At 40.0% G+C, this 53,627-nt stretch carries 59 protein-coding genes, 1 tRNA gene, 1 other RNA gene and 4 pseudogenes (1 of these 65 only partly in view); 46 read left to right on the top strand and 19 right to left on the bottom strand.

Features of this window, described 5'->3' with window-relative positions:
- The coding region (locus tag ACFIJW_RS03985) for a YopJ/AvrA family T3SS effector serine/threonine acetyltransferase (RefSeq protein ID WP_375633373.1) at window positions 1–846 on the bottom strand (846 nt) is incomplete at its 3' end.
- A gap of 399 nt (window positions 847–1,245) precedes the next feature.
- Between ACFIJW_RS03985 and ACFIJW_RS03980 the strand changes: the two genes are divergently transcribed.
- A complete protein-coding gene (locus ACFIJW_RS03980; protein WP_375633372.1) occupies window positions 1,246–1,470 on the top strand; it encodes a hypothetical protein in 225 nt (74 codons plus the stop codon).
- A 318-nt stretch (window positions 1,471–1,788) separates the two neighbouring features.
- The gene (locus ACFIJW_RS03975) at window positions 1,789–1,929 is read left to right on the top strand and encodes a hypothetical protein (protein ID WP_375633371.1); all 141 of its coding nucleotides are present in this window, start codon (window positions 1,789–1,791) and stop codon (window positions 1,927–1,929) included.
- 650 nt (window positions 1,930–2,579) lie between these two features.
- Here ACFIJW_RS03975 and ACFIJW_RS03970 read toward each other — a convergent pair.
- On the bottom strand, window positions 2,580–3,146 hold the full coding sequence (locus ACFIJW_RS03970; RefSeq protein ID WP_375633370.1) for a hypothetical protein: 567 nt from the start codon (window positions 3,144–3,146) through the stop codon (window positions 2,580–2,582).
- Window positions 3,147–5,036: 1,890 nt separating this feature from the next.
- Here ACFIJW_RS03970 and ACFIJW_RS03965 point away from each other — a divergent pair.
- From ACFIJW_RS03965 to ACFIJW_RS03895, 15 genes are all read left to right on the top strand, one after another.
- The gene (locus ACFIJW_RS03965; RefSeq protein WP_375633369.1) at window positions 5,037–5,543 is read left to right on the top strand and encodes a hypothetical protein; all 507 of its coding nucleotides are present in this window, start codon (window positions 5,037–5,039) and stop codon (window positions 5,541–5,543) included.
- An 8-nt stretch (window positions 5,544–5,551) separates the two neighbouring features.
- On the top strand, window positions 5,552–6,103 hold the full coding sequence (locus ACFIJW_RS03960; protein WP_375633368.1) for a hypothetical protein: 552 nt from the start codon (window positions 5,552–5,554) through the stop codon (window positions 6,101–6,103).
- Between the two features lie 57 nt (window positions 6,104–6,160).
- Complete coding sequence (locus ACFIJW_RS03955; protein WP_375633367.1) at window positions 6,161–6,718, top strand: hypothetical protein; 558 nt, start codon at window positions 6,161–6,163, stop codon at window positions 6,716–6,718.
- Window positions 6,719–6,915: 197 nt separating this feature from the next.
- Complete coding sequence (locus tag ACFIJW_RS03950) at window positions 6,916–7,233, top strand: hypothetical protein (protein WP_375633366.1); 318 nt, start codon at window positions 6,916–6,918, stop codon at window positions 7,231–7,233.
- Window positions 7,234–8,184: 951 nt separating this feature from the next.
- Window positions 8,185–8,490 (top strand): hypothetical protein, encoded by a 306-nt coding sequence (locus ACFIJW_RS03945; protein ID WP_375633365.1) that lies wholly within the window; start codon window positions 8,185–8,187, stop codon window positions 8,488–8,490.
- Window positions 8,491–8,753: 263 nt separating this feature from the next.
- Window positions 8,754–9,116 carry a hypothetical protein gene (locus tag ACFIJW_RS03940; protein WP_375633364.1) on the top strand — a complete coding sequence of 121 codons (363 nt, stop codon included), beginning with the start codon at window positions 8,754–8,756 and terminating at the stop codon, window positions 9,114–9,116.
- A 14-nt stretch (window positions 9,117–9,130) separates the two neighbouring features.
- Window positions 9,131–9,286 carry a hypothetical protein gene (locus ACFIJW_RS03935; RefSeq protein WP_375633363.1) on the top strand — a complete coding sequence of 52 codons (156 nt, stop codon included), beginning with the start codon at window positions 9,131–9,133 and terminating at the stop codon, window positions 9,284–9,286.
- A 59-nt stretch (window positions 9,287–9,345) separates the two neighbouring features.
- Window positions 9,346–9,702, top strand: coding sequence for a hypothetical protein (locus ACFIJW_RS03930; RefSeq protein ID WP_375633362.1), 357 nt, complete (start codon window positions 9,346–9,348; stop codon window positions 9,700–9,702).
- Between the two features lie 228 nt (window positions 9,703–9,930).
- On the top strand, window positions 9,931–10,296 hold the full coding sequence (locus ACFIJW_RS03925) for a hypothetical protein (protein ID WP_375633361.1): 366 nt from the start codon (window positions 9,931–9,933) through the stop codon (window positions 10,294–10,296).
- Between the two features lie 28 nt (window positions 10,297–10,324).
- Window positions 10,325–11,461: a DUF6990 domain-containing protein gene (locus ACFIJW_RS03920; RefSeq protein WP_375633380.1), complete on the top strand. Its 1,137-nt coding sequence runs from the start codon at window positions 10,325–10,327 to the stop codon at window positions 11,459–11,461.
- Window positions 11,462–11,549: 88 nt separating this feature from the next.
- A complete protein-coding gene (locus ACFIJW_RS03915; protein ID WP_375627743.1) occupies window positions 11,550–11,924 on the top strand; it encodes a hypothetical protein in 375 nt (124 codons plus the stop codon).
- A gap of 10 nt (window positions 11,925–11,934) precedes the next feature.
- The gene (locus ACFIJW_RS03910; protein ID WP_375633360.1) at window positions 11,935–12,507 is read left to right on the top strand and encodes a hypothetical protein; all 573 of its coding nucleotides are present in this window, start codon (window positions 11,935–11,937) and stop codon (window positions 12,505–12,507) included.
- 27 nt (window positions 12,508–12,534) lie between these two features.
- Complete coding sequence (locus tag ACFIJW_RS03905; protein WP_375633359.1) at window positions 12,535–12,699, top strand: hypothetical protein; 165 nt, start codon at window positions 12,535–12,537, stop codon at window positions 12,697–12,699.
- 1,018 nt (window positions 12,700–13,717) lie between these two features.
- On the top strand, window positions 13,718–13,870 hold the full coding sequence (locus ACFIJW_RS03900) for a hypothetical protein (RefSeq protein ID WP_375633358.1): 153 nt from the start codon (window positions 13,718–13,720) through the stop codon (window positions 13,868–13,870).
- 113 nt (window positions 13,871–13,983) lie between these two features.
- Window positions 13,984–14,130, top strand: coding sequence for a hypothetical protein (locus ACFIJW_RS03895; RefSeq protein ID WP_375633357.1), 147 nt, complete (start codon window positions 13,984–13,986; stop codon window positions 14,128–14,130).
- A gap of 329 nt (window positions 14,131–14,459) precedes the next feature.
- Here ACFIJW_RS03895 and ACFIJW_RS03890 read toward each other — a convergent pair whose 3' ends face one another.
- Together ACFIJW_RS03890 and ACFIJW_RS03885 are read right to left on the bottom strand one after the other, a co-directional pair.
- Window positions 14,460–14,975, bottom strand: a complete 516-nt coding sequence (locus ACFIJW_RS03890; protein ID WP_375633356.1) for a short-chain dehydrogenase — start codon at window positions 14,973–14,975, stop codon at window positions 14,460–14,462.
- Window positions 14,976–14,993: 18 nt separating this feature from the next.
- Window positions 14,994–15,557 carry an NADPH-dependent FMN reductase gene (locus tag ACFIJW_RS03885; protein ID WP_375633355.1) on the bottom strand — a complete coding sequence of 188 codons (564 nt, stop codon included), beginning with the start codon at window positions 15,555–15,557 and terminating at the stop codon, window positions 14,994–14,996.
- 587 nt (window positions 15,558–16,144) lie between these two features.
- On the opposite strand from ACFIJW_RS03885, the gene ACFIJW_RS03880 reads away from it, so the two are divergent.
- The 6 genes from ACFIJW_RS03880 (at window position 16,145) to ACFIJW_RS03855 (ending at window position 20,210) form a co-directional block, all read left to right on the top strand.
- Window positions 16,145–16,423 (top strand): hypothetical protein, encoded by a 279-nt coding sequence (locus tag ACFIJW_RS03880; protein ID WP_375633354.1) that lies wholly within the window; start codon window positions 16,145–16,147, stop codon window positions 16,421–16,423.
- A gap of 122 nt (window positions 16,424–16,545) precedes the next feature.
- On the top strand, window positions 16,546–17,079 hold the full coding sequence (locus ACFIJW_RS03875; RefSeq protein WP_375633353.1) for a hypothetical protein: 534 nt from the start codon (window positions 16,546–16,548) through the stop codon (window positions 17,077–17,079).
- A gap of 299 nt (window positions 17,080–17,378) precedes the next feature.
- On the top strand, window positions 17,379–17,957 hold the full coding sequence (locus tag ACFIJW_RS03870; RefSeq protein WP_375633352.1) for a hypothetical protein: 579 nt from the start codon (window positions 17,379–17,381) through the stop codon (window positions 17,955–17,957).
- Between the two features lie 24 nt (window positions 17,958–17,981).
- Complete coding sequence (locus ACFIJW_RS03865; protein WP_375633351.1) at window positions 17,982–18,299, top strand: hypothetical protein; 318 nt, start codon at window positions 17,982–17,984, stop codon at window positions 18,297–18,299.
- 353 nt (window positions 18,300–18,652) lie between these two features.
- Window positions 18,653–19,030: a hypothetical protein gene (locus tag ACFIJW_RS03860; protein WP_375633350.1), complete on the top strand. Its 378-nt coding sequence runs from the start codon at window positions 18,653–18,655 to the stop codon at window positions 19,028–19,030.
- 10 nt (window positions 19,031–19,040) lie between these two features.
- Window positions 19,041–20,210, top strand: coding sequence for a DUF6990 domain-containing protein (locus ACFIJW_RS03855; RefSeq protein ID WP_375633349.1), 1,170 nt, complete (start codon window positions 19,041–19,043; stop codon window positions 20,208–20,210).
- Window positions 20,211–21,074: 864 nt separating this feature from the next.
- On the opposite strand, the gene ACFIJW_RS03850 is transcribed toward ACFIJW_RS03855, so the two are convergent.
- Complete coding sequence (locus tag ACFIJW_RS03850) at window positions 21,075–21,398, bottom strand: hypothetical protein (RefSeq protein WP_375630071.1); 324 nt, start codon at window positions 21,396–21,398, stop codon at window positions 21,075–21,077.
- A 2,745-nt stretch (window positions 21,399–24,143) separates the two neighbouring features.
- On the opposite strand from ACFIJW_RS03850, the gene ACFIJW_RS03845 reads away from it, so the two are divergent.
- Window positions 24,144–24,278, top strand: coding sequence for a hypothetical protein (locus ACFIJW_RS03845; RefSeq protein ID WP_375633348.1), 135 nt, complete (start codon window positions 24,144–24,146; stop codon window positions 24,276–24,278).
- Between the two features lie 16 nt (window positions 24,279–24,294).
- Here ACFIJW_RS03845 and ACFIJW_RS03840 read toward each other — a convergent pair whose 3' ends face one another.
- Window positions 24,295–24,864: a hypothetical protein gene (locus tag ACFIJW_RS03840; protein WP_375633347.1), complete on the bottom strand. Its 570-nt coding sequence runs from the start codon at window positions 24,862–24,864 to the stop codon at window positions 24,295–24,297.
- Window positions 24,865–24,969: 105 nt separating this feature from the next.
- On the opposite strand from ACFIJW_RS03840, the gene ACFIJW_RS03835 reads away from it, so the two are divergent.
- The 5 genes from ACFIJW_RS03835 (at window position 24,970) to ACFIJW_RS03815 (ending at window position 27,529) form a co-directional block, all read left to right on the top strand.
- Window positions 24,970–25,146 (top strand): hypothetical protein, encoded by a 177-nt coding sequence (locus tag ACFIJW_RS03835; protein ID WP_375633346.1) that lies wholly within the window; start codon window positions 24,970–24,972, stop codon window positions 25,144–25,146.
- Window positions 25,147–25,153: 7 nt separating this feature from the next.
- Complete coding sequence (locus ACFIJW_RS03830; protein ID WP_375633345.1) at window positions 25,154–25,522, top strand: hypothetical protein; 369 nt, start codon at window positions 25,154–25,156, stop codon at window positions 25,520–25,522.
- Window positions 25,523–25,537: 15 nt separating this feature from the next.
- Window positions 25,538–26,134: a hypothetical protein gene (locus ACFIJW_RS03825; protein ID WP_375633344.1), complete on the top strand. Its 597-nt coding sequence runs from the start codon at window positions 25,538–25,540 to the stop codon at window positions 26,132–26,134.
- A gap of 218 nt (window positions 26,135–26,352) precedes the next feature.
- Window positions 26,353–26,910 carry a hypothetical protein gene (locus tag ACFIJW_RS03820; RefSeq protein ID WP_375633343.1) on the top strand — a complete coding sequence of 186 codons (558 nt, stop codon included), beginning with the start codon at window positions 26,353–26,355 and terminating at the stop codon, window positions 26,908–26,910.
- A gap of 91 nt (window positions 26,911–27,001) precedes the next feature.
- Complete coding sequence (locus ACFIJW_RS03815) at window positions 27,002–27,529, top strand: hypothetical protein (protein WP_375633342.1); 528 nt, start codon at window positions 27,002–27,004, stop codon at window positions 27,527–27,529.
- Here the strand turns inward: ACFIJW_RS03815 and ACFIJW_RS03810 are convergent.
- From ACFIJW_RS03810 to ACFIJW_RS03800, 3 genes and pseudogenes are all read right to left on the bottom strand, one after another.
- A pseudogene (locus ACFIJW_RS03810) lies at window positions 27,523–29,688 on the bottom strand (toprim domain-containing protein); the annotation flags it as partial. The gene ACFIJW_RS03815 and the pseudogene ACFIJW_RS03810 sit on opposite strands and share 7 nt — an antisense overlap.
- Before the next feature lie 199 nt (window positions 29,689–29,887).
- Complete coding sequence (locus ACFIJW_RS03805) at window positions 29,888–30,283, bottom strand: hypothetical protein (protein WP_375633381.1); 396 nt, start codon at window positions 30,281–30,283, stop codon at window positions 29,888–29,890.
- A complete protein-coding gene (locus tag ACFIJW_RS03800; RefSeq protein ID WP_375633341.1) occupies window positions 30,280–31,350 on the bottom strand; it encodes a YdaU family protein in 1,071 nt (356 codons plus the stop codon). Before ACFIJW_RS03800 ends, ACFIJW_RS03805 begins: the two co-directional genes overlap by 4 nt.
- A gap of 415 nt (window positions 31,351–31,765) precedes the next feature.
- Here ACFIJW_RS03800 and ACFIJW_RS03795 point away from each other — a divergent pair, with 415 nt between their 5' ends.
- The 7 genes from ACFIJW_RS03795 (at window position 31,766) to ACFIJW_RS03765 (ending at window position 35,329) form a co-directional block, all read left to right on the top strand.
- On the top strand, window positions 31,766–32,083 hold the full coding sequence (locus ACFIJW_RS03795; protein ID WP_273790852.1) for an XRE family transcriptional regulator: 318 nt from the start codon (window positions 31,766–31,768) through the stop codon (window positions 32,081–32,083).
- Window positions 32,084–32,395: 312 nt separating this feature from the next.
- Complete coding sequence (locus ACFIJW_RS03790) at window positions 32,396–32,785, top strand: hypothetical protein (RefSeq protein ID WP_375633340.1); 390 nt, start codon at window positions 32,396–32,398, stop codon at window positions 32,783–32,785.
- Between the two features lie 2 nt (window positions 32,786–32,787).
- Entirely contained in the window at window positions 32,788–32,976 is a 189-nt protein-coding gene (locus ACFIJW_RS03785) for a hypothetical protein (protein WP_375633339.1), read from the top strand.
- Between the two features lie 538 nt (window positions 32,977–33,514).
- Window positions 33,515–34,279 carry a lambda exonuclease family protein gene (locus tag ACFIJW_RS03780; protein ID WP_375633338.1) on the top strand — a complete coding sequence of 255 codons (765 nt, stop codon included), beginning with the start codon at window positions 33,515–33,517 and terminating at the stop codon, window positions 34,277–34,279.
- Between the two features lie 106 nt (window positions 34,280–34,385).
- Window positions 34,386–34,739 carry a hypothetical protein gene (locus ACFIJW_RS03775; RefSeq protein ID WP_375633337.1) on the top strand — a complete coding sequence of 118 codons (354 nt, stop codon included), beginning with the start codon at window positions 34,386–34,388 and terminating at the stop codon, window positions 34,737–34,739.
- Window positions 34,740–34,845: 106 nt separating this feature from the next.
- Complete coding sequence (locus ACFIJW_RS03770; RefSeq protein ID WP_375633336.1) at window positions 34,846–35,007, top strand: hypothetical protein; 162 nt, start codon at window positions 34,846–34,848, stop codon at window positions 35,005–35,007.
- Between the two features lie 184 nt (window positions 35,008–35,191).
- Complete coding sequence (locus tag ACFIJW_RS03765) at window positions 35,192–35,329, top strand: hypothetical protein (RefSeq protein WP_375633335.1); 138 nt, start codon at window positions 35,192–35,194, stop codon at window positions 35,327–35,329.
- Window positions 35,330–35,836: 507 nt separating this feature from the next.
- Here the strand turns inward: ACFIJW_RS03765 and ACFIJW_RS03760 are convergent.
- A pseudogene (locus ACFIJW_RS03760) lies at window positions 35,837–36,070 on the bottom strand (DnaJ domain-containing protein); the annotation flags it as partial.
- A 229-nt stretch (window positions 36,071–36,299) separates the two neighbouring features.
- The gene (locus ACFIJW_RS03755) at window positions 36,300–36,476 is read right to left on the bottom strand and encodes a hypothetical protein (protein ID WP_375633334.1); all 177 of its coding nucleotides are present in this window, start codon (window positions 36,474–36,476) and stop codon (window positions 36,300–36,302) included.
- A 1,255-nt stretch (window positions 36,477–37,731) separates the two neighbouring features.
- Between ACFIJW_RS03755 and ACFIJW_RS03750 the strand changes: the two genes are divergently transcribed.
- Window positions 37,732–37,905, top strand: a complete 174-nt coding sequence (locus ACFIJW_RS03750) for a hypothetical protein (RefSeq protein WP_375633333.1) — start codon at window positions 37,732–37,734, stop codon at window positions 37,903–37,905.
- Between the two features lie 325 nt (window positions 37,906–38,230).
- The gene (locus ACFIJW_RS03745) at window positions 38,231–38,398 is read left to right on the top strand and encodes a hypothetical protein (RefSeq protein ID WP_375633332.1); all 168 of its coding nucleotides are present in this window, start codon (window positions 38,231–38,233) and stop codon (window positions 38,396–38,398) included.
- A 184-nt stretch (window positions 38,399–38,582) separates the two neighbouring features.
- On the opposite strand, the gene ACFIJW_RS03740 is transcribed toward ACFIJW_RS03745, so the two are convergent.
- Window positions 38,583–38,657 (bottom strand) — tRNA-Thr (locus tag ACFIJW_RS03740).
- A 176-nt stretch (window positions 38,658–38,833) separates the two neighbouring features.
- On the opposite strand from ACFIJW_RS03740, the gene ACFIJW_RS03735 reads away from it, so the two are divergent.
- The 7 genes and pseudogenes from ACFIJW_RS03735 (at window position 38,834) to ACFIJW_RS03705 (ending at window position 46,271) form a co-directional block, all read left to right on the top strand.
- Window positions 38,834–38,986, top strand: a complete 153-nt coding sequence (locus tag ACFIJW_RS03735) for a hypothetical protein (protein ID WP_375607050.1) — start codon at window positions 38,834–38,836, stop codon at window positions 38,984–38,986.
- Window positions 38,987–39,162: 176 nt separating this feature from the next.
- On the top strand, window positions 39,163–40,458 hold the full coding sequence (gene murA, locus ACFIJW_RS03730) for a UDP-N-acetylglucosamine 1-carboxyvinyltransferase (RefSeq protein WP_375611654.1): 1,296 nt from the start codon (window positions 39,163–39,165) through the stop codon (window positions 40,456–40,458).
- Window positions 40,459–40,785: 327 nt separating this feature from the next.
- Window positions 40,786–41,137, top strand: a pseudogene (locus ACFIJW_RS03725) (UDP-N-acetylglucosamine 1-carboxyvinyltransferase); the annotation flags it as partial.
- A 235-nt stretch (window positions 41,138–41,372) separates the two neighbouring features.
- Window positions 41,373–41,957 (top strand): helix-turn-helix domain-containing protein, encoded by a 585-nt coding sequence (locus tag ACFIJW_RS03720; protein WP_375633331.1) that lies wholly within the window; start codon window positions 41,373–41,375, stop codon window positions 41,955–41,957.
- 184 nt (window positions 41,958–42,141) lie between these two features.
- The gene (locus ACFIJW_RS03715) at window positions 42,142–42,606 is read left to right on the top strand and encodes a helix-turn-helix domain-containing protein (protein WP_375633379.1); all 465 of its coding nucleotides are present in this window, start codon (window positions 42,142–42,144) and stop codon (window positions 42,604–42,606) included.
- 526 nt (window positions 42,607–43,132) lie between these two features.
- Window positions 43,133–45,040: a Ti-type conjugative transfer system protein TraG gene (gene traG, locus ACFIJW_RS03710; RefSeq protein ID WP_375613600.1), complete on the top strand. Its 1,908-nt coding sequence runs from the start codon at window positions 43,133–43,135 to the stop codon at window positions 45,038–45,040.
- An 875-nt stretch (window positions 45,041–45,915) separates the two neighbouring features.
- Window positions 45,916–46,271: pseudogene (locus ACFIJW_RS03705) on the top strand (helix-turn-helix domain-containing protein).
- 343 nt (window positions 46,272–46,614) lie between these two features.
- On the opposite strand, the gene ACFIJW_RS03700 reads toward ACFIJW_RS03705, so the two are convergent.
- From ACFIJW_RS03700 to ACFIJW_RS03675, 6 genes are all read right to left on the bottom strand, one after another.
- A complete protein-coding gene (locus ACFIJW_RS03700) occupies window positions 46,615–47,436 on the bottom strand; it encodes a TIGR00282 family metallophosphoesterase (protein ID WP_375613599.1) in 822 nt (273 codons plus the stop codon).
- An 18-nt stretch (window positions 47,437–47,454) separates the two neighbouring features.
- Window positions 47,455–48,060, bottom strand: a complete 606-nt coding sequence (locus ACFIJW_RS03695) for a 5-formyltetrahydrofolate cyclo-ligase (protein WP_375633378.1) — start codon at window positions 48,058–48,060, stop codon at window positions 47,455–47,457.
- 326 nt (window positions 48,061–48,386) lie between these two features.
- Window positions 48,387–48,547, bottom strand: a non-coding RNA gene (ssrS, locus tag ACFIJW_RS03690) — 6S RNA.
- Between the two features lie 811 nt (window positions 48,548–49,358).
- On the bottom strand, window positions 49,359–50,144 hold the full coding sequence (locus ACFIJW_RS03685; protein WP_375633330.1) for a tetratricopeptide repeat protein: 786 nt from the start codon (window positions 50,142–50,144) through the stop codon (window positions 49,359–49,361).
- A gap of 141 nt (window positions 50,145–50,285) precedes the next feature.
- Window positions 50,286–50,411: a type B 50S ribosomal protein L36 gene (gene ykgO, locus ACFIJW_RS03680; protein WP_004863016.1), complete on the bottom strand. Its 126-nt coding sequence runs from the start codon at window positions 50,409–50,411 to the stop codon at window positions 50,286–50,288.
- 1,398 nt (window positions 50,412–51,809) lie between these two features.
- Window positions 51,810–52,190, bottom strand: a complete 381-nt coding sequence (locus ACFIJW_RS03675) for a hypothetical protein (RefSeq protein ID WP_375633329.1) — start codon at window positions 52,188–52,190, stop codon at window positions 51,810–51,812.
- A gap of 903 nt (window positions 52,191–53,093) precedes the next feature.
- On the opposite strand from ACFIJW_RS03675, the gene ACFIJW_RS03670 reads away from it, so the two are divergent.
- Window positions 53,094–53,252 carry a hypothetical protein gene (locus tag ACFIJW_RS03670; RefSeq protein WP_375633328.1) on the top strand — a complete coding sequence of 53 codons (159 nt, stop codon included), beginning with the start codon at window positions 53,094–53,096 and terminating at the stop codon, window positions 53,250–53,252.
- A gap of 317 nt (window positions 53,253–53,569) precedes the next feature.
- On the opposite strand, the gene ACFIJW_RS03665 is transcribed toward ACFIJW_RS03670, so the two are convergent.
- A protein-coding gene (locus ACFIJW_RS03665) for a 5-(carboxyamino)imidazole ribonucleotide synthase (protein ID WP_375633327.1) crosses the window boundary here: on the bottom strand, window positions 53,570–53,627 show its 3' portion. It continues 1,118 nt past the right edge of the window; the window shows 58 of its 1,176 coding nt (coding positions 1,119–1,176); its start codon lies beyond the right edge, outside the window; the stop codon is at window positions 53,570–53,572.

Here is a 53,627-nt window from a genome sequence, read left to right as displayed (position 1 = left end):
GTTTAGGGTTTCGCCTTTTTTGTTTACTTTTTCATGTGCCGCGTCTGGATTGGCTTTTAGATATTCCCCAAGACGTCTTCTGCCTTGCACGTGTTTGTATAAACGAGCTGGAAGATATGGATCTAATTTTTCAGCAGGTAAAGGCGTGTCTGGTTCACATAACACACCCTTAATATTATCTTTGTGTAGTCTTTCTAATTTTTGAGCTTCGAGATAAAGCTTTTTGGCAAGGCTTAAGCTGAACATCCCACATTCAGAGGAGCTTCGTTGAATATCCATTTCTACCATGGCAAAATGAATATTCGGAAATTGGTGATGTTCAATGGATTGTCGCGTCCTTAATGCAAGTAATGCGGGAAGCGTGTCACGCAGTAAGGTCGGTTCAAAAAAGATCAAAGATGTTTTATTATCAATGGTTTGATGATCGACAACCGCAAAATGAATTCCCCTATCTTGTGCGTTAACAATAAATCTGGAAGATGTTATACCACGCTCGAAAGTATCTTTGAGTGCAAGGGCAAAGCCGTCAGGGGGGCTTGTAAGTTTGAGATTCATCTCTGGATATTTACGATTTGCTTGATCGACCAAGGCTGGCATCATGTAAAGATCTAAAATATCATAATAATTTTTGATCCAACTGCCATCGGCATTATGCTGTTCTAAACCAGCAACAATATCTTTTAACTCGGCACGGTTGAAAGGGGTGTTTTTTATTTTTTCAATGTTAAGCCGTTCTAAATGTGCAGTAAGAGTGTCTAATGATGCATTTGCATGCGCTCCTTCAGGTGCGCTTGCTCCTTCTGGTGTTTGTGAGGAATGAGGTGGGGGAGAATCTTGTGGCTTCATAATCTTAGCCTCTATGTTGATGATCGATAAGTGATATTATCTTCTTCAATTTTGGCTAAACAATGTTTTGAAAAACAAGCCTTTGCATCTTGAAAGGTGAGGCGATGAGAGCATAATGATGCCGTTTTCATATTTTTATGCGTGTATTGCTCATCATTGCTGTGATGTATTATATTGGTATTTTATGGGGGGATTATTAGGGCGTTCTATTGGGAGCCCGTGAATACGGCTTGTTTTGAAAATCTCAAAATTATAGAGTTGTTGGTGATGCAAAAGAAAACAGTCAGAAAAAGACGAAAGATACCTTCAAACCGTAAAGTTTTAAACATTGTCGCAAGACACACTGTTTTATAACAGTCTATAATAACTTATAATAGCCTATAATAATGCGAAAATTTTATGATGAAATCTGGACACAGAAAACCCCTTACCGCACCCGTCATTAAATACGATTTTTCAGATTCTGTCAACCGCAAAACGATTATTTTTCCTCCTTTATCGCGGGAAAAATCTACAGAAAAAAGCTCATTCATTGGCTATGCAGCAAAATATCTTGTTTTAATGGAAAAGTTTTTGATGTGGCAAAAAACATTTTCTCCTTTGAGAAAGGAGGGGACAAGATGAAGGGAGAATTGTGGTTTTGAAATCCGTGGTATTTTATTGATGGAATTGGGAAGGCGGTGGTTGGAAGGTATTGCGGGGGCAAAGCTTTAGGTATTGCGCAGGGGGTGTTCCGAGGGGGGTGACGAGGTGGGGGGCTCGTGGGTGCTTAGAGGGTGATGGCCCTTCGAGTGGCTGTTGGGGTCTCTAAAGATTTCTGTATAAAGATTTATTGAGTAAATGCTTTTTCTCCTTTGAGAAAGGAGGGGACAAGATGAAGGGAGAATTGTGGTTTTGAAATCCGTGGTATTTTATTGATGAAATTGGGAAGGCGGTGGCTGGATGGTGTTTGCGGGGCAAAGCTTTAGGTGTTGGCGATTTGTGCGGGTGAATTGGGGCTATGCTGGCTGTCGTATTAGTGGTGATGTGATGGGGGGGAGGGTTATCGGTGCAGTTGTTGATGAGGGAGGAGATTGTTGGTAGGGGCTTTTTCTTTCGTTTAAGGGATGATGCTTTTAATTGTGTCAAAAATCAACGGGTTGTTTTAATGATAAGCTATTTATTTATAGTGGATATTTTATCGTTATTTATCTTGAATGAGAAACCCAGATTATGCTGAAATAAAAGCCATAGCTCTTGTCCGTCATAAGATCAGAAGAGCCATATAGAATTGTACAAGAAAAGATGTAAAATGACGATAATGAATTATCTGAAGAGCTAAGGATGTCGCGATATTGGGGGAAGCGTATGATGAGGGTGGTTTGTTACAATGGGGGGTAGAGGGGAGAATGTTGCTGTTTTAAAGAGGGGGCAATATTTATCCTGCCCATGCCGTGAATATGCTGTGAAATATTGTCCTTTGAGGCATGGATAAGTGAGGTATGGGTAGATATAAGGTTAAGTCTCTTTGACAGTTGAAGTATTTTTTTTAAGGGCGTGGTGGATATTTTTAAGCTTGTTTGTTGTGCGCTTTAAGCTTGTTAACCCATGAAATTTTATGAAAGGGCAAGCTCAGTGGATCTCAAGTGTCATTTGCCAAAAGGGGGCTTTACAAAGGCGCTGGTTATAAAGAGGCATGTTATAAAGGAGGGGGAGAATCTTTATCCTGTGAGGGGGAGGAAATGATGGGTGTTTTAGCCAAGGCTCTTTTGGGTAGAACTGTCAAAATGTTTATAAAGGGCATCAAGAATAATACGCAACGAACCAACAAGATTAGGCAGCGGTTGATCTTCTATAACAAGATAGTGTAATGCCGCATGAAAGTTGTGTTGACGATGTAGATATTGTGCTTCTTTAATCGCTTCTTGCATAGCTTCATAGTGTTCGGTTGCTCTTTGGACCCATTGCTTTTTTGCTTTCTCATCTGATGCGCTGTGCGTAAAACCATCATAATAACCGTTTGGTAAACCTTTTGCACATAAATAGTCGTTTCTAATTTGCAAGTATTGTTGCGCCGTGTCATATTGCTCTTTACTGATGCCTGATGAAGCCTCTTTATAGCCAAGCAAACAAAGACGCCCAATATAGGTTCCGACAAGCGGATTTTTTGCTTCTTCGAAGCTTAAACCAAAGTGTTTTGCACGCATTTCAATCGCAGATTGAAGCGCAGATTCGCTGGAATTTTGGGCACGTGAAATACAGCTATTGGGCTCTCGCTTTCCTGTTATTTTCGATCTACCGCGTTTTTTACGTATTTTCATGAACTTAACCATTTGAATGAAAAAGAAACTGTCTGTTGATGGGGGACAGTGATGTAAAAAGCACTTGGCGCAAATATTGGGGGGAGCAAATACTTAAGAGGGGGAAAATACTTAAAAAGAGGAAAATACTGGGGGAGTGAGCAAATACTGGGAAATATCAGCCGTTGCAGATCAAAAAACAAACGATACTAAAGGCGTTTTAAATGCAAAGAAAAGCAACGGTGTGGGGCGAAAAAATCATCTTTAAGGTGGTTTCTTACCTTTTTTATCTTATCCCTATCAGTCTTATCTTCCGCCCCTGTCATGCTTATTTTTTTATTGCTAGCGGATTATTTGCTTTTTAAATATTTCTTAACTGTTCTTGAGAGATTGAAGGAAAATTTTTGTCAAATGTGAATGAAAAAATAACAATGGATTTCAAGGGCATGTCATCGTCTTTCTAATAGGAAGTTTTTTCTAATGGGATTATTTGTCTCTTTTTTCACGAGCGCTTTGTGGAAATTTTTCAATTCCACTTTTGAAAGGTCATTGTTTTCTTAAGTTGGAAGCTTTTTATTTGGGTTCTCTTATTTTTTTGTTGTTGGGCGCTTTCCCAAGATATTTGATATACATCACGCTGTTAAGCATACTTTTATCCTTTATAGGAGATATATTGTCTTCTGTTGAGTGGCAGAGAGCGGCAAAAAGCAAACCTCTACATTCTATTATAATAGCATAAGATGCCCTATATTTTCAAATAAAATATCGTTTATCGGCTTAAAATAAACTGTGAATGATCTCGCTATTTTGTTTGGTGTATCCTTTATAGCGTATAAAAATCTCCGTTTTAATGGATCTCATCATAAGACGAGGGGATGTCGTTTAAAGGACGGAATGCATTATCGAAAGAAGCTGTTTTTATAAGTGGAAAATGCCTTTATAAAAAGATGCTTTTATAGGAGATGCCTTGATGAATGTAGGGGCTGTGAGATATTTCATCTTTAATGAAGAATTTTTAAAATGAAGCCTTTTTGATTAAGAAGCTTTCAAATGAGGATTAAGGTTGTTTGTCGCACGTTTTTCATACTGGATAATCGATTGCTTGTTTGACTTTGTTTTGTGTTGCTTTTTAAAGAGCCATGTCTTAGGGCTCTCTTTTGCCCATTTTTCAAGGGTGCTCATGAAGGGTATAACGATAAAGTCCCCAATGAAATCCATATAAAGTTTGAATAATATAAAATCTATTGCACACTTCCATTTTTACGCTTGTGAAGAAGAAAGTCCGTAGCATCACACATTTTGCCAGTCCTCTTGATCAAGACGTTTTACTCTATAGAGAAAGGGCAACAATGCTTTTAAAGACCTTGGGGTGGAGGGGGAAAATTGAAAGAGAAGAGGGACATCTATTTATTTACGAGACCGTGAAGGACAGTTTCTCTCTCTGGATGAAAAAGATTTTGTGCAATTTAATTATGGAATTGTGAGAGGCGCTGGTATTCATGCGGCGGCGTGCCAAATAATTAATCCTTATCATTTTAGGGCTTTGCCAGATTGACAACGAGGCTTTAAGGCAAAGGGATTGGAAATTTTTGAGGAAAAGGTAAGCCGTCCAGTGATTACGTTGTGCACTCGAGAAAGCTTGAGAAGAGGCAATGACTAAGGTTGATTTGGGACTGAGGTTGATCTTGGCCGCGTGCTTGGCTTTCAATAGAACACCCTTCCTTGGGAAAAGGGGTGTTTTGGCTTGTAAGCGTGCATGTATAAGCGCGTATAGGGCAATGAATAAAATATTTAGAAGGGAGATTATAGTGCTTGCATTACTCTGAGAAGGGTGCTAAGCGAATTTACCGCGCTGGTGGCGTGCTATCAAATATTGAAGAGTGGGAATTTTAGAAGTGGGGGAGTATCCGTATGATCGAAGATAAATCACAACACCAATCTGCCCATAAGGGAGATAAGGCTTTTGTATCGCAGCCAGTGTTGGATCAATCAGAAGCTTTCAAAAAATGGACGGCTCTCTCAACAGGCGATTATATCATCATTTGTTGTTTGGCTATCCTCTTGTTGGTGCTTTTTTCCGCGTCTGCCTATATGAGCCCTTTGGAATTTTTTCACGTTATATCCAAGGAACAGCTCCAAGCACTGGGAAAAATGAAACAAGAAAGTCTTCAGGAAAGTCTTAAACACCCATTCCAAAATCCTATAATTCAGCACGTTCTTGATGCGGGGTGGAATAGTGTTTGGGCTTTTTTATGTCTCTTGCCGCAAATAATTTTTGGCGTTCTTTTTGGGTTGTTTCCGCTCTTTTTTGTCTTTAACGCCGTATTTAAACGGGATGTGAAGGAAATGATGCTACAATGGGAAAACTTACCAGAGCAGAAACAGCTAGACAACCAATCTCTTAACAGAAGACAATAGGGGGAAAAGTGAGCGCTTCTTTAATCATTGGAATGTTGATTGCCGTAGGGACGGCAATTTTTATTTGTTCTGCAATTTTTATGGTATTCCTTTCTACCGTGGTGACAATCGTTGTACTTTATTATTCGTTGATAAAACGGACAATCTTGTTATTGGCGACGCAGCGAAAATTAAAAAAGGGTGCAGCGCAGAATTTGAGGCATAATCAGGCAGAGGGTAGGGGACAGAATACAGTTCTTGCAACACAGTTGCGTGCCTTTTCTTTTCAAGAATCTTTGCTTCTCTCAAAAAAAGATTATTTTATGATCTTTTCTATCGCCTTCGTTATGGTTGCACTTAGCACAGGTGTTGTCGTTTTTTCAGCTTTTCTTCCAAAATCTGCGGTTTTTTTGCACAATTACGTGCCTATGATGGTGCTTCACATTATTGATTTTGTCATGCGACTGCTGTTTTGGGTCTGGACATGTATTGTTGTTTCTTTACCTGTCATTTTAATTCTCCATAGTCTCCTTCAGTATGGCGTGCAAGAAACAGTAAAGGAATTAGAAACATTTGCTTGAGAAGAAAATAAAAATGATGATTTCACATCAATGCGATAGGGAAAAAAAGGGAGCATTATGATGCAGTATTTGGTTTTTTTAGGGTTCATTATCATTGCCATTTTAATGGTTATGGTTATGGTCAGGTTTCCTTACCTGTTGATCAAATATATCAGGTTATCTTTTAAACTCTCTCAAGGCTTGAAAAAGAGTACGATGCAACAAAAGCAAGCCATACAACAATTGCGCAATGATCTGGGAGAAATGAAAAGACACAATCTCGCCCATAAGACCCTTGATGCGAAAATGCGCTTTCTTAACTTCAAAGAATATCTGCCTTTTTATTCAAAAGAATGTAAAATAATCTTTTTTATCCTTATTCTCTTTTCTGTTTTGCAATCTGCTTTCTCTATTGCAAATTTGGTATGGTGGAAAAATGATAGTGTTGCCTTTATCATGCAGCTGTTGAGCCTTATATGGTTAGGGGTTCTTCTCTTTTTTCCGATCATTGGGATCATGTGCATAAAATTAACGAGAAAATTGAACAAAATACTTCCACAATTGGAAGAAGCGATACAACAACGCGATCAGGCAATGCGTATGCAGAATGTGGAAGGGGGACAAAATGACGAGTAGTCTTATAACATTAATAGCCATTTCTTTCCTGTGTTTTACGCTCTTAAATGTTTTAATATGGGCGCCAATCGTTGTCATTTATTACCTGTTTATCAAGCGTGCGCGGCTTTATTGTCGCGTGAAAAAGGAACTGAAATGCGTGCTGAATGAACGCGATATCGCCTTAAAACAGAACTCCCCAAAATAAAAGCAGCAGAATGTTTGATAAAAAGCAGCTTTCTCTTGTTTGGCAAGACTATAAAAAAATATTCTATCTTTCTACGGTCATGGCGACTGCTCCAATAGTTATAACTGTTGTCGTTAAGATATGGAGAGGGCAGGACTTTGTTTCTCTTGTCGTATTCGAGCCACTGGCATGGCTGCTTGCCTGTACTTTTTTATTCTTACCGATTGTTTTTATTATGCGTTTTATCGTGACCCGTCAGTTGAACAAAATGATACGGCAATTAGAAGAAGAGGTTGAGCAGAAAGGAGCTCCCGTCATATTATACGATGTGAGCGAGGGGAAAAAGTGAAGAGAGGCTTTTGTTGAGCCTTGCTTTTGACTTGTTCATTAAGGAGCATGGGGTGCACTTCTCGTTTTATGCCTTTTTATATTTGTGTCGTGTTTTTTTAAAGAATTGAGGCTCTTGCTTGAGTTGGTGCTCTTGCTTGAGTGCTGAGAGGAAAGTGAAGAGGGCTTTTATTGAGCCTTGCCTTTGACTTGTTCATTAAGGAGCATGGGGGACACTTCTCGTTTTATGCCTTTTTATATTTGTGTCGTGTTTTGAAAAGAATTGAGGCTCTTGCTTGAGTAGGATTCTTGCTTGAGTGCTGAGGGGAAAGTGAAGAGAGGCTGCTCTTGGGTTTCACTTGCTGTTTCTGTTCTCTTAAAGAGAGAAAATCTTGTAACTTATTTTCTTTTTATCAAGCATAAAAATGTGTCTTACCAAGCGATATTGAGAGCGAAAAATCTATACTTAAAGCAAAAGATATTCTGGTGTTTGGGGAAGAAAAGCCCATTTTTTGCAGGTGGAGAGGCAAGACGCATAGAGAAGGTGAGCCAAAAGCACACGTTTTGCTCCATAGAAAGTGTAACAGTGCTTTTAAAGAGCTTGGGGTGGAGGGGGAAAATTGAAAGAAAAGAGGGACATCTATTTATTTACGAGACCGTGAAGGACAGTTTCTCTCTCTGGATGAAAAAGGTTTTGTGCAATTTGGTTATGGAATTGTGAGAGGCGCTGGTATTCATGCGGCGGCTTGCCAAATGATTAATCCTTATCATTTTAGGGCTTTATCATTTTGGGGGGGGCCAGATTGACAACGAGGCATTGAGGCAAAGGGGTGGATTTTAAGGCAAAGGGATTGAAAATTTTTGAGGAAGAGGTAAGCGTAGGGCGTGTCGTGTGCTTGAGGAAGCTTTAGATAAGGGCAATGAATGAGGTTGATCTTGTCCGCGTGCTTGGCTTTCAATAGAACACCCTTCCTTGGGAAAAGGAAATTGTTCTATCTCTCAAGTGGACTCTTCTTTGCTACACTACCTTGGGGCTTTGGTATTGAGGGCTGATGTTAACATTTGGCAGCTTTCTCATAAAAACTTTATGGAAGATGAAAGTTTGGGCTTTGAAAAAAAATATCGAAAAAATCTATTTGGTCCGGTTTTGTTGATGATTCAAATCGTCATAAAGACAAAGCAACTTCGTTACGATTTTCTTGCACTCGTTTGCTTCTTCTTTGGAAAGCAGCTTATCTTCCTGAAAATAAAAAGAGCACTTAGAATTTTAGAACCATAGACCCAAATTTGTGCAATAGAAGAAGATATTTTTATAAAAATTTGATCGAGGAGAAAAGAGAAGCCTTAAGACAATAGGGGGTACACTGTGAGCGATGAAAACATGATGTTTGAAGGTGATGGAAAAAAATGCACCGCTGATATTGTCTTTATAAAAGATGAGGGATACAAGCGCTTGATATTGATGAACCCTCATTCATTGTGAGGACGAAAGCTTCGGTTCATGAAAATGGCTTAGAAATTGAAACAAATGAGGGATAAAAAATGAGGGGCAATGGAAAAAATGCATCATTGGGTGAAGAACCACGGTCTTTTGCGCTTGAAGAAGCGTTTTTGACAAGCAAAAATTATAAAGTCATTTTTTTCATTGCTTTCATTGTGGCAGCTTTAAGAACGGCTCTCTTCATACCAATGTTGCTTGAGTGGAAGTTGGCGGGGTGGGAAGGGGATGTCATAACAATTCTCTTTTGCATCGTGCAGGTTATATTAGATTTAATTTTTGTACTCATTCCTGTTGCCTTTGTGGTCCGTATCATCTTTACGCGTTTGTTGAAAAAAAAGATCGATAAGTTGGATCAAGAAATCTGGCAGCGAAGAAAAACCGCTTCTCAACAAAACAGCGCGTGAAGGGAGGGCAGAAAATGAATACTGGTCTTTTATATATTCTCATGTGTTGTAGGAGCACTTCTCTTCGTGCGATGTTTGAAGGTGATGGAAAAAAATGCACCGCTGATATTGTCTTTATAAAAAATGAGGGATACAAGCGCGTGATATTGATGAACCCTCATCCATTGTGAGGACGAAAGCTTCAGTTCATGAAAATGGCTTAGAAATTGAAACAAATGAGGGGTAAAAAATGAGGGGCAATGGAAAAAATGCATCATTGGATGAAGAACCACGGTCTTTTTCGCTGGAAGAAGCGTTTCTGACAAGCAAAAATTATAAAGTTATCTTTTGCATTGCTTTCATTGTGTCAGCTTTTATAATGGCATTCTTTATGTTTTTTAAGTGGGATTTGACAGGGTGGTGGAATTATATCCTATTCATTTTAACATTAATATTGGTTTTTATATCAGCGCTTCTTTTTGTACTCATTCCTGTTGCCTTTGTGGTTCGTATCATTTTTACACGTTTGTTGAAAAAAAAGATCGAGCAGTTGGATCAAGCACTCTGGAAGCGAAGAAAAACGGCTTACCAACAAAACAGCGTGTGAAGGGCGGGCAGAAAATGAATACTGGTCTTTATATATTCTCATGCATTGTAGGAGAGTTTCTATTCGTACGATGTTTGAAGGTGATGGAAAAAATGCACCCTTGATATTGTCTTTATAAAAGATGAGGGATACAAGCGCTTGATATTGATTGAACCCTCATTCATTGTGAGGACGAAAGCTTCGGTTCATGAAAATGGCTTAGAAATTGAGACAAATGAGGGGTAAAAAATGAGGGGCAATGGAAAAAATGCACCATTGGATGAAGAATTACGGTCTTTTGCGCTTGAAGAAGCGTTTCTGACACGCAAAAATTATAAAGTCATCTTTTGTATTGCTTTCATTGTGGCAGCTTTAAGAACGGCTCTTCGCTTCGTACCCATGTTGCTTGGGTGGAAGTTGGCGGAGTGGGAAGGGGATGTCGTGGCAGCTCTCTTGTTAATCATGTGGCTTATATCATGGTTTATTTTTTTGTTCATCCCTGTTGCCTTTGTGGTTCGTATCATTTTCACGGTTATGTTGAAAGAAAAGATCGATATGTTGGAGCAAGCAATCTGGAAGCGGAGAAAAACCGCTTCTCAACAAAACAGCGCATGAAGGGGCGGAGAAAATGATAGATATTAAAATGATGGATATTATTGTTGTACTCTCGTGGGGTGTGGGCTTGACGCTTTTCACGCTGCTTTCTGCCGTGGTCGTGATGTTTATTTGGGCATTGTATTACTCTACTTTCAAGCGGGTGAGACTGTATTGCCAAGTGACAAAAGAATTAAGCCGCGTGCTTGAACAACCTGTCGCTTTTGAGCCGTCTAGTGGAGCAACGCCGATGATTAAGCTGTTATCTGAGGAAAAAGAGTTTTCTCTTTCTGATGAGGAAATCTTAACGATGGAAAGTGCAACGGCGCTTTTAAAGAGTTTGGGGTGGAAGGTGGAAATTGAAGGAAAAGGAGATCATTTGGCCACCTATTATTTACCAGATCGTGAAGTGCAGTTTCTTTATAATGCTGAGAAGGGGTATCCGCGATTTGATTGTGCAATTGCGGTGGTTTCTGGTATCCATGCGGCGGCTTGCCAAACAATAGACCCTTATAATTCTGGAGGTTTGATTGCTCTTGAATTGAGTTTTGATGTGAAGGGGTTGGAAATTTTTGAAGAAAAGGTAAGCGTTGGATGTTTACGTCGTGCACTCGAGAAGGCTTTAGAAAAGGCAATGACTGAGGTTGATCTTGGCAAGATGCTTCACTCTCAATATAGAATCTTGCCTTGGGAAAACAAAATTTTGGTCCCTCGGTTGGCTTCTTATTCCCTGCGTTATCTTGCGGCTCTGGCTTTGATGGGCGATGTTGAAACTTTACACTCTTATCAGAAAAGCTTTATGGAAGGTGAGAAGCTGGGCTTTGAAACAAGTATCGAAGAGGAGCATCTGGAACGCGCAATGGTGATTGCTCAGGCGGTAGAAAAGACAAAGCAACCCAGTTACGATTTGCTTCAACAGGCGGCAAAGGATTTTTCCATGGAGGTAGAAAGCTATGAATGTTTTAGAGCCTCAGATCCCAATTTGTGCAATAGAAGAAGAGATTCTTATGAAAAATTGATCGAGGAAAAAAGAGAAGAATTAAGGCAACAGGGATATTTTGTTTACGAAAAGGACGCGATTTGTGAGGTTGATGGAAAAAACTATCGTCCCGATATTCTTTACATAAAGGATGGGGAGTTAGAATATATGGATGTAGAAATTAGGATTGATGAAAAAATTTATTGAGAAAAATAAAGAGTTTAGATAAGTTAAAAAGAGCTTAAACCTAAAAATAATGCGTAAAAAGCGCGAAGCGTAAAAGCAGAGGGGAACAATGCAGGAGAAAAAAGCAACATTTGAAGAGTCTTTCTTTTCATTTAGAAAATTTATGGTGTCTTCAGTGGAAAGGCGCAAAGGGGTGGGACGGTGTAAAATAATAGGGCACCGCTTTTTCATCATGTTTTGTACATGCCTTATCATGATGGCTTTAGAAGTTCCTGCGGGTGCAAAGTCTCTGGTACAGCCGTTGCAATGGACAAGATGGGAAGGAATTGGTTCTCTTATTTTTCTCTTACCAGTGTTGATATGGTTTTGTCTTCTCACACCCCTTCCTATTTTGTGGGGCATTTGTCGTTTTAAAGAGCGTAAATTGGAAAAAATAAAGAAAAAACTAAAAGAAAAAATAAAGCAGCAAGAGATTAATCAATGAGGTTATACGCATGAGGAGTGAGGCCGCGGTTTTTGTTTTGTTTCTGCCGATTGGATGTTTTCTTCTAAATGCAGTTACAGTTTTTGCCATTTTTGTGAATATGATTATTGTGGCGCCTTATTATTCTTTAATAAAGCGTTTGAGGCTCTATTACAGAGTGAAAAAACAAAGACGTTTGATGAAAGAACATCCACAGCGTTTTTGTTTCTTTGAAAAAAGCGGAAAAGGGAAAGAGAGAGTGCCGCAAAACTTAGCACTAGAAACAAAGATAAGTTCCTATTCGTTAAAAAAATGGCTCGCTTTTTCACGCAAAGATTATATCCTCCACGCATGCCTCTCTTTCATCATTATATTTTTCAAAGCTTATGTCTATGTGATTTTCTTTAAAGGGATAGATGAGATAGATGAGAGCAGATTTGAATATTTTGCCATTCTCTTGCTTTTCTGGTTTTTTTTATCGGTATGTATTTTTGCAACGATCCCTGTTGTTGTGATCCTTCGTGAAATTTTAACTCATCGATTGAAAAAGAAGATTCAGCAATTGGAAGAAGTGACTGAAGCAACCCAATCAATCAATTTATAAAGAGAAGGGAATAAAATGCATTACGCAATGGCGGCAGCTTACACGCTGATTTTGATCATTCTGCTGGGGGGTATTTTTGATTTTTTCTTAACAATACCCATTGTGGCACTGTATATTTCTTTTATCAAGCGTTTGATCTCGTATTACAAGGTTACCAAACAATTAAATGCAGCGCTGAAAAAGCGCATGTAGTGCTCGTGTCATGGGGGGCATAAGTTTTAGATCATGCCATTGCTTCATGACTTGGGAGGAGGGCATCGATTGTTTTTCTCATTTTACGCTGATCTCTGGGGGAAAAGGGCTGTTGGCAATGAATAGGCTGGTGACAAGCTTGTAATAGGCTTGTATAGGCTTTAATGGGGCGGTTTATCGGAAGTTTTGTTGTTTTCTGTGAATTTGCAAAATCGTAAAAACGTGAAACTGTAAAAAGGCGTGTGGTTGCTCAAGAGCCGTGATGGTTGTGGGGCGCTTGGGGAGAAGAGGGTGCCAATGGAGGCGTAATGGTTGGATTGTGCAATGCGTCAAAATTGGAATGGGGTAATGGGGAATTGGGGTAATGGAGGGCGTTGGGGGAAAAGGGCTGATGGCAATGAATAGGCTGGTGATAGGCTTTAATGGGGCGGTTTATCGGAAGTTTTGTTGTTTTCTGTGAATTTGCAAAATCGTAAAAACGTGAAACTGTAAAAGCGGGTGTGGTTGGTCAAGAGCCGTGAGAGTTGTGGGGAGGATATGGGGAGAAAAGGTGCCAATGGAGGCGTGAAGGTTGGATTGTGCAATGCGTCAAAATTGGAATGGAGGGCGTTGGGGGAAAAGGGTTGATGGCAATGAATAGGCTGGTGATAGGTTTGTAATAGGCTGATGATAGGCTTTAATGGGGCGGTTTATCGGAAGTTTTGTTGTTTTCTGTGAATTTGCAAAATCGTAAAAACGTGAAACTGTAAAAGCGGGTGTGGTTGGTCAAGAGCCGTGAGAGTTGTGGGGAGGATATGGGGAGAAAAGGTGCCAATGGAGGCGTGAAGGTTGGATTGTGCAATGCGTCAAAATTGGAATGGAGGGCGTTGGGGGAAAAGGGTTGATGGCAATGAATAGGCTGGTGATAGGTTTGTAATAGGCTGATGATAGGCTTTAATGGGGCGGTTTATCGGAAGTTTTGTTGTTTTCTGTGAATTTGCAAAATCGTAAAAACGTGAAACTGTAAAAGGGTGTGTGGTTGGTCAAGAGCCGTGAGAGTTGTGGGGAGGATATGGGGAGAAAAGGTGCCAATGGAGGATGGTTGGATTGTGCAATGTGTCAAAATTGGAATGGGGTAATGGGGAATGGGGGAATGGAGGGCGTTGGGGGAAAAGGGCTGATGTGGCAATGAATAGGCTTGTATAGGCTTGTAATAGGCTTTAATGGGGCGGTTTATCGGCAGTTTGCTTGTTTTCTGTGAATTTGCAAAATCGTAAAAACGTGGAACTGTAATAGGGCGTGTGGTTGGTCAAGAGCCGTGAGAGTTGTGGGGAGGATATGGGGAGAAAAGGTGCCAATGGAGGATGGTTGGATTGTGCAATGTGTCATTGGAATGGGGGAATGGAGGGCGTTGGGGGAGAAGGGGTGATGGCAATGAATAGGCTTGTATAGGCTTGTAATAGGCTTTAATGGGGCAGTTGATCGGAAGTTTGTTGTTTTCTGTGAATTTGCAAAATCGTAAAAACGTGGAACTGTAATAGGGCGTGTGGTTGGTCAAGAGCCGTGATGGTTGTGAGAGGGGGATAAGCCCGTGTGAGAAGGGTTAGAAAAACGTTTGGTTTTGGAGCTGTTGATATAGGCATGCTGTTTAGAGGCGTAAGGGAGGGGGATTGTTCGTTCTCAAAGCCTATGATGTAAGAGAGTATGAGTTATTTAAGAGGGCGTTCGGGTATGGATAGAGATTGAAGGGGCTCGGCTTCTTTGCAAAGCAGAGGTATTGATCATAAGTTTTGTTTATTCATATGGTTTTTTATGGCATCCAGTACCTGTTGGCTTATCTCCTGATGGGGCAGCCGTCGTAAACCTTTTGGGGTTGTTTTTTGTCCTAATTGAATGGGGATAAAATCAACTTTGTTTTTGCGTGCGCACTCGAGGATCATTTGATCATGCGTGTTGGAACCAAGAATATGAAGAATACATGGTGGTTTAGGCAAAAGAGCTAACTGCTCAATTAATGCGCAAGAAAATGCATGGGCAGGTGAATGAATCCATAATATGCAATATTTTAGATCATGCCATTGCTTCACAGCTTCTAAAAATTGTGCCTTTGATGCTGCACAATCATAATCCAATGGCACACACATATGCTGTTTTTGCAATGCCTCAAGCTGGACTTTATGGGAAAGAAAGCGTGCAGCAATAATCACTTCTTGCGGCTCTAGTGATTGATACAAAGGGGCAAGCATCCCTGTGCCCCCTACCACTAAATAACGATAGTGCGCATCCTTTTTTTTCATGCCCCCTCCCTTATTGCTTTAAATCCCACCTCTTTGCTTTAAAAATGTGTACATTTCATCAGCAAGTCTTTCACAACGTGTTTGTACCTCGTCACTTATAACTTTCCAAGTACGACCTTCATCATCTGAGGAAAAATCTTCGTTGGAAGAGGCGATTTGACATTGGAGTGCATAGCCATAAAGCGTGCGCACCAACGGCAATAAATGTTCACACGGTTGTGCGCATTTTTTGGCGGTACTTCCATGAGAGATAAGCCCAACAGGTTTATTTAAAAAGGCATTATAGCTCAAATTATCAAGAGCATTTTTTAAAACACCCGAATAAGACCCTTGATAAACGGGGCTTGCTAGAATAACGCCATCAGCCGCTGCAATGGTTTTTACAAACTTACGAACCGCAGCACTTGGATTAGCCTCAACCTGCTGATGATAATCTGGATCTGTCATCGGCAAGGGCTGTTCACGCAAATCAACCCAATGAAGTGATGCACCCCGCTTTATGAGGCAATCGGCTAAATAATTGGCTAAAGTTCTTGTTAAGGAAGGTTGACGCACAGACCCCAAAATAATTGCTATATTCAACAGGATTCTCCTTTATCTTTTCCCCACAAGCCTATAACGCAAGGCTTATAAAGAATTGTGAGTAAAATGGCGCGTATCATTATGCTGTCCATAAAGAGCAATTGTGATGATATCGCATCATCATAGAATCAGTCCATGCTAACAAGATTGTTGACAAAACAACACCTCAAACTTGTAAGAGAATGTTAGTGCTTTCATTAATATTAAAATGCTTGATCTCAAGAATCGCGGCTGTCTCGTGTCTTAGAAGCGCTTTTATGAATATATTCTGAGCTATTGGCTTGCAAGAACTCTAATGAAAAATGGAATGTATCGTCATATTTTGATTTATAATGATCATTGAGCCTTTTTAATTGAAATAAGAAAGTTGTAAGATTTTCTCATTTCAAATGTTCTTATTGCGCGATCATTTGCAAATCAATGGAAGTTCCTTTTTTTATGTCTTAAGTGGGCGGAAAACAATTGAGAAAAGAATAAAAATGCTTCTGTCTTTTCAAGGGATAAAGACTATCGTAGAAGCTAGATATGCCTGTTTTTGGGGCAGGGGTGGGTTTGTTGTAGGAGCCTTAGGCTAATGGGGGTTGTCCGTGTTGAGGAACGAGTTATGGCGTGGCTTGTCGCAAGGGGAGGGTAAGGCTATTGTAGAGGCCACAGGGGGCGTATATGAATGGTGCCGGATTACATTTTTTATTGAAATAATGGTGGTGATAGAGTTTATAGTAAGGGGATATATTCATGGGGGCACTATTGTTATCCCCTTCATGGGGGCTGTTCATGAAATGGGGGTGATGCGTGTTGGTTTGCAAGTGTTGAGAGATGTTTCTTTAAAACAAGCACGTGAATTGGCAAAAGTATTGGCAACATAAATATGCGATACGAGTGTTCTCTGGGGTGTTCTGTTTGACGATAATGGATGCAATTGTTCTTGAGAGGTTATTCGTGTCTTTATAAAGTCAGGGACAAACAGTTGCATAAAAGGGAAGAGCAAATGAAGGGGGAAAATTCCACATTTTATAACAAACGGTGCTCTCTTGTTTTTGGAAAATCATTTCGTTCTTATAAAGATCATATTATTATTTGTCTTATTTCTATCCTTATTGGGATAGGTTATAAAGCTCTTTTGATCCCATTAGAATCCAAGTGGACGTTGAGTGTATCACAGGATAGCACTCTTTTGGCGCTTTTTGTGCTGCGTGAAGTCATCATGGTGTGTGTTGTTGCCTTGATGCCTGTTTTATTGGTGCTTTATCTCATCTTAACGTATTTGTTGAAAAAAAAGATTCAGCAGTTGGATGAGGCTATCCAGCAACGGGGGCACACAACCGATCAACAAAATAATCCGGTAAAAAACAATAGAGAAAGAATAAGCAGTTTTTTTATCGTATACTTTTGGTTGATATTTCTGCTAAACGTCTTTTTTCCTGCGGGTGTTGTCATGCTCATTTTAGAATTTTATTATTTTATTTTCAAGCGCGTGAGAACGTATCGTAAAGTGAGACGGGCATTAAAACGCGTAAGATAAAGAGAGTGACAAGGCGCTTTTGTAGCTATCGTGAGGGGTAAGAGGCAATGTTTAGAAGCTCTCGTGACACAAGAAGAGGGGAGGATGAATGGTTGGAAAATCATCAGACAAAGAAGAGAGCCTATTTTCTTTTGTAATGAGGAGGATGCTCTTAATCATTGGGAAGAGTAACCGCGCTTTTAGAAAGTTGGGGGTTTTTGTTGAAAACAAGGGAAGCGCCATGCATCGCACTTTTCGTGGTTCTTAAAAAAGCGGGCATGAGATAAAGAAATGCATTTTTCATAAAAAAAGGAAGAGCAATGAAGGGGAAAAAGTCAGAATTTTATTCAGCATTTTGTAATGAACTGCGCCATTTTTTCGAAAAAAGTATTTTTTCTGAGAAAGAGCGTGTTGTCATTTGTTTCCTCTCCCTCATTATTGAGTTGTGGAACAGGATTTTCTTTCTCCCATCCTTGGGTAGCAATGGGGAACGGACAGAGTGGTGGGATACACCTCTTTTTCTCTCTCTGTATGCTTTTTGGAAAGTTATTATAGTGTGTGTTTGGGTCTTGTTCCCAGTTATGTTGATACTCTGCATAACATTGTGGCTTTTGTTGAGAAAAAATACTCAAAAATTGAAAGAAATAAACAAGCAACGGGGTAAAATAACCGATCAAAAGGATTGGTATAAAAAAGGCGATAGAGAAAAAAGGGGTGATATTCTTGTCATGATATTTGTTCTCGTGCTTATGTTCGTGACACTGTGGGGTGCTTTTATTCCCATGATGATTTTGGAACTTTATTATGGTGTCTTTAAGCAGGTGAGAACGTATCGCTGTTTAAGAAAAGAACTGAAAAACGTCTTGCAAGAACAGGATACAGCGCTTGAGAAGTCATGAGAGGGAAAAAATAATGAAGAAATTATGAGAGATTCAGCCTTTATAGGGATTGCTCTCTATACCATTTTTCCTCTGAGATGTTTTGGTGCTCTTTATGGGGTGTCCGTAAACATTGCTTTAAAGGAGCAGTGTTGGGTGGCATTGAGTGGAAGAAAAGCCGATACTGGATCAGTGTTGATTAAAGGGAATAAGAGCCCGTGGGGTTTAGAGCCTAGAGTGAACGCTTGGGACTTACTTTATCGTTTGAGGCGTGAGGAAGGAACGGTTTTGCTCGTAGGGGCGCGCGGTATATGGGTTGTTTTCGTATTTTTAGGAGCCTTGTTCATTCAAGCTTTGAAATGAATCCTATTGAAGGTGGGGATGCAGGGTCATTTTCTTGAAAATAGGAGAATTTTTAGGAAGAAAAAGCTGAATTGTGACTATTGTTTATAGATTGGCGTGGTTTGAAAATCTTTATTGTTTGCAATGTGAGGAAGGTAAGAGGGTAGCAAGGTAGCAGGAATATTATTATTTTTATTATGACGCAATCCATAATGGTCTGTGTACTTTTCTTGATTTCGGTGATATTTGGGTTTTGCATCATCATAATGCGTAAATTGGAAAAAAAGATCCAGAAACGAGAAGAGGGAATCTCTGTGTGATAGCAAATAAGCTCTCTGTCACACGGGTCTTTTCAAAGAGTGAGAGGGGAATACATGAAGGAGCAAAATTGGACATCAGAGCAAGAAACGCATAAAGGAGCGCATTCTTTTTCGCTCCAGAAAGTGTTGCTCTCAGCAAAGGATTATAAAATTATCTTTGCTATTGCGGTTCTCATTATCATCTGGAGAATGGTTCTAGAAATACCAGGTGTATTAAATTGGCAGCTGACAGGGTGGCAATATGTTGTGCATGCCGTTCTCTTTAAAACGACGGTCGCCATAACGGTCTGTGTCATTATTTTTATTCCGGTTATGTTACGGCTTCGCACCAAAGTGACGGGTGAGTTGTACAAAAATATTCAGAAACTAGAAGAAGCAATCTCTGTAGGAGAGCACATAAGCTCTCTGTCGCACGGGCTTTGTAAAGACTGAGAGGGGAAAAATGAACAGTGATCCTATAGCCGTATTTCTATTAGATCCCCTGTTTTGGGTATTTATTGTTATTTGCATGATCATTATCATGCTTGTTTTAGCTCTTTATACCTCTGTCTTCAAACGGATGAAAATGAATTTCCAAGTGAAAGGCGCGCTGGAAAGAGTGCTTAAAGAAAATGATCTTGCAACGCAGCAGTTTTGGAAAGATGAAGCCGTGGTGCAGAAGAGGCGTTTGCAACTAAAGGAAAAGGAAAAAGAACCCTTTGTCGGTTATGATGATGATGAAATTCTCACGATAGAAAGTGCAACAGGGCTTTTAAAAAGCTTGGGATGGTCGGTGGAAATCGAGGGAAAGGGAGATTATTTGGCAACCCTCTTTTTACCAGATCGCGAAGTGCAGTTTCTTTATAACGAGAAACGAGTGGAAGAGTTTTCGCCTTTTGATCGCGGACTTTTAATTATGAGCGGTATTTTTGCGGCGGCTTGTCAGACGATTAATCCGTATAATTCTGGGGTTTTGCCAACAGTATTTATAAATTTTGTGTCCAATGGATTGGAAATTTTTGAAGAAAAAGTGAGCGTCCAGCTTTTAAAGAAAGCTCTCGATAAAACTTTAAAATGGACAATGGAAGATGATTCTTTGCTTGAAATGTTTCGCTCTCAATATAGTATTCCCCCTTGGGAAAAAGACTCTTTATCTTGGGCACCGGATGCTGACGTAGAGTTTGCACCTTATGCTTTGCTGCATCTTGCTGCTCTTGCCTTGCTGGGCGATGTTGAGACTTTAGCTTCTTATGACGAAAGTTTTACGGCAGGGGAGAAGCTTGGCTTTGATGAAACCATTGAAAAAGTCCATTTGGAACGCGCGATGGTGATCGCTCAAGAAGTGAAAAAGGAAGGAAAGTTCAGTTACGATCTACTGGAACGGGTTGCTGAGAAGTGGTCTATAGCCATGGACTATCAGTTTTTCAGAGTGAGACCCCCTAATACGTGTAATCAAAAACGAGATTTTCATAAAAAAATAGTCGAGAAGAAAAAACAAGAATTAAGGGAACAAGGGTTTGAAGGGGTGAGTGATGAACAGTTCGTGTTTGAAGCAGAGGGGGTAAAACATGCTCCTGATATTACTTATATTAAAGATGGTAAAATCGCATTTATGGATATAAAAATTGATTAGTTTATTCTCCTGTTGAAGAAAAGTACCCTTATTTGAAAGAAGAAAAGCGCCATGATTGAGGCGCTTTCACACCTTTCATACCAGAGCAAAATAAAGTGCTCGAAAAATCAAGAATAATAGCCAAGATTTTAAAAATAGACTGAAAATGGCTTGATCTTCAAGAATAGGGGAGAAAAATTGATTATAAATTCTACTCTCTTCTTTAAGATGGTTTTGTTGTTTTGTTAGAAAATTCTCATAAATCATTGCTTATTCAAGCGGTATGAGGGAAGGTCCATTGACTAAAGCGCTTATAGGGAGGAGCTTTAAGAGGTAGAGCCTTTGTCATTTGAGGTGAGAGGAAGGCAAAAAATGGCATTTTTGAGCAGTGTTAAGCTCTTTTGCCTTTGAGGTATTTTTTGTCTTTTTAAGAAGTCCTTGCCAATGAAACAGCGCTTGTTAAGCTTCAACAGTGTTTCAGTATGGTGATATTGATATAAAAAGTTATGGTGTTTTTGTGTTTTTCAGTCTGCTTCATGGAGATCTGTAAGCCAATCCGATGACAGAGGAGATGCATGGTCATTTTCTTGAAAACAGAAGAATTTTTGGGAAGAACAAGAAGATTGCGGACCCTTATTAACGAAAGCGCTATGGGAGCGAAGCTAGGGAGTTAGAGCCTTTGTCATTTGAGATGTGAGACAAGTAAAAATGGCACTTTTGAAGGCGATGATATTTGGCCAATAAAAATAAAAACACAATAAAAACTAAACTAAAACAAAGGAAAAATTAAACTAAAAAAGGCCCCATTTTATAAAGGGCCTTTTTATTTAAATTTTACAATATATACAAAATGTATATAACCTTACTTTAAGAACTTTTTGTATCTTATATTCTAGTAGCAACAAGTTGTACGAAATATATAATAAGTGATCCTAAAAAACCAGCTAGTGCATTCAATAAATTTTCTGCTTTATCGTATATATCGTCGATTGATGCTTGTTCTGATGCGCTTCTATTACTGACTCTCAGTATATTCAATGTATCCGATGTGTCCCTTACTTGTTTAACAAAATGTAAATTTGTTTTCTCAATAGTATAAGGAGCAACAATAGGAGAGGGTTGTTTATTGACTATACGATCAGATTTTTGAATCGCGAGAGCTAAACCACTTGTAATAGCCCCAGCTATGAAAAAATATCTGATATTCATAGTTTTTCTCCTATATTTATTTCGATAAATAAATATCGATACGTATCATATATAAATACGATTTAAATAACTATAGTAAAAATACCACAATCACAAAAAAGAATAAACTTTGCCTACAAATTGACAAAATTTACCCTTAATTGCCTTAATGAATTCTTTCAGATTTGATTTTATGAAGGCGTAAAAAAGTTTTAAAGCTCTGTAGAGAAGTGGAATCCCATAAGGTGGGTGATACAATAGTTGCTAGCAAACTTCTTTTTGTGCCTTTGACCAAGGATTCATAAAAATGAGGGTTCATAAAAATGAGATGCGATGAAATTTGAGTAAAACCCTTGAAGGGAAGGATTCACTCTATTGAAGGCGGAGTGCATCTTTTCCATGGATTGGATACTGCTTCATGAGGGTTTGGCGGTATCCGTTGAGGGGAAGGATGCACTCTTTTGAGGGCTAGAGTGCATCCTCTCATGGATTGGATACTGCCTTTATGAGGGTTTGGCGGTATCCGTTGAGGGGAAGGATGCACTCTTTTGAGGGGTTGAGTGCATCCTCTTATAGATTGGATACTGCCTCATGAGGGTTGAGGCGGTCTCCGTTGAGGGGAAGGATGCACTCTTTTGAGGGCTAGAGTGCATCCTCTTATAGATTGGATACTGCCTCATGAGGGTTGAGGCGGTCTCCGTTGAGGGGAAGGATGCACTCTTTTGAGGGCTAGAGTGCATCCTCTTATAGATTGGATACTGCCTTTATGAGGGTTTGGCGGTATCCGTTGAGGGGAAGGATGCACTCTTTTGAGGGCTAGAGTGCATCCTTTCCATGGATTGAATGCACTCTTTGGAGGCTAAAGTGCATCCATAGGGAAAGGCATATTCCATAAAAACAGAGATAACCAAAAGATTTGTTTTTATATTTTTATTGATAGGTTGCTGTATTTGCGAGGGCTATTCATTCTTTATTCTCAATATTTAAGATGATTATGTGATAAGGGTTGTTCGTCAATACAATCGTAAAAGACGCTGAGTATTTTTATAAAAATTGAGATATTTTTGTGCCTTTTTCTTGTTTTTTTTGTGTTTACACAAGATATGCACGGCTTTTCAACAGTTTGTTTTTTTAGCTTTGCTAATGGCGATGGCGTTGGCTAAACACTTCAATCGTTTTAACTGCTTCAACACCGCCTTAAAAAAACAGTGCTTTATAATATGACAAAATAAGCTGTATAACTTTTGATTCTTACGCGATGCTAGAAAAAGGGGAATGTTAGGAGAGATGTTGTCTATATTCTTAGTTTATCTCTTAAGGTAGGAAGATTAACATATTTTCCGGATCTATTTTTATTCGGTTTGACGGTTAAAGAGCAATATCTGAATGGAATCATACTTGTCTCATGTTTTTATTCTCACGCTTTAGATTTTTTCTTATAGGGATTTTGTTTTTAATGGGGGATTTTGTTTTTTAATGGGAGGTTACGCGACTCACGTAAAACAGAATGTTCTAAATAGAATATATTTGTGTTGCACACTTACCTACTTGTTTAAAAACATTATGTTATCTTATCATCACAATTATATTGGTGATTGGGGATATTGGTAAATCTGATAATGGAGAAATCTCTTGCGAAGTGGATAAGTCCTTCTTTAAATTCTCATAAGGAAAAGCCAGTATACTATTATACTATTCGCGTCTCATATGATGACAGCCTTTGGCTCTTGAGCGTGTTCATAAGAGGCATTTTGATTCTTTATCTTTGAAATCTTTGAAGTGCGTTATTTCATATGTTTCTCATGTTTGTAATGTGGAAAAGACAAGGTGTTGATTGATGCAACATGAAATAAATTTAAAATGAGAGAATCCCTATGATATCTGCGTCTCTTAATTTTATATGGATAACGGGATATGATTATAAATCAATATGTTGTCGTGATACATCAACCTGTTGGGGGGCGATAAAGAAAGTTATCCAATAGTTAAGTCATTCTGTTATGCCGTAAAACACGGTCATTTGAGGTTTGGTGATATGAAGCAAGCTTCCTTGGATATGTTTTAAGTGTTTTTTAAGGGCGTGGTGAATTTTTGAGACAGAGCAAGCTTCTGTTGCGCCTTGAGTTTAGCGGAAAACCCTGAATAGAAGCCAAGAGGGAATGGCAAACCAAGAGGGAAGTGTATCCAAGCTGTTTGTAAATCAGATTGAGTTAAGAATCTTTGTTCTTTAAGAATGGAACGCAAGTCAATTTGACAAAAGAATGATCTATTTTGCGGGTAAACCTTATGGAGGAATTATCACAAAGCTCATAAGGAAGTGATTTAAGACAATACAGTTATAAAAAAGTACAGTCATAAAAAAAAGTCCTCCGTCGCAATCAGAGGACCAAAAAGCAGGAGAATTTTAACATTGACTCGCAGGACGTGTCAAAAAAGAATAAATTTAAAAGGCCGTACTAAATACAAAAAAATCGTACTTAAATAACCTACCACATTATAATTAGCAGAGAATTGAAAAAATAGCAATATAAAAAATACTTTTTACAAAAAATTTTGTCATTTTGCATTAAAACTTAATACTTTTTTCAATTGAATATTTATTTTAAGACTCGATATTAATTAAACTATATTTAAAAATATTATGATGCATGCATGCATCTTGATAATATTCTTCAATCAAAAACGAATTAAGAGCCCCTCATGATTATAGGATTGATATGGGGGAAGGCTTTTTGTTTTTAAGAGTGTAGGGTGTATCTTAAGTATGTGAGGGGGGTGAAGTATTGTCCTTTTGGGTGGGGGCAAGGTAATGGAAATGGGGGCGAGAGCTGCTCAATGCTTGAGCCCGTGTGTGAGGGAAGTGCTTTAGAGGGGGCGGGGGCAACATGGGAGGCCGCTTAAAATGGCGAGGAGGGGATTATTCAAAATGTTTATGGTTTGCATATCCCCAATGAAATGCGAGCAAGTCTAAACAATCTCGTAAATGATCGGCAAGAGAGTTTTGTTTGCGTTTTGAAGAACTTAATTCTTTTATCGCTTGTCCATAGCCGATAACGCGTTCAAGCAGTGAATAGCCAAGAATACCCAGTTGAACTTTGATTGTTCTTAAATGATTGGATGCTTCTATTTGACGTTCAATAGGGTGTGTGTACCCTTGGCTACAGGAAACCTTTTCACGGGTGTAGTCAAGGCTCATGTGGAGATCGGCTTGGCTTTGACGCCAGTAAAAATAAAAACGTTCTGCTGCTTTATATTGGGCTTTGCTGAGATGTCCTTTCGCATATAAAAGGGCAATGGGATGGCTTTGTGCATTGGCAATGGCATTGATGGTGCGCGGATTGCTGGAACTTTCTCGATGATTGGGTTTAAAATAAGGATTACTTGTTTCAACAGGGATTTCTTGCGTCTTTAAATGACCAATGTGCTTTCCTTGATCTTGATGTTCAAGCGGGCAGGTTTGCGTATTTTTTTTCTGCTTATGGGTCATAGCATCTCCTTAAAAATTTTAATTTTGCTTCTCGTTTTTAAAAAATGTTGCTTGCTCTAGGCAAAAGAGAGGGATGAGAGGAAGACATGTGTTGGAGTGTGCCGTGTGGGTATGCGCTCTTTGGGGGTGACTTGGACTGTTGCGCTTGTGTGTGGGAGCCCCATGGATTTGGCTCTTGAAAAGAGAGGTGTTTTGTCGCATGGTGGATTTTCCTTGAATGGCTTGATGGGGGAGGTGAGTGATGGCGCGCGGGCTTTTGTCTCTGAAGGGATTGGTGTTTAGCTGTATTGTGGCCTATGTCTCTGTGGCTGTTTATGTGGAAATGAAGGCGTTGGGGATGACGTGGGGCGTATTTTTACGGGCTGTGGCGTTTTATGGCATTCCCGGTATTTTCCTTATGTTGGGTTATGAAGTAATGCAGCGGCGTGGTGTAACGAAGGGTTTGTTCCTCAAGATGGTGTTGTTGAACTTCATTTTGGCTGCTGTCATTGATTTTATTTATAAGCAAGCTGAGCATTTTGGTTTGACTCAGATGTGGTTCTCAAACAGGTGGGTGTTTAACATTCTTTTTGGCGTTGTCTTTGGTCTTGTCCTTGGTCTTATTTATCGTGGGGCAAGGCGTTTTGGGTTTAGACTTTCATTCTTTGAAAAGAATTGATCTTTTGCTGCATTTTTGGCATGGTCTCTGATTTTTGCTTATGAAGGAGCGGGGCGTATGGTGGTTGCGCGGGACATGTTTTTGAAGGGGCTGGCGTTTTGCTGCGTTGTTGGCATGGTCCTTGGTTTTGCTTATGAAGATGCGGGGCGACCGGCTATTACGTGGGAGGTGTTTTGGCAGGGGGTGGTGATTTCTTGCATTGCTGGAGCGACCTTTTGTTTTATTGTTGTGGGAGCAGACCGTAGAACTGTATCGTGGGGCGTGTTTTTCAAGGCTGTGGTGTTTTGCGCCATTGCTGTAGTGGTTCTTGGCTTTGCTTATAAGGGAGCGAAGCGTTTTGATATATCATGGGAATTTTTAGTGATAGGAGCGGTGTTTGTTGCATTGCTGGAGCTGTCCTTGGTTTTGCTTATGAGGGTGCGGGGTAAATGGATATCGCGTGGGGTATTTTTATTGAAGTTTCTGGTGTTGGGTGGCGTTGTTGGAGCTGTTGTTGGATTGGCGTATAACGGAGCCAAGCATATGGGGGCACTGGTTTGTGATCTCGAACAATGGGGTGTTTGTGAGCAGTGTTGGATTTGTTCCTTTTTTGTTTTGGAGGGGGTACGGTGAGTGCGTGTACTGTTGGGATGGTGCTTAAAAAAATGAGCATTTTTCTTTTCCACGGGCATGGTCTTTGATGTTCTTTCTGTGAGGGGTATTTGATGTCGAACGATGTGATGTTTTGGCTGTTGTTGGGGTTTTTCTGCTTTTTTGCTCTAGCCTTGGTTTTTATTTATAAGGGAGCAAAGCGTCGCTCTGTTACAGGGTAGATGTTTTGGAGATGGGTGGTGCTTTATGGCGTTGTTGCCACCTACCTTGGTTTTATTTATGTGGGCGTGGGCAGGCGCACTGTTGACGGGGAGTTGCTCTTGAAGGGGGCGGTGTTTTCTTGCATTTTTGCAACTGTCCTTGGTTTGGTGCATCTGGGTGTCAAGAGTATGCCTGTTGCGGGGCAAATGTTCTTAAAGGCGGTCATATTTTGTTGCATGATGGGCTTTATCCTGTGGTTTGCTGCTGTGGGCGTCAGGGATATGGATAGCATAAGGGCGGTATTCTTAAAGGGATTGCTCTTGACTGTATTGTTGAAAGTGCTCTTGGGGTTCTTTATACACGAGCAAGGTGATACGGTGTTACAGAGGTTGTTGCGTGCTTTGAATTTTGTGCTGTTTTGCTGCATTTTGGCACTAATCCTTTTTTTTACCCGTCTGGGAGCAGAGAATCTAGGGTTGAGCTGGATTTGGTTCTCGAATGATGGGATGTTTTCCTTTATTGTTGGATTTCTTTTTCCTTTGATTTATCAGGGTGTAAGGCGTGCGCGTGTTCTATGGGCTTGGTTCTTAAAGTAGGGGGTGTTTTTTTGTCTTATGGGTGTGATCTTTAATGGGCTTGCTGTGAGGGGTATTTGATGTCGAACGATTTGTTTTTTTGCTGTTATTGGTGTTTTCCTACCTTTTTATTGTTGTCGTTATTGGTACTTATAAAGTTTTCAAGCGCTTCGATATTCCGTGGTGGCGGGCGGCGTTTTATTGTATTTTTGGTGTTTCCCTCTTTTTGAAGGAAGTGCTGTTTTATTGCATTTTAGGAGTCGTTCTTTTTTTAGCTCTTGAGGGGATGGAGAGTATGGACATACCATGGGGACTCCTGTCCTTGATGGGGATCGTGTTTGCTGCACTGTTGGAGTGGTTTTTGATTTTGCATATGAGGGGGCGGCGAGATGGGGTGGTGACGCGTTGTTTGTGGTTATTGAAGGGGGGGGTGTTTTGCGCCGTTGTTGGAGCGACCTTTTTTTGTTTCCGTCTGGGAGCAGAGAATCTAGGGTTGAGCTGGCTTTGGTTTGCGAAGGATTGGGTGTTTTTCATCATTTGTGGATTTATCCTTCCTGTTGTTTCTGTGGGAGCAAGGCGTGCGCGTTTGAAGGCGGAGGCGTTTTTAAAGAGAGTGGGGTTTATGGGGTATTACAGATAACGTCGAGGGAATGATTGTTCAAAAGAACAGCGATAGCGGTAGGTTTGGGGATCAAACCAAAGCCCTATTTTGCCTTCAAAATCACCAGAACGTTGTTTGGCAATATTCATAATGACGCCAGGGCGTTTGGCTAAATCTGCTTTTTCTTGTGCGAGAGAAGCGGCAAAGATTTTGTCTTCTAACGGTCGATTGCGCCAAATGGTGATGATGTTAAAGGCATTGGCACCAATTTCTGAGGCGCCTTTAATGTCTTCTGTGCTGGGGATATCTTTATCCAGACCGCCTTTTCTGGCATGGGCTACAAGGTGAATATGTACATTGTTTAAAACAGCCCAATCAACCATTTTATAAACGGCTTGTTCTTGTCTTGCATAATCATCAGAGGCAATGCCAAGCCGCATCAAACTGTCGATGATAAATTGATCGCAGCCATAGCGCGCACGACAATAGTCAAAGACTTCAAGCAAGGTGTCAACGCTCGATTTGCCAACATGCTCATAAAGAATAAGCCCTTCGTCTAAAAAATGAAGAATCCGTTCAATTGTCTCTTTTGTAGGCTGTTCTAAGCCGCCCGTTTGTTTGGTTAAACGGCGGAGTGATTGTTCTCCTTTCATCTCTAGAGACGCTAAGCAAAGCCGACTCTTTTGTGCAATCCAATGGGGAATACAGTCTGATAATAATTGGCTTTTACCTGCACCACTCGCACCACTCCAGAGCGTTAATTCTGCTGGGCGGAAATGCAATTTGTCCTTCAGTTTAGGATAGGGAACCGTATAACCAAGATGTTTTTCAGGCTCTGGCCAAAAAAGCCTAATCACTTGATCTTTATAGTCTGAGGCGCGCCGTAAACCTTCTGGTGCAAAGCTTTGTGCTGAGGAAAAGGCGGCTTTTATGGTGGCTTTATCGATCCCTGCGGTTAAACAGTCATTGGCATCTTTAAGGGGTAAACGGACACGGTAGCAACGGTGGCGTCCAAGCCTGCTGGCAATCTCACGGGCTGCTTCTTCTCCGGGCTTGTCCATATCGGTGGCTAAAAAAATCGTTTCAAAAGATTCTAAATGATCAAATTCATTTTCAATCCAATTGTGCTTTCCTCCACTGCCTCCTCCAAAGGGAACAGAGACCGCCGGATATCCATAGGCGGCTAAGGAAAGTGCATCAATTTCTCCTTCAGTGATAACAATGGTACGGTTTGTTGAAGAAAAAATGGGGAATGGCGCCTGTTGGGGCGCATGCGTGGGTGCCTGTTGGTGTGTGTGTGTGGAGGTGGGGTTGGTTGTGGCGGTGTTTTGGGGCGCCTGTGTGGAGGTGGGGTTGGTTGAGGCAGTGTTTTGGGGCGCCTGTGTAGAGGTGGGGTTGGTTGTGGCGGTGTTTTGGGGCGCCTGTGTGGAGGTGGGGTTGGTTGTGGCGGTGTTTTGGGGCGCCTGTGTGGAGGTGGGGTTGGTTGAGGCGGTGTTTTGGGGCGCCTGTGTAGAGGTGGGGTTGGTTGAGGGTCCCTGCTTCTGAGGTGTGTGTTGGAATGCTTGCTGAGGTGCGTGCTGGGTTGCTTGTTGGGGCGTGTGCGTGGCGGGGTGGTTTGTGGGGTAAAGGGCTTGCCAACCAAATAAAATCGGTTCACATTGGGAGGCTGTTGGTTTGGTTTTGGCTCCTGCTTGTGCGAGCCGTTCTTTGACTAAAGCAAGGGTGCCGTCGGGTTTATAAAAGGGAAAAATGATTTTTTCACCATCTTCTCCTATGCGGTAACGCTTTATAATCTCTAAAGGAATGTGGCGTTCTTCGTGGAGATAGTTTTTTACAAGATTCTGCGGGCTCTGCCCTGTAGGAACCGGTGGACGGCGATAGGAACGATGGGGCGCCATAAAGGGTTTGGGGCGTGTCAGATTGAGAGTCGCGCGTGCTTCTTCTAAGGCTTGAGAAAGGCTAATGCCTTTGACTTCACACCAAAGGTCTAAAAGATCTCCTCCAGTGCCTTCTGCAAAATCATACCAAAGTCCTGCTTTACTACCACTCAAGCAAATCGATAAACTTTGACCAGCTTCACCACGTGTGTTGCCTACAATCCAATTGTTGCCTCGTTTGTGCCCTTGGGGAAGAAGCATTTCTGCTATTCTATCTGCTTGTGAGATAAGTTTTTGTTTGATTTCAAAAATTGTGCTCATGGTCATTCGTGATATTATTGTCGTTTTTCTCAAGATGTGAGAAGTGAGGACTCTGTTTTTGCTGTTCTCACCGTTTGATCTGATCGTAAAGTCCCGTAGTGCTATGGGGCTTGCCAGTCTACTTTGAGAGCTTCTTTGCCGCTCTTTTCTTGCCAATGGTCGCGAAACTTCTTGGCTTGCCAATGGGCTTGGCTCTCACTTAAACCTTCTGAAATGGCTGTGTTGATGTTTGTTTGCCAAGAGCATGGGAAGTGGCGCCTTGGGAAAAGGAGGAAGGTGGAAAAGAGGAAGGGGGTGCAAGAAGGGTGGGGTGGATATGCCTGTGAGGGGGTGGTGCATGCTGGAGTCCTGTTGGGGTGTGTATTGGGGTGCGGGTGCGGGGGGGTGCCTGTGGGGGTCCTTGCGTGGGGAAAATGCTTTTGTGATGAGAGCAAAATGGTCGATGTTGTCTCGTTTTGCTGTGTGAAGAGCTTATTTCATTGTTGTTTTGCCGCCCTTTGTTTTGTTCTGTGTTATTTTGTCCGATGCTGTTGTGGTTTTGAAACATTTTTATCCCCGCGCGTGCTTGAAAAATACGTTGTTTTTGTGATGTCAAAAATTGTCGCTATAGTTGATCAAACTGCGGTAAAGCGTGTCGTTGTTCTCAGAGGTAAAAGATGAGGAGCCTCCCTGTTTTTGCTGTTCTTGCCGTTCGATCTCACGGCGAAACCAGTTGCGCCATGTGGCTTGCCAGTCTACTTTGAGTGCTTCTTTGCCGCCCTTAGCTTGCCAATAGTCGCGAAACTTCTTTTCTTGCCAATGGGCTTGGCTCTCACTCAAGCCTTCTGAAACTGCCGCCTTGATGTCTGCTTGCCAATGCTCAGGAAGACGATGCCCTTTGGCAACTGAGGTTGTGGTTTTTTTGTTGGAAGAAGGAGGGACGGAGGCAGGAAGATTGCTGGGGGGAAGAGTGGTGGCAGATTTTGTTTTTTCCCCCGTGACAATTTGCGCGATAGGGGCGGGAGTGAACTCGGCTTGGGGAGCATTTAAAGGGGAGGCGTTTTTTTGCTCCGTTTCTTCTTGGGCAGGCAAAGGGAGAGGTGAATCAAGAGCCGATAAGGGTGATGGGTGATCGCTTTGTTCAAAACTCTCTTCGCAGAAAAAACAAGGTTCTGTCTCATCAAACAAAATTTTCTTTTCTAAAACACCGTAAGGTGTTTCCTTTTCTTCTGCCTTTTGAGCTTTTGAGTTTTGTGTAGCATCTTTTGTACTTTCGTTAAGCAGTTGTTGCATCTCTGCATTGATTTTCTTGCGTTTTTTTGCCGAAGAACGACCCGCAAAGGATTTTTGTTCAAGCAATTTTTCACGCTCTTGAAAAACATTTTCGCAACGCTTGTTCCATAATCCATTGGCTAAATTTAAAATCTTACCCTCTTGGATGAGCATCTCTAAAACATTAACAAAAGTTCGCTTGTCACAACCACAAAGACGCGCTAAACGTTCTTTCGATATTTCTAAAGGTCGGCCACGGGCATACATTTCATTGAGAAGAATCGTATAGATTCCAATTTCGTGTGCGCGCATCCCACGTACACCTCCTAGAAAGTCATTTTGATACCAACAAACATATGGAAGCCTAGACGATTCATAATGAGGAGTTTCTTGTTGATTAGCGTGTTTCATACTGCAATCTACTTTCTTCTTTTTTATACATTTTTATTGATGATAAAAGCTCAAATAAGGATTTAACTTGTGTTGCTTTTGGCTCTGTTCGATGATGACTAGAGGCTTCTTTACGATGCTTATAAATGATTGGCTGTGCTTGAAGCGCATGCAAACTTACGATTTAAGATTGCGGTGATGGAAAGAATAAAGAATACCACACATTCTCAACGTACTTGCTTTTGGGCAGAAGCTTTGGAGGTGGTCTTTTATATCCGGTAGGGTGGTTAAAGTGTTTTTATGATCTAAAAATAAAAAAAATTCCCCCTAAAAAGTAAAATTTGTTTCCTTAATTTTATCCTTTTTAGAGGATAATGCAAGCCCGTTTTATAAAAAGGACGTGTTTTTTTAAAAAGACGCGCTATATGGTGAAATTATGAATATCGATGGTTGGCGTCAAAGATTAAGAATCGCTTTGGAAAAAAGTGGGCGGTCAAAAAGATCTATCTCCCTCGCTGCCGGGAAAGGTGCGGGGTACCTTCATTCTATTCTTTCTGAAGGAAAAGAACCAACAATCGAATCTCTCTCGCGAATTTGTCACGAAATTAATATCAGTATGAATTATATTCTTTACGGGAAAGGGGCTAGCCCTGAAGATAAAGAATTTATAGAGCTTATTTCGAAACTCTCTCCGCAAGAGAGACAGGCGATTTTGACTCTTTTGCGGCGACCAATTGACGAAGCTTCAAAATAACTTCCTTCTGTGCTTTTGAATCAAGGCGACTCCAGTGTTTTATTAATATTATGTCACTCATTTTATCTCTCCTGTGTGTTTATAATTGCAATTTTTTAAGAACAAATAGAGAACAACAAAGGGGCATGAGAGGAACAAAGAATAATAGATTTTTCTTTACATATGTCATTTGAACCCCGTAGATATTTAAAATATATCTTTTATGAAGGATAAAATGGTTGACATCTCTCCTATAGAGGATATAAGACTAACGCTATATTTAGTCTTGTCAAGACAAGGCTATGCTTTATCAACTATCTAAAGGGGGAAATCATGAAAAATATTCCATTCGTTAAAGAGGATGAAATCATTATCGTTTTATGCGAAGAGGAAAATCCTTGTACTTATGAAGGAACAATCGACGAAATCGAAGAAGTGCTCGAACTGATTGAAGAATGTGAAACTGTTTATAGAGTTTTACGACTCGATCTGACAACTTCTCATGCTGAAGATATTACGGAACAAATCGCTGATTTTTATGTCGAAAATCATGAAATGAATGAAGAAAATACACAATTGCAGCCTTTCATTTTGAATAGTGAAGCTTATCATGCTTGTTTGAATGAAAGAGCGGCTTGCGATTATGAAGATAATCTCTATGGCTCTTATGAAAAACAGCATCGTTTACGCCCATGTGATGTCTTGACAGATTATTGGTGGTAAACATGCCAAGTTATCTCAAGACTTCGTATCAAGGGATTCCGCTTTATTATGCTGGAAATGTGCGAAATTTAATCAGACTCGAACCACAAAAACACAACGCTATACTTTTTATATCGCAAGAGGTGGCTCAGTCTATGGCAAAAAAATTGGAGGAAGAATATTGCCGCCATGATTTTTCCGTCGTGCAGTAGCAGGGTTGAAAAAGAAGCCGCAATGATGGGCCAAAGTGCTTTTTCATTGCGGTGACAATGGTGCACGTTATGCTTTCGTTCTTGGAGGGAAGCTTAGGGGAGCCGCTTTGGGGGGGAGAGCTTTGCGCGGGGATTTTCTTAGCCGATATGGAAAGGGGGGGTATGAAGAAAAGAGCCTATATATGAGGAATTGTGGGCGCTTGTGTGGGGGAAGTTGCCGGCTGGTTCATTAGGGGGATAAGGCAATGGTGGGACAGGTCGTCATTCAGTGACTTGGAGTGATACGAAAGCATGTTGGAGAACAAAAATGAAGGCTTAGGGGGAAGAAAAGCAGCAGTACAGACAGGTTCCAACCTATAAAAAGGCAAGTTCAAGGGGGAAAGAGCCGGTTTTTGTGTTTTTTTTAGGGCACAATATTGAAGGATGCATTGAAGGATGTTGTTGTCTTTAGTCCGTGTGAGGGAAACAGCTTAAAAAAGGTGAATGCTTTAAAGAGGATATATTACAAAACACCTTAAAGATGAAGGGGAAAAATACTATGCCAATCATTATCGATTGTATTCAAGGAACAGAAGAATGGCAGAAAGTGCGTAATGGTTTGATTACGGCTTCTTTGTTTGAGATGGTTATGGCGCAAAAAAAACAAGGGCAAAAAACGTCACGCTATCAGAGTGTGATGATGAAATTGGCGGGAGAAAGAATTACCGGAAAAACCGTTGATGAAGGGGCAACACTTTCTATGCGACGTGGAACAGAATTAGAACCAATCGCACGACAGCTTTATGGGAAACTGACACATACAGAACCTGAATGTATTGGCTTTGTTTTGGCAGATGATCGCGGACAAGGATTTTCCCCCGATGCTTTTGTGGGAAAAAATGGCTTATTAGAAATTAAAACAAAAAAACCTGAAATTTTGATCCCTCATTTCATGCAAAAGAGTTTTCCAGCAGAACATAAAGCACAATGTCAAGGGGGATTATGGATTTCTCAACGCGAATGGGTGGATTTAATGCTCTATTGGCCGGATATGCCCCCTTTGATTAAACGGGCTTATCGTGATGAAGCGTATATTTGCAAACTTGAAAATGAAATTAACCGTTTTAATGAGGCGTTGGAGAAGATGGTACAGCAAATTAAATCTGTTGGGACAGGTTTTCATATAAGAACAGAAATTGCTTTGAAGGAGGGGAAAGAAAGGGTGCTTGGAATGAAGACAAGGCGTATGCTGGAGGGGAAAACGAGAATGAGACGGGGTGGGAAGGGATCTTGTGTAGCGTTGAGGAGAGGCAAAGTTCTATAAAAAGGAAAGAGCAGAGGGGGAAAAGAGTTGGTTTTTATGTTGGAGGAGGGTGCCAAACAGGGGAAGCAGGGAGCATAGCGAACTTAGGGGACAGGAATGTGAAAGCATGGTCGGAAATGGGGGAAAGGGTGCTTGGAATGAAGACAAGGCGTATGCTGGAGGGGAAAACGAGAATGAGACGGGGTGGGAAGGGATCTTGTGTAGCGTTGAGGAGAGGCAAAGTTCTATAAAAAGGAAAGAGCAGAGGGGGAAAAGAGTTGGTTTTTATGTTGGAGGAGGGTGCCAAACAGGGGAAGCAGGGAGCATAGCGAACTTAGGGGACAGGAATGTGAAAGCATGGTCGGAAATGGGGGAAAGGGTGCTTGGAATGAAGACAAGGCGTATGCTGGAGGGGAAAACGAGAATGAGACGGGGTGGGAAGGGATCTTGTGTAGCGTTGAGGAGAGGCAAAGTTCTATAAAAAGGAAAGAGCAGAGGGGGAAAAGAGTTGGTTTTTATGTTGGAGGAGGGTGCCAAACAGGGGAAGCAGGGAGCATAGCGAACTTAGGGGACAGGAATGTGAAAGCATGGTCGGAAATGGGGGAAAGGGTGCTTGGAATGAAGACAAGGCGTATGCTGGAGGGGAAAACGAGAATGAGACGGGGTGGGAAGGGATCTTGTGTAGCGTTGAGGAGAGGCAAGCTTTAGTCATAAGGCAAGAAGTAAGCGGAAAAGCAGGTGGGTGTTGAAGGGAGAGAGACTTCGCGTGACAGCTATTGCTTGGGAAAATGGAAGAAGGTGTTTCAGAGGGGCAGTCAAGTGAAAAATAAGAGAGATAAGGAAGTACTTTGGGGGAAGATGTTAGGGAAGTGAGATAGGGGATGTGGGGTGCGGTTCTGTCCGCTTTTGTGTTGTGCCGTGTTTGGGGGCGCGATGAAAGGCCCCATGATGGCTAAGTTGCCGGACAAGTGCTTTTTCATTGGAGAGGAAATGGTTCTTGTGGTGCTTTTGTTTTTTGGGAAAGAGTCGTTTGAGGGGCGTTTTTTAGCCAATATGGGGAAAAGGATGTAGGGACATGAGAAAAAGCCTGTGTGGAGTCAAGTAGGCTTGTTGGGTAAAGGTTGGGGGGCAGGTTGTGGAAGAAAATAGAAGGGTAGGGAAAACGGGAGAATAGGGAAAGAACGGATAGAGATATTATAATCTTTATGTTTTTCTACACTACCTTGTTATAGAAAATCAAAAATGACCACATTTTGTGAATTCACTGTGGGGCGCTCTTAATACTCTTCAAAAGCACTGATCAATAGATACTTCTCCATATAAATTTGATAAATGATATTAGTATGAGCCCGAAGATAAATGCACCAATCTTTACCAAATATCCTTTTATGCTTATGAGAATTAATAACCCTATACTTATTTATTCAGAATATCTTCCATGTAAAATAAAATTATAAAATACATTACAGGTATTATTCCACAAATAATGAAAATTACATACGCGATACTATCAATTACACGCTTGGTATTATCTTGTCGTCTGTTCTCTTGGTTTCTACTAATTTCAGAAGCCTTGTGATTATCTTTAAAAGTTTTATGATAGAACTGATTGTAAGCAGCTCTCTTTTGAGGATCTTTAAGAACTTCATAGGCTTCACAAATTTTTCTGAATTTTTGTTCTGCTTCGGTACTAGAATTATGATCAGGGTGGTATTGCAGAGCTAATTTACGAAAAGCAGATTTTATCTGTTTATCGTTGCATTCGTAGCTTACACCAAGAATTCCATAATAATCGTCTTCATTGACTATCATTAAATACAGCCACTTTGTGTATTGCTCTTATTTTACAAGATCATTTAATTGATCTCTTTTGAATGTATCAACATGTGTTATTTTTATGTTAGAAATATGGTTAAAATCGTATTGAATGGCATGGCTGTACTTGGGGCTATTGTCTCTAAATGAGAGGAGATACAGTTCAAAACGCTTAAAAATGCAGGGTGTTTTTAATATTTTAGAAATATTTTTTTACAAAAATAGATTAAAAGAGAGACGATAAATCAAATGTAAAAGGGACGGCAATAATAGCCAAGGTTGTCATTATTGTAAATAAACAGGCAGGAACCTTAAATCTAAAACGCCAAAGTAAACTTATGGGAACAGACATTATCGTTGTTATTACGAGTGCTACGATAAACCATTGCAGGAATAAGTTCATTATATTAATTTCATTATTAAAACGATTTTGTTTTAGTTCTTCCTCTGAAACACAATCGATAATAGAAACGCCATAATAAACAGGAAATTTTCCACTTGGACAAGCGCTAACAGAAAATTGTTCAAGCTCTAACCATTCTCTTTCGCGTTCTTTTTCTAATAGCTTCTTTTTTATTTTCTGTCTTATATATTCTTTTGAAATACAATTGATCGGAGAAGTACTTCCAACAAAAAGACCATCTGTTGTACATCCACTCGTTGTATGATGCGTAAATAAAACAGTGCTTATTGCTATAGCAAATAAAGTGTTTAAACAGAGGGTATTTATTGGCTTTTGTTTCTAACAAGCTTTTATAAGTCATTTCTGTTAAATAAATCAATATGTGTTATTTTTGTGTTGAAAATATATGTAAAAACGTATTTAATAAAAATGGTTACAATGTCATAATGTGTCTAAATAAAGGTGTGGTACTGGCTAAAACCCCGCATATGTGGGGTTTTAGCTTATTGGAGGAGGTATGACAGCAGAAAATATAAGGGGATCTGTAGCCAAAATGGTTGTCCTAGGGTGGGGAGAGTAGGCAATATCCAAAATACTCCAAATGAAATATACTTGTTGTTGTACATTCACGCACTTGTTTTAATAAAGATATCTCGCTCTAAGCTCATTTCACACCCATTTCATGCCGGCGTTCGTAAATTTCATACTGGCGCCTGTGAATAATATCGTGAGGGGTATAACGGTCAAGCCCCGTAGATTATAAAGTCCGTAGATTATACCCCCAGAGATTATAAACATTGCGCACCCTATCTTTACTTTATGAAAAAGTAAGTTGGTACTATTTGGGGCCCGTTGCCAAAATTGCGGCATGGGCTGTAGCTCTTGAGACGATTCATAATCTCGTTTACTGGGAGGCTTTTTAAGAAGAGATATGCTTTTCTTGGAAAGTTTCTCGCCATACGGATCTTTCTGCTTGTGAAGTGTAAGCGAAGAGGGGTGATTGATTTCAATAGAACAGAGGGAGAGAGCTTTTCGCTCTTGGGGCTCTTATGCAAGACGAATAACGCTATCCGTATCAATCAAAGTATTCGTATAAAAAAGATGCGTGTTGAAAGAGGGAGGCTTAGAGCACGTGGAAAACCATAGTGTATAAAATTGGTAATGAGGGATCTTCTTTGAAAAGGCAGGCTCTCAATTTTCTGCCATATGGGATGTCTAGTATATGGGGATGCCTGTCATATGAGATGTTTGCCATATGAGATGTTTGCCATATGGGAGAGTGGGGTGGCTTAGTGAAAGCTTTATTGAGGGGGACTTTATCACTGTTTGGTTTTTGCTTTTGGTAAGGGGTGGGGAGAATGGGGAAGGAATTGAGTTGAGAGGAGGTTCTGGAAATGGCTCTGTTAGATCTGTTGTAAATGACGAATAGGATCGATGAAGCTTATTCTAATTTTTAGAGGGAATGCTTGTGTTGCTTGAGGTGGATAGAGAGGCTAGAAAGATAAGATTATTCGTTTTGGGGCGGATAAAGGTATCAATGGGATATGTTCAAACAATGAGTTTATAATAATTCATTATTGAGATTTAATTTGAATTTCAATGAGAGCCCGAAATAGTGTGAGATGTTCTTATTTCAACCCTTCTTATTCAGACGCTCTTATATTGAATCAAGTAAAATCGTTTGTTTGCATATTACAAACAGGGTGAGCTTGTGGGGAAAAATATTCAAGAAATAAAATATTGAAAAAATAAAAATGTCTATACCGTCTCAAGTGCTAAGAGCTGTTGCAACAGTGAGGCTTGGTAAAGAGAAGGATAGGGCAAATCTTACAGAAAGGAAAGAGGGGGGAGGCAAGGAAAGGGGAGGCAAGGGGTGGGGGGATATTCTTTGGGGGGCGGTCAATTTCAAAAGCCGTTCGTAAGGCATTTTAGAGATTAAGCGTGGCATTGAGGCTCTTGATTTTGAAGCTACTGATTTTGAGGCTATTGAAGCGCATGGTTTAAAGGATGGAGGATTTGATGAAGCCGATGAAGGTTGGGGAAAAGATTTAGGCTTATAGGGAAGACTTATAAGGGCAAGAAGAGAGAGGCAAAAGAAGAATAAAATGGTGCTGCGAGAGAGGATTGAACTCTCGACCTCTCCCTTACCAAGGGAGTGCTCTACCACTGAGCTACCGCAGCCCTTTTCAATCTTTGCGCTGTCTTGTGCCATATTGTCAGAAAATAGGCAAGAGAACATTTGTATATTCTTGCAAGAAAACGTATCTTATGTCATGACATATGTTTCTTATATGCTTAAATATTTAAGGTTATGAGTTGCTTGGATAGAAGCTCAACACTGTTTAAAAGGTTGCGCAATGACACAAATGCATCAAAAACAAAAACAAAATGAAATTAATCATCAAGATGAAAAAGCAAAACGACGTCAAGAAAGATTGGCACAACAATTGCGTCAAAACCTGAAACGTCGAAAAGAGCAAAGCCGAAAAAGAGCACAACCAGAGCTCTAAAATGCAAAAAGCTCTAAAATGCAAAAAAATGTTTTTTAGTAAATTTTTGCAACCAAACTTCTCAATAATTTGTTCTCATAGTTAGAATGCGTTCTAAAACGATTAATAAAGCATAACTTCCCGAAGGGGGACAATCCTTTGGAAGGGCAGGCACAAAGGAAAAGAGGGAAAACACGATGGATTCTATTCAAATTGTTGGGGGAAAAAAACTTCAAGGAACAATTCCTATATCAGGGGCAAAAAATGCTGCATTGCCTCTTATGATTGCGGCGCTGCTGACAGAAGAAACGCTCACTTTAGAAAATATTCCGCATCTGGCCGATGTTGAATTGCTTATTCGTATTCTCAATAATCATGGTGTTGGATATGCCGTTGATGGACAAGAGTTTAACGATGAATGTGTGAATTCAAGAACAATTCATTTTACGGCGCAAAAAATAGCCACAACACGGGCACCATACGAACTGGTGAAAAAAATGCGTGCAAGCTTTTGGGTTATCGGACCACTGCTTGCACGATGCGCAGAGGCTTATGTTTCGCTTCCTGGAGGATGCGCTATTGGAACAAGACCTGTCGATTTTATCCTTGAGGGACTTAAAACTTTAGGCGCACAGATTACTATCGAAAATGGATATGTTCATGCAAAAGCGCTAAAGGGGTTAAAAGGTGCTCACTATCGTTTCCCTAAAGTCACTGTTGGTGGAACCCATGTGCTGCTGATGGCGGCGACAATGGCAAAGGGAACAACCACTCTTGAGAATGCAGCTTGTGAGCCAGAAGTGACAAACCTTATTCGAACTCTGAATGCTATGGGGGCTCAAATAACCGGTGAAGGAACAACAACGCTTACAATTGAAGGGGTTAAAAAACTCAACGGTGCTAGAGTACGCGTTATTGCTGATCGAATCGAAGCGGGAACATATGCAATGGCTGTTGCTATGACGGGAGGAGATGTCTTTCTTAAAAATGCAAATCCTAATCATCTCACAAAGGTGCTTAAGGTGCTCCAAAAAACAGGACTCGAGATTCAAATAGAACCTCAAGGAATTCATATTAAGCGAAATCCAAAGAACACCAAAATTATGCCCGTTGATATTAAAACAGGACCTTATCCTGCTTTTCCAACTGATCTCCAAGCGCAATTCATGGCGCTCATGACACGGGCTGAAGGAATCGCGCATATTACAGAGACGGTTTTCGAAAATCGTTTTATGCATGTTCAAGAACTCAATCGCTTAGGAGCACAGATAAAGCTTGATGGGCAGACGGCAACTGTCTATGGAACAGAGAATTTGCAAGGGGCTCCTGTCATGGCGACGGATTTGCGTGCTTCTGTTTCTCTTGTGATTGCAGCATTGGCAGCAAAGGGGGAAACAATCGTCAATCGTGTTTATCATCTTGATCGTGGATTTGAGAGATTAGAAGAAAAATTGGCTCGTTGTGGCGCAAAAATCCAACGTATCACAGTGTAAACCTGTTAAAGTGTAAACCTGTTAAAGATATGCTGAATGCTTTGCGCTGTGGTTGAGGGGGGCGATTGCTTGGGGGCGTTTTAACACAATGTTTGCTTGTTGGGAGGGGCTGGGCTTGGCTGGTGCATTTTTAATGGTTTACTCTCTTGCTTGTGGAATTTTGGAGCCGTATATTCTTGATGATTTTCTCAATAGTTCTTTCAAATCTCCATCTTTCAAGGGTATGGCTTTTGTGGCTGCTGTTTTCTTTTCGGAATGGTTTTTCTTTCGTGTAAAGTTTTGCTTCTCTCACTCTTGAAGAGGCTCGTGATTATTGTCTAAGTTTCGTTCATGGCGCTCATGACGCGGGGTTGAGGGAAGCGCGCATATTACAGAGACGGTTTTCGAAAATCGTTTTATGCATGTTCAAGAACTCAATCGCTTGAGGGCGCAAATAAAGCTTGATGGGCGAGAGGGCAACTATCTCATGGAACAGAGAATTTGCAAGGGGGGACTCATCATGGCGACGGATTTGCGTGCTTCTTGTTTCTCTTGTGATTGCAGCCCTCTTACTCTTGTTACATTGGCAGCAAAGGGGAAAACAATCGTCAATCGTGTTTATCATCTTGATCGTGGATTTGAGAGATTAGAAGAAAAATTGGCTCGTTGTGGCGCAAAAATCCAACGCATCACAGTGTAAATCTGTAAGATGTCTCTCAAAAATGGCTTTGGGAGGGGGTGATATGTTGTTAGGTGTGCTTTTGGGAGGTGTGATCTCAAAAAACAAGGTTTGTTAATCTTCTCAATGAACGTGGGTTTTATCTCATGGTTTTGGAGTTTTTACGAGCGGGCATAAAAGTTTGAGAGGCGGGGGTGGAGCTCATAAAATAAAGACTGTTTTTAAATTTTATTGCTAATTTCATGAAATTACTTTATTGGTAAGAGAATGTTTTGGTCGTCTACGCAGCGATCAACAGGGAATGAAAGACCCTAAACTTGAGACACGTATTTATCCAGCTTTATGGATATCCCGGATTTCCGGGAGCTTTTGTTATGTCCAGGTGCGCTCTAGCACTAAAAGCAAAAGGCTGAGTCAAGTTTCAGCTCTTTCAACTCCCGGAATACCAATGCGAGGGCGCTCGCAACCGGCAGGGGAGCTTGAAGTGAAAGCTAAAAATCCACACTTTAACGACATTTCGATAGGCAGAAAAATTCGCTTTAAAAGAACAATGCTTGGAATGTCACAAAAGAAATTAGGCAGTCAGTTAGGGGTGACTTTTCAACAAATCCAAAAATATGAAAAAGGCTCTAATCGTATAGGGGCGGGGCGTTTACAGGAAATTGCTGATATTTTCAATGTTCCCATTTCTTTTTTCTATACGGATCTCTCAACAAAAGAAAATGTCTTGTATTGCTGTGATGAAGGGATCGCAAGTAAAGAAGAGCACATCCTTTTGAAAAGTTTTAGAGAGCTCAAACCTCAAAAACAGAAAGCAATTTTGTGTTTGATTGTCTCATGAGATAAAAACACTGTTTTAAATTTTATTGCTGGTCTCCAGAAATTATTTTATGAACAAGCACCAAGGTTCTCGTCGTACAGTGTGGTTGAATGGTGGAACCCAAAGCCTGAAAATCCAAGATGAGACATTAGCCTGTTTTATAAGTATTGCGAGATTCCGGGAGTTTTTGCTATGTCCAGGTGCGATGAGCACTAAAAGCAAAAAAGCTGATTCGAACTCAGTACTTTCAGACTCCCGGAATACGCATAAGAGGCGCTCGCAACCGGCAGGGGAGCTTGAAGTGAAAGCTAAAAATCCACACTTTAATGATATTTCGATAGGCAGAAAAATTCGCTTTAAAAGAACAATGCTGGGAGTGTCGCAAAAGAAATTAGGCAGCCAGTTAGGTGTGACTTTTCAACAAATCCAAAAATATGAAAAAGGCTCTAATCGTATAGGAGCTGGGCGTTTACAGGAAATTGCCGACATTCTTAATGTTCCCATTTCCTTTTTTTACGCTGATCTCTCGACAAAAGAAAATGCCTTGTATTGCTGTGATGAAGGGATCGCAAGCAAAGAAGAGCACATCCTTTTGAAAAGTTTTAGAGAGCTCAAACCTCAAAAACAGAAGGCAATTTTGTGTTTGATTTCCTCCCGCTCTACGCTCTAAAGGATGCATATTCCTGACTTAAGGGCTGCTCTGTAAACAGTCCGGCTTCTGTTGGCGGGGTTTTGACCTACTCCTGACCCATTCATGTGGTTCACTTTAAAAAGGGCGTTACAGGGCAAGTCATGCCCATTTATTACACACTCTAAAAACACTTAATATGGAAAGTTTTACATGCCTTATATCACGGCTCTAAACAACAAGGTTTTACGGCACAACATGATAAACCGCGCTTTTTTTTCAGTGAACACTAATGCATATTGTTATTGGTTTTTTTTTCTGTTAAGAAGCATATACAGTGTCGTAAAAGAGTTAAGTAAGAAATTTAAATAGCGCGTGAAGCATCAAAGAAACTTTGGAAAAATTCTTGAAAAATTAGTTTAGGGGAGCTTTTTATAAAAGCCCGTCTTAGAAAGGCAGATAAGTCTTTCATCTTAAGATGGTTTGCTTTACGTTTCAAAACTTGATAAAAATTCAAAAATTTCGAAAAAATAGGAAGAGAAGCTTTTTCTGGTATGCAGGGGGGAAAATGGTCAATAAATTAGACAAAAAACAGATTATATTTTTAGCATTGCCACTCATCTTTTCAATCATTGTAGCTTTTTTGGTCAATATAACCATCAATAACATTACAGAAAATGGAACGACGCCTGATGCTTATTGGTTTGTAAGATCAAAGCCACTGGATATTTTAATCCTTATTGCATTTTCATGTTCTTCATTCATCTTATTACAAAAAAGGCATATCAGAAAAAATATCACTATTTCGTCCATGATCATCTTTGGTTTGTTTGCAACTTATTATAGTGCAAATGAATATATCAGACTTAGTCCATATGTAGGTCAAGATAATATGACATGGGCGGATGTTCTTCCTTTCTTTGATAGGATGGTTTTATGGGGTGTTGTTATTGGCGTTATTATCCTTGGTTACACGATAAAACTATCATTACCTAAAGCTTCACCTTTGAAAATTTCAAAAAATACGATCTTTGGTGGTGTTCAATGGATGAGTATGAAACGCCTTGAAAAGATTTTTCCTCGTGATGGCGAAGTCGTCATAGGAGAGCGCTATAGAGTCGACAAAGATATTGTTAAAGATGTCCCTTTTAATCCTAAAGACAAAACAACATGGGGAAAAGGTGGTCGCCAGCCATTGTTGACATATAAACTCAATTTTGATTCAACCCATATGTTATTTTTTGCTGGTTCTGGTAGTTATAAAACAACCAGTAATGTTATTCCAACTTGTCTCAAATATTCCGGTCCACTGATCGTTTTTGACCCTTCAACTGAAGTCGCTCCAATGGTAAAAAAAACAAGGCAGCTGTCAAACAGAAAAGTATACGTTCTTGATCCTCATGGTTCTTCAACGGAAACTTTTAATCCTTTAGATTGGCTGTTAGATGAAAATCTCCCCCTTTATGAAAGAGAAGCGGGGTTGGTTGAAGTTGCTAGACTCCTTCTTTCTGAAAACGACAAATCAACTTCGACTGATCAATTTTTTGTATTACAGGCACATAATTTGTTAACAGGACTACTTGCGCATATTGTCTTTTCTGATGAATACACATTAAAGGAAAAAAACTTAAAAACCCTTCATACGATCATGTCAATGCCAGAACCATCCGTGATTGGAAAATTGCAATCTATACGATCAAATTCTCCATCCCAATTTATTCGTGAAACCCTTGGGGTGTTTACAAATATGGCTGAACAAACTTTCTCAGATGTCTATTCTACTGCTGCAAAAGATATACAATGGCTTTCACTCTCTAACTATGCAAACCTTATCAGTGGTCATGATTTTAAAACTACCGATATAACAAAGGGAAATATTGATATTTTTCTAAATATCCCCTCAAAAATTTTAAAATCTTATCCAGGTGTTGGGCGTGTCCTTGTTGGCTCTTTTCTCAGAGCTATGGAAGCCGCTAATGGTAATTATGCAAAAAGAGCGCTCTTTATTTTAGATAATGCTGATCTTTTAGGATATATGAACATTTTAGAAGAAGCACGTGATCATGGACGCAAATATGGTATATCTCTCATGCTTTTTTACAAGTCTGTAGATCAAATAGAACACTATTTCGGTTCGTCAGGCGTTATGACATGGTTTGAAAATTGTGCTTTTGTAAGCTATGCCGCAATAAAAGATATTAAAACTGCTGAAAATATATCTAAGGCATGTGGTCAAATGACCATTGAAGTGAAAGATTCAAGCAAACCTCTAGGAGGATTCCATACAAGAGGGACAGAAAATATAAACACCCAGCATAGACCTTTAATATATCCACATGAAATAACACAAGAAATGCGAAAAGACGAACAGATTATTCTTATGCAAGGGCAACCACCTGTTCGTTGTGGACGCTCTATCTATTTTAGACGTAAGGATTTAACAGCTCTTACTAATGAAAATAGCTTTTCTTCTTAATAAAGCATCTATTTTTTAGTTAAAATGAATAAAGTATTGTTGTATTTTTGGATGATATAATTAGAGATAAATCATTTTTATATTACATTTTTATAATATAGTGGCTTGAAAATGGGAGAAAGTCATAAACGATCTTTCTGCTAAGAATACAAACACCAAAAAAATCAAGACATAAAAAGAGTATCTTATCAATTATAATGCGTGGGGTGTTCAAGATAATACGTAGAATATTGGCTGTAATAGTTAAAAGGTTGCTTTACGCAATCTTCCTTATTTTATTATTCATTCGTAAACCAGTTTTTGCCTTCTTAAACTTCTTTGTTGGTGGCTTGGTTTTATTCCTATTTTTCTTTTTTGGGGATACACAGCGAGAGTTGCACCCTATGAACACCAAACAGCAATGGTCATTGGTTTTGTTATCATGATATTTCTTTGCTTGTTTGCTAATGATGTCTATGAAAGGCTTTTACTACGAGCTAATACGTCTAGCATCTCTTGATTATGATCTTATACTTATTTCAATAAATAGCGCTCACTTCGTTCGTATATAATTTAATCAAAAATGAGAGGTTATCTGCCTCTTATAAAAATACAAATAAAGACTGTTTTTAAATTTTATTGCTAATTTCATGAAATTACTTTATACCTTAAAGGGTAACTTTGGTCGTCTACGCAACGACCAAGAGGGATTCAAAAACCCCTAAAATCCGAGCGTAAAAATGAACCTACTCTTGTGGGTGTCCCGGGATTCCGGGAGTTTTTGCTATGTCCAGGTGCTCTCTAGCACTAAAAGCAAAAAAAGCTGACTGAACTCAGTACTTTCAGACTCCCGGAATACGCATAAGAGGCGCTCGCAACCGGTAGGGGAGCTTGAAGTGCAAACTAAAAATCCACACTTTAACGATATTTCGATAGGCAGAAAAATTCGCTTTAAAAGAACAATGCTGGGAATGTCGCAAAAGCAATTAGGCAGTCAGTTAGGTGTGACTTTTCAACAAATCCAAAAATATGAAAAAGGCTCTAATCGTATAGGCGCAGGGCGTTTACAGGAGATTGCCGACATTCTTAATGTTCCCATTTCCTTTTTTATTCTGGTCTCTCAACAAAAGAAGACGTCTTGTATTGCTGTGATGAAGGGATCGCAAGTAAAGAAGAGCACATTCTTTTGAAAAGTTTTAGAGAGCTCAAACCTAAAAAGCAGAAAGCAATTTTAAGATTAAATTTTCGTTAGAATTAAAAAAAGATTAAAGAGGCTCTTGCTAAATAATAAATTATTATATAAAGCTTTTTCTAGAGAAGGGGGTTAACATTTCTCCTCCCCCCCCCCCGCAGAAATGTCCAAATAAAACCTCCTTCTCATCGTTTTAAAAATCACGAAAAATTTTATCTTTTATCCTTTATTTTTTTTTAAAAGAGTGACTTATTTGTGCTAGAAAAGTTGCTGTATTAGGTAAATTGGAGGGCGGGGTGTTTTTAGTAGGGATTTGGGAAGGGCTGGAAAAGTCGTCTTGCCAAATAGAGTTCTCAAAAGAAAATCTTGGAAAGAAACTATCAAAGGGGTGGCTTAAAAGAAGCTACCAAAAATCCGGAACTTCAGGCTTTAAATGAGGACCAATCCGTACCGCTGAGACCTTTTCTGCTAAACCGGTGCGATCTGAAATCTCAACCGCTAAACCACAAAGGGTGGCAGGACCACATGCCGGTTCAAAACGATCTTGCTTCGTCTTATAAAGAAAACGGTGTAAGGGTTCTTCTTTATCCATTCCAAGAGATGAATTATAATCTCCACACATGCCTGCATCTGTTAAATAGGCGCTCCCACCTTCTAAGATCTGCGCGTCAGCCGTGGGAATATGCGTATGGGTGCCAACGATAACACTCACACGACCATCAAGAAAATGGCCAAAACATTGCTTCTCGCTTGTCGTTTCTGCGTGAAAGTCAAAAATAATCGTATCGGCTTGCTCCATCAACGAACAGGCAAGCAGAATATTCTCCGCTGTTTCAAATGGATCTTCTACTTTACACGGCATAAAAACGTTGCCCAACAGATTGGCGACAAGAACACGGGCGCCATTTTTTGCCGTAAAAACACCAGAACCTTTTCCAGGAGTTTCTTTCGAAAAATTGGCAGGGCGTAAAAAACGATCACTCTCATGGGCATACTGCAATGCTTCTTTGTGAGAAAAAGCATGATTACCTGTGGTGACAACATCAACACCGGTTATCAAAAGATCTTGATACGTTTCTTGTGTGAGACCAAAACCACCAGAGGCATTTTCACCATTTACCACAACAAAATCAAGCTGCCATTTCTCAATCAGTTGAGGAAGGTGTTCAAAAACAGCTTTACAGCCTGTGCTACCAACAATGTCACCTAAAAATAAAAAACGCATAGGCGCTTTAATCACATTTTAACATTTTAAGAAACCTTTTTCTGTAAAAATTCCTTGTACCTGTAGATCTTGTTCTGCTGCGGGAATAGAGGAAACCTCCTGACATGAAAATCCTATGCCCCATAATATCATTTGATGCCCTTGTTTTTCAAGAGCTGCAACAGCACGGTCATAGTATCCTCCTCCATAGCCAAGACGGTGACATTGACGATCAAACGCAGAAAGCGGAACAATAATATTATTGGGGGCAACAACGTCATTGTCTGCACTCGGACCAAAGGTGCCAAAACGCATGGGCTCTAAAATCGTGCTGGGCGAAAATGCACGGAAAATCATGGTGGTGGAATCAAGAACTGCTGGTAAGGCTAAATGCCCACCGCGTAACGCTACAGCATCCAGTAAAGGACGCGGGTCAATTTCCGATTTAATGGGCCAATAGCCTGCTAAAATGAGGCGTGAAAAATCGGTTCCCTTCTTTTCAAGGTATTCAATAAAGTGGCAACAAGCACGCTGTGAAAAGAGTGCACGCTCTTCTGTTAAAAGAGCATCACGACGCGATAAACCGCTTTTGCGTTGCTGTGTGCGAAGGGATGAAGCAGATTCATAGAGGGGATTATTTGTCATTGTCTCGTCAATTATTTTATAAGATGCTGGTATTTTATCCATTGTTGGCGTTTTGTAAATCTCTGTTAGGACAAGAGCTGTGCTCATGAAAAAAAAAGCATGAAAAAAGTGTGTGCTCTTTAGGGGGTATCTTGGTGCAACAAGCCGCTTTTGCGCTGCTTGCGTGCGAAGGGATGAAGCAGATTCACAGAGGGGATTATTTGTAAGTGCTGTCTGTTCTACAAAATAAAGCCTATCGTAATTTTTATTTCTTGAAAAGAGTATCGTCATTGGTCTTATGTAAAAAGACGCTCTCAATTTTAGCTGGAAAAATTTGATGTAAAAAAGGGTGATCCACAACAGCCGATGGAAAAAGCTGATCCCGGGAACCTATACAAATAGGTGGGCGCCATATGAAAAAGCCCACGGGCTTGATCAGGGACAGCTCCCTTGGAGATCATTAAGGTCTCAGGAATACGTTATTTCCTGTCGAGAAGCGCAGAACACCCTCCTTAATATAAAACAATTTCAGAGCTTCTGCTAGAGATAAAATAACCTCGCTCTCTTCTTTTTCAAAAAGTATTTCAGGAGAGTTTTTATAACCTTGCTGGTGGCTGCTCGAAATGGCTGTATGATGGATGGCTTATTCAAAGTAAAAAAGCAAAAAATATGAGTGGGGGTGGGTGTTTGAGTGACGCAGAACGGTTTATTGGCAATGGCTTGATTGGCTCTTTTGGGACAATGCTTGATTTTTATGTTTCGCGGGAATACTTGGAGGAGGTTTGAAGGGAAATATTTCTTATTCAAGGATGTTGGTTGAATTGGTGTTGCGTCTTTGAAGTTTTTGCTTTGTGAATCCATATTTCAGGGCTGTTTTATCAACTTTGAGGGGTGAAGGAGAGCCGATACGGTATGTGCTGCTATGGTTGAAGCTTAAAAATAAAAAACAGATGATGATAGTTTATCAGAGGCGCTAAGCGATGTTTTAAGCTTTTTTCAAAAAGTATTTTTTGAGGATCGTGTTTACAAATTTTTTTTATCCATGATGGAAGGTGTGAAAAGAAGAAACGGCGTGAAGAGGACTCCGGCGTGGAAGCGTTTGCTTGCTATGAGAAGAAATTCTGTAGGGAGTATATTGGCAGTGTTTGGAAGATGCCTTCAATACAAAAAAGTCAAAATTCAAAAAAAGTACTGTGAATTGTGTGGGGGGTGATGGTGTGGTTATAAGCAGGGGCAGTTTATTGAGTGGAATGTGAAGCCGGCTTGTGTCTTATCTAGGTTTGAAAGGATGCCGTAAAGCGTCTCGTTTTTGAATGGTTTCAAAGAGCTTGTGGTGATTGTTCGTCTAATAGAGCTTGCACGCGCTTTTGAATCCTGCGCATTTGTGGATAGTAATCCAATGCTGTTTCATAAGCTTTAAGAGCAAGTTTTGGACGCTCCGTTGCTTCCATGACAACGCCAAGTTCAAAAAAAGCACTATAATTGCGCGGCTCAAGTTCAAGAGCATGGTTGAGATCAAGCAGGGCAAGTTTGAAATCGTTCAGTTGAATGTGAATCCAAGCGCGTCTTATCCAAGCTTCAGCATGAGTAGGTAAAAGTGCAAGAGCATTATCAATATAATCAAGCGCAAGTCCATAATCGTCGCTGTTGAGTGCATTTTCAGCCCATGACATCAAAAGATCAATCGTCTCGCTCCCCGATTGGGACCATAAATGTTGAAGCTGTTGACTGATCTTTTTCGCTTTAGCAACATCAGCACAATATTTCAATTCTTTGAGTAAACGTGAAATTTCTGCTTCTTTGCGCTGCTTAACTCTGTCAACATGGGAAAGCTGCTCTTTGTCAAGATCTTCAAGAATAACCGCCGAAGAATCAGAATCGGAGGGCGTTGAGGAGGAGGGAGGAGAATTGGGAATAAGATCATCTAACGGTAAAAGCGATTGTGGAGAAGGCCGATCTTCAGGAAGAGAAGAAGGATTTTGCCCATAGCTCGAGGGAACAAAACAAAAAACGCCAACAAAAGAAAGAAAAAACGCGCGCTGGAAAATACAGAAAAAACGCAGCTGAAAAAATCGAAAGGCTTTTAAAAAAATAGAAGAATCCATAAAAACAAGCCCCCAAAAGATAAATCACCAAATATTATCAAATACTAGACTTGTAATCAACGGACTTATAACAAAAAAACGCAAGAAAAAATTTTTAAGCCTACAATTAAAGTAGGCATAAAAACATTGACCCTAAAGAAATTAGCCCTGACGTGCTCTAAAACGTGGGTTCGTTTTATTAAGAATATAAACACGACCCTTACGACGCACCAAACGATTGTTACGGTGGCGCTCTTTTAGTGCTTTAAGCGAATTTTTAATTTTCATCATATTCACCGTTTAAATAGTTTACGTAACACAATACTATAATACAATATTAAAATACGAAAATACAATACCACAACCCCAATAGACTGCTCACTTTAATGAGCATTGCATTGCGATATCGTACTTGCATCATAACATCACACGATACACTTTTTCACTGTGATCACAAAAAGAAAAGCGTACTCTTAAGGTACGCACTAACCACTTCATTAGCACAACGATAAGTGAAAATTGCAAAAAAGTAGGAGAGATCTAACAAGAAGTCTTATTCTTGTCAAGGGTATATCCCTTACAAATTCCTATAGTGTGTGTTAATGGTTGCCTTGGAGGTAAAAATTTTCTCGTAAAAAGAAGGACACAAAAAAGCACAAAGAGTGAAAAAAAGTAAAAGCTTCCTATTTGTGAGAAAATAATCCTGTTTTTTCGTAAAATATCATCGTTTAGTAAGGCTCATGTAAAATTTATAACATGAGGTGTTTTTTGTTCGTGTGTGAGGATATTCTTAAGGCTTATTCTTAAAACCTAAAAAATAAACCGCATGATGATGACGAAGATGATGAATTGATAAGGATAAATTTCTATTGTTCAGAGAAAACATAGTAAAATAAGAGTTTCGCATAGTCTTAAGGTTTTCTCATTGCAAATCTGTGTATCTTTAAGCATAGCATTCGCTGCTTGCATATCACAAGCGGGATTGATTTATGGTAAAGATACTTGAAGATAAGGAATAAAACGGTCTTTTATGAATGCTTTCAAATGCTAAGAGTGTGGTAACATTGGAGACTGGCAAAGCGGTATGATGAGGTTGGCGTTTACGCTTCATAAGTTTAAAGAGGGTGGTGCACTATGAATGTTTAAGTTATTATCGAGAGTTTTTATGCTCTATGACCGGGGCTGCTGTTGTGAAGTGGTGGGGCAATGTGCATTGGCCAAATGTTTCTTTAAAATAAGCGCGTGGTAAAACAAGTGCGTAAATTGGCAACACAAGTGTCTTCTGTTTGAGGCTTTTTATTTTACGTGAGGGGTGAGAGGATATTTGGTTTGGGAATGGATAAGCTTAGTGCTGTAATCATATCCTGTAATTATATCTTTGACGTGGAGATCAGGGACGGAGCGCTCTGTACTTTTAATGAGGGATTAAATCTGTGCGGTTAGAGTGAAAGATTATGCATAAATTTCTCTTTTAAGGCAATAGTTTATGATTCTTTGCAACCCAATTATTTCTACGTGGGTGGAGTGCTGGATATTGTCGAGCAGATGGGGAATTCAAATTATCCAATAAGGGAGCCAGTATACTGAGAATACACTTTGGCTCTTGAATGTGGATAGTTTGAATTCCTTTTAATATCCATGTTGCAGAAAAAATTTGACCTTCCCAAGGGTGGTCTATGATGATGTTTATTGAAAGAGTGAAAGCTTCACATTGTCTGGCGATAAACGTAATAAAAGCATGTCATAATACCAATTTATATACATGTTGCAAATGCCAAAGAGAGCTGACGTAATGATCATTGGTATCCCGATCGATAGGGGTAATGACTCTCTTCCTACTGCGAGGTATGTTAGACAAAGAATTCCTGCCATTAATAAAAAGCCTATCGCTAGGATTTTCGTTACGAAAACAATGGGTTTACGAAAAGTTAAAAGAAAGAGGAACAACATATGTCTAAATGGACCCCCTTTACGTTTTTGGGGAGGAACAGACTGTGCCTCATTTAAAGTTTCTTCTTTATTTTCATTGTTTTCATTTTTGAGTTTGTTTGAAGAGATCCCCTCCATTATTTTCCCCTTTTGTATGGTATTTTTGCTATAAAAAGATCTAAGTTTGTGCTGAACGTTAATCACATATTAAGATAAGATACAAGCGAAATTATTTTATTATTGTTAGAAATGAAGTATTTTTTCGCACAATGAGCGTTTTAAAGGCACTGATAGTGTTAAAATGATAGTATTAAAAAGTATAGTTTAGCTTTATCAGGATAATAAAATAAACATTTATATTTATAAATTATTAGGTGCTCTTGAAAGAAGCTTGGATTGAGAAAAATTGTGGGAACTTCATGAAGCGCTGGTCTGTTGGGGGTGACGAATGTCATTGCTGAGCAGGATTAGAGAGTTACAGACAATCTCTTATGGGTGGTTAAGAATATGCGTAAACAAAGTGCGTTTACGATAAGGGGAGTTCATAAAGAATTGTGCGAGATGCAATAAAAAGATGCCATAAAATCAATGCGCATTATACGGTGGTGATGTGCCTTATAATTCATTATCTTAACAGGATTAAAAGGTGAGAAAATTGATGCACTAAAAAAGGGGAGGGTTTTGTGAGAGAAGAAAAATTGATCTGAAAAGAAGAAACTTAAGCCTTTGGGGAGAAGTTCAGGAAACCTTTTCGAGGAATGTGTTGGGGGGGGAATTAACGAAAGGAGAAAATCTTCTATCCGTTGAAGGAAAAAGAGAGAGGAGAAAAAGAAGAAAGTTGCTATGCTGGAGGGGGGCTATCGTCTGGCTGATATTGGGCCGAATTCTCGAGAGTTGTTTGGGGAGAGTAATACGTTTTACCTCTTTGCAGCGATTTTATGGAAAACAAAACGATGCTTTTGTGAAAATGCTTTTGTGAAAAAATGAACATAAGAAGAGAAGCTAGAGACAATAAAAGCGCAATCATGGGGATTGGTATCTATGGGGTGCAATAGATCAGTCTATTTCTTAAAGATTGGCATTAAAAGAAAAATGAAGGGGCTGCGTATGTTATGGGGAATATTTATGCTGTGGAAGGTATCCGTTGAGGGGAAGTTGGGGGCTGGTGGATTGTTTTTAGCCGTGGGGGGATATTTTTGAGAAAAGGAAGGGGAGAAGAGCTAGGGGGTGGAGTTGAAGGGTTGGGAGCGCTTGTTGTGCTGCTTGGATATCGGTGTGGGGGGGAGAGGTTGTTTTTGAGGGCGGATGAGATGTTCATGTAGGATGAAGCGGTTTGGAGGGGGAAGAGGTGATGTTTTTAAAAGAGCAGGGCTTGTAGGAGGGCGTGAAGCCCTGCTAGGGGCGAATTAAAAGGTTAGGGGCGCTTTGAGCCGCTGGATATCGGTGTGGGGGAGAGGTTGTTTTTTCAGTTCATTTTGGGGAAAAGTGTGAAAAAGTATTTATATATATATGTGGGCTTAAGATTTGTTGGCTGGTCCCAGTAATTGGATGATATGCCCCATTTTGCGGTTGGGG

Origin of the sequence: Bartonella sp. MM97QHHN (assembly GCF_042194285.1) — a bacterium.
GTDB lineage: Bacteria > Pseudomonadota > Alphaproteobacteria > Rhizobiales > Rhizobiaceae > Bartonella.
This window is presented reverse-complemented; position numbering and strand designations above follow the sequence as displayed.

What these genes read in the sequence shown, in the direction of transcription:
- ACFIJW_RS03980 (WP_375633372.1), top strand. Translation starts at nt 1,246, where the DNA reads ATGATGAAATCTGGACACAGAAAACCCCTTACCGCACCCGTCATTAAA.
- ACFIJW_RS03975 (WP_375633371.1), top strand. Translation starts at nt 1,789, where the DNA reads ATGGTGTTTGCGGGGCAAAGCTTTAGGTGTTGGCGATTTGTGCGGGTG.
- ACFIJW_RS03970 (WP_375633370.1), bottom strand. Translation starts at nt 3,146, where the DNA reads ATGAAAATACGTAAAAAACGCGGTAGATCGAAAATAACAGGAAAGCGA.
- ACFIJW_RS03965 (WP_375633369.1), top strand. Translation starts at nt 5,037, where the DNA reads ATGATCGAAGATAAATCACAACACCAATCTGCCCATAAGGGAGATAAG.
- ACFIJW_RS03955 (WP_375633367.1), top strand. Translation starts at nt 6,161, where the DNA reads ATGATGCAGTATTTGGTTTTTTTAGGGTTCATTATCATTGCCATTTTA.
- ACFIJW_RS03950 (WP_375633366.1), top strand. Translation starts at nt 6,916, where the DNA reads ATGTTTGATAAAAAGCAGCTTTCTCTTGTTTGGCAAGACTATAAAAAA.
- ACFIJW_RS03940 (WP_375633364.1), top strand. Translation starts at nt 8,754, where the DNA reads ATGAGGGGCAATGGAAAAAATGCATCATTGGGTGAAGAACCACGGTCT.
- ACFIJW_RS03935 (WP_375633363.1), top strand. Translation starts at nt 9,131, where the DNA reads ATGAATACTGGTCTTTTATATATTCTCATGTGTTGTAGGAGCACTTCT.
- ACFIJW_RS03930 (WP_375633362.1), top strand. Translation starts at nt 9,346, where the DNA reads ATGAGGGGCAATGGAAAAAATGCATCATTGGATGAAGAACCACGGTCT.
- ACFIJW_RS03925 (WP_375633361.1), top strand. Translation starts at nt 9,931, where the DNA reads ATGAGGGGCAATGGAAAAAATGCACCATTGGATGAAGAATTACGGTCT.
- ACFIJW_RS03920 (WP_375633380.1), top strand. Translation starts at nt 10,325, where the DNA reads ATGATGGATATTATTGTTGTACTCTCGTGGGGTGTGGGCTTGACGCTT.
- ACFIJW_RS03915 (WP_375627743.1), top strand. Translation starts at nt 11,550, where the DNA reads ATGCAGGAGAAAAAAGCAACATTTGAAGAGTCTTTCTTTTCATTTAGA.
- ACFIJW_RS03910 (WP_375633360.1), top strand. Translation starts at nt 11,935, where the DNA reads ATGAGGAGTGAGGCCGCGGTTTTTGTTTTGTTTCTGCCGATTGGATGT.
- ACFIJW_RS03905 (WP_375633359.1), top strand. Translation starts at nt 12,535, where the DNA reads ATGGCGGCAGCTTACACGCTGATTTTGATCATTCTGCTGGGGGGTATT.
- ACFIJW_RS03890 (WP_375633356.1), bottom strand. Translation starts at nt 14,975, where the DNA reads ATGAAAAAAAAGGATGCGCACTATCGTTATTTAGTGGTAGGGGGCACA.
- ACFIJW_RS03875 (WP_375633353.1), top strand. Translation starts at nt 16,546, where the DNA reads ATGAAGGGGGAAAATTCCACATTTTATAACAAACGGTGCTCTCTTGTT.
- ACFIJW_RS03870 (WP_375633352.1), top strand. Translation starts at nt 17,379, where the DNA reads ATGAAGGGGAAAAAGTCAGAATTTTATTCAGCATTTTGTAATGAACTG.
- ACFIJW_RS03865 (WP_375633351.1), top strand. Translation starts at nt 17,982, where the DNA reads ATGAGAGATTCAGCCTTTATAGGGATTGCTCTCTATACCATTTTTCCT.
- ACFIJW_RS03860 (WP_375633350.1), top strand. Translation starts at nt 18,653, where the DNA reads ATGAAGGAGCAAAATTGGACATCAGAGCAAGAAACGCATAAAGGAGCG.
- ACFIJW_RS03855 (WP_375633349.1), top strand. Translation starts at nt 19,041, where the DNA reads ATGAACAGTGATCCTATAGCCGTATTTCTATTAGATCCCCTGTTTTGG.
- ACFIJW_RS03850 (WP_375630071.1), bottom strand. Translation starts at nt 21,398, where the DNA reads ATGAATATCAGATATTTTTTCATAGCTGGGGCTATTACAAGTGGTTTA.
- ACFIJW_RS03840 (WP_375633347.1), bottom strand. Translation starts at nt 24,864, where the DNA reads ATGACCCATAAGCAGAAAAAAAATACGCAAACCTGCCCGCTTGAACAT.
- ACFIJW_RS03800 (WP_375633341.1), bottom strand. Translation starts at nt 31,350, where the DNA reads ATGAAACACGCTAATCAACAAGAAACTCCTCATTATGAATCGTCTAGG.
- ACFIJW_RS03795 (WP_273790852.1), top strand. Translation starts at nt 31,766, where the DNA reads ATGAATATCGATGGTTGGCGTCAAAGATTAAGAATCGCTTTGGAAAAA.
- ACFIJW_RS03790 (WP_375633340.1), top strand. Translation starts at nt 32,396, where the DNA reads ATGAAAAATATTCCATTCGTTAAAGAGGATGAAATCATTATCGTTTTA.
- ACFIJW_RS03785 (WP_375633339.1), top strand. Translation starts at nt 32,788, where the DNA reads ATGCCAAGTTATCTCAAGACTTCGTATCAAGGGATTCCGCTTTATTAT.
- ACFIJW_RS03780 (WP_375633338.1), top strand. Translation starts at nt 33,515, where the DNA reads ATGCCAATCATTATCGATTGTATTCAAGGAACAGAAGAATGGCAGAAA.
- ACFIJW_RS03775 (WP_375633337.1), top strand. Translation starts at nt 34,386, where the DNA reads ATGGTCGGAAATGGGGGAAAGGGTGCTTGGAATGAAGACAAGGCGTAT.
- ACFIJW_RS03770 (WP_375633336.1), top strand. Translation starts at nt 34,846, where the DNA reads ATGGTCGGAAATGGGGGAAAGGGTGCTTGGAATGAAGACAAGGCGTAT.
- ACFIJW_RS03765 (WP_375633335.1), top strand. Translation starts at nt 35,192, where the DNA reads ATGAAAGGCCCCATGATGGCTAAGTTGCCGGACAAGTGCTTTTTCATT.
- ACFIJW_RS03755 (WP_375633334.1), bottom strand. Translation starts at nt 36,476, where the DNA reads ATGAACTTATTCCTGCAATGGTTTATCGTAGCACTCGTAATAACAACG.
- ACFIJW_RS03750 (WP_375633333.1), top strand. Translation starts at nt 37,732, where the DNA reads ATGAGATGTTTGCCATATGGGAGAGTGGGGTGGCTTAGTGAAAGCTTT.
- ACFIJW_RS03745 (WP_375633332.1), top strand. Translation starts at nt 38,231, where the DNA reads ATGTCTATACCGTCTCAAGTGCTAAGAGCTGTTGCAACAGTGAGGCTT.
- ACFIJW_RS03735 (WP_375607050.1), top strand. Translation starts at nt 38,834, where the DNA reads ATGACACAAATGCATCAAAAACAAAAACAAAATGAAATTAATCATCAA.
- murA (WP_375611654.1), top strand. Translation starts at nt 39,163, where the DNA reads ATGGATTCTATTCAAATTGTTGGGGGAAAAAAACTTCAAGGAACAATT.
- ACFIJW_RS03715 (WP_375633379.1), top strand. Translation starts at nt 42,142, where the DNA reads ATGAGCACTAAAAGCAAAAAAGCTGATTCGAACTCAGTACTTTCAGAC.
- traG (WP_375613600.1), top strand. Translation starts at nt 43,133, where the DNA reads ATGGTCAATAAATTAGACAAAAAACAGATTATATTTTTAGCATTGCCA.
- ACFIJW_RS03700 (WP_375613599.1), bottom strand. Translation starts at nt 47,436, where the DNA reads ATGCGTTTTTTATTTTTAGGTGACATTGTTGGTAGCACAGGCTGTAAA.
- ACFIJW_RS03695 (WP_375633378.1), bottom strand. Translation starts at nt 48,060, where the DNA reads ATGACAAATAATCCCCTCTATGAATCTGCTTCATCCCTTCGCACACAG.
- ACFIJW_RS03685 (WP_375633330.1), bottom strand. Translation starts at nt 50,144, where the DNA reads ATGGATTCTTCTATTTTTTTAAAAGCCTTTCGATTTTTTCAGCTGCGT.
- ykgO (WP_004863016.1), bottom strand. Translation starts at nt 50,411, where the DNA reads ATGAAAATTAAAAATTCGCTTAAAGCACTAAAAGAGCGCCACCGTAAC.
- ACFIJW_RS03675 (WP_375633329.1), bottom strand. Translation starts at nt 52,190, where the DNA reads ATGGAGGGGATCTCTTCAAACAAACTCAAAAATGAAAACAATGAAAAT.
- ACFIJW_RS03670 (WP_375633328.1), top strand. Translation starts at nt 53,094, where the DNA reads ATGGGGTGCAATAGATCAGTCTATTTCTTAAAGATTGGCATTAAAAGA.